Annotated in this window: 44 protein-coding genes and 1 riboswitch (2 of these 45 cut by a window edge); of the genes, 12 read left to right on the top strand and 32 right to left on the bottom strand. The window is 71.6% G+C overall.

Translation table 11 applies throughout. The features are described from left to right. A protein-coding gene (locus tag ACFYXA_RS00455; protein ID WP_389027040.1) for a GNAT family N-acetyltransferase crosses the window boundary here: on the bottom strand, positions 1-2103 show its 5' portion. 831 nt of this gene lie to the left of the window's left edge; 2103 of the gene's 2934 nt are visible here — the first part of the coding sequence; its start codon is at positions 2101-2103; its stop codon lies beyond the left edge, outside the window. Positions 2104-2279: 176 nt separating this feature from the next. On the opposite strand from ACFYXA_RS00455, the gene ACFYXA_RS00450 reads away from it, so the two are divergent. Next, positions 2280-2561: an HPr family phosphocarrier protein gene (locus tag ACFYXA_RS00450; RefSeq protein WP_053637259.1), complete on the top strand. Its 282-nt coding sequence runs from the start codon at positions 2280-2282 to the stop codon at positions 2559-2561. Between the two features lie 272 nt (positions 2562-2833). On the opposite strand, the gene ACFYXA_RS00445 is transcribed toward ACFYXA_RS00450, so the two are convergent. From ACFYXA_RS00445 to ACFYXA_RS00430, 4 genes are all read right to left on the bottom strand, one after another. Continuing rightward, positions 2834-3526, bottom strand: coding sequence for a GntR family transcriptional regulator (locus tag ACFYXA_RS00445; RefSeq protein WP_352245874.1), 693 nt, complete (start codon positions 3524-3526; stop codon positions 2834-2836). Positions 3527-3748: 222 nt separating this feature from the next. Beyond that, the gene (locus ACFYXA_RS00440; RefSeq protein ID WP_389027037.1) at positions 3749-4510 is read right to left on the bottom strand and encodes a M23 family metallopeptidase; all 762 of its coding nucleotides are present in this window, start codon (positions 4508-4510) and stop codon (positions 3749-3751) included. Positions 4511-4523: 13 nt separating this feature from the next. Further along, positions 4524-4691: riboswitch (cyclic di-AMP (ydaO/yuaA leader) on the bottom strand. A 206-nt stretch (positions 4692-4897) separates the two neighbouring features. Beyond that, entirely contained in the window at positions 4898-6286 is a 1389-nt protein-coding gene (locus tag ACFYXA_RS00435; protein WP_389027035.1) for a M16 family metallopeptidase, read from the bottom strand. Continuing rightward, on the bottom strand, positions 6283-7662 hold the full coding sequence (locus ACFYXA_RS00430) for a M16 family metallopeptidase (RefSeq protein ID WP_389028973.1): 1380 nt from the start codon (positions 7660-7662) through the stop codon (positions 6283-6285). The genes ACFYXA_RS00435 and ACFYXA_RS00430 overlap by 4 nt, the downstream gene beginning before the upstream one ends. Before the next feature lie 311 nt (positions 7663-7973). On the opposite strand from ACFYXA_RS00430, the gene ACFYXA_RS00425 reads away from it, so the two are divergent. After that, the gene (locus ACFYXA_RS00425) at positions 7974-10430 is read left to right on the top strand and encodes a DNA topoisomerase (ATP-hydrolyzing) subunit A (RefSeq protein ID WP_389027033.1); all 2457 of its coding nucleotides are present in this window, start codon (positions 7974-7976) and stop codon (positions 10428-10430) included. A gap of 68 nt (positions 10431-10498) precedes the next feature. Here the strand turns inward: ACFYXA_RS00425 and ACFYXA_RS00420 are convergent, their stop codons facing one another. Then, the gene (locus ACFYXA_RS00420) at positions 10499-11587 is read right to left on the bottom strand and encodes a CobW family GTP-binding protein (protein WP_389027031.1); all 1089 of its coding nucleotides are present in this window, start codon (positions 11585-11587) and stop codon (positions 10499-10501) included. Positions 11588-11699: 112 nt separating this feature from the next. Beyond that, positions 11700-12875: a citrate synthase/methylcitrate synthase gene (locus ACFYXA_RS00415; protein WP_389027029.1), complete on the bottom strand. Its 1176-nt coding sequence runs from the start codon at positions 12873-12875 to the stop codon at positions 11700-11702. A 97-nt stretch (positions 12876-12972) separates the two neighbouring features. Here ACFYXA_RS00415 and ACFYXA_RS00410 point away from each other — a divergent pair, with 97 nt between their 5' ends. The 4 genes from ACFYXA_RS00410 to ACFYXA_RS00395 all read left to right on the top strand — a co-directional run bounded on the left by ACFYXA_RS00410 (position 12973) and on the right by ACFYXA_RS00395 (position 17897). Further along, entirely contained in the window at positions 12973-14241 is a 1269-nt protein-coding gene (locus ACFYXA_RS00410; protein ID WP_389027027.1) for a citrate/2-methylcitrate synthase, read from the top strand. Positions 14242-14421: 180 nt separating this feature from the next. Next, positions 14422-15366: a sucrase ferredoxin gene (locus ACFYXA_RS00405; RefSeq protein ID WP_389027024.1), complete on the top strand. Its 945-nt coding sequence runs from the start codon at positions 14422-14424 to the stop codon at positions 15364-15366. A gap of 168 nt (positions 15367-15534) precedes the next feature. Continuing rightward, positions 15535-17220, top strand: a complete 1686-nt coding sequence (locus ACFYXA_RS00400) for an ATP-binding protein (RefSeq protein ID WP_389027022.1) — start codon at positions 15535-15537, stop codon at positions 17218-17220. Next, positions 17217-17897: a response regulator gene (locus tag ACFYXA_RS00395; RefSeq protein ID WP_130438205.1), complete on the top strand. Its 681-nt coding sequence runs from the start codon at positions 17217-17219 to the stop codon at positions 17895-17897. Before ACFYXA_RS00400 ends, ACFYXA_RS00395 begins: the two co-directional genes overlap by 4 nt. Before the next feature lie 26 nt (positions 17898-17923). Here ACFYXA_RS00395 and ACFYXA_RS00390 read toward each other — a convergent pair whose 3' ends face one another. The 3 genes from ACFYXA_RS00390 to ACFYXA_RS00380 form a co-directional block, all read right to left on the bottom strand. Beyond that, positions 17924-19516: a cation acetate symporter gene (locus ACFYXA_RS00390; protein WP_352245865.1), complete on the bottom strand. Its 1593-nt coding sequence runs from the start codon at positions 19514-19516 to the stop codon at positions 17924-17926. Continuing rightward, entirely contained in the window at positions 19513-20079 is a 567-nt protein-coding gene (locus ACFYXA_RS00385; RefSeq protein WP_389027020.1) for a DUF485 domain-containing protein, read from the bottom strand. Before ACFYXA_RS00385 ends, ACFYXA_RS00390 begins: the two co-directional genes overlap by 4 nt. A 119-nt stretch (positions 20080-20198) precedes the next feature. After that, the gene (locus ACFYXA_RS00380) at positions 20199-22322 is read right to left on the bottom strand and encodes a type IIA DNA topoisomerase subunit B (protein ID WP_389027018.1); all 2124 of its coding nucleotides are present in this window, start codon (positions 22320-22322) and stop codon (positions 20199-20201) included. Positions 22323-22767: 445 nt separating this feature from the next. Between ACFYXA_RS00380 and ACFYXA_RS00375 the strand changes: the two genes are divergently transcribed. Beyond that, the gene (locus tag ACFYXA_RS00375; protein WP_130438209.1) at positions 22768-22998 is read left to right on the top strand and encodes a hypothetical protein; all 231 of its coding nucleotides are present in this window, start codon (positions 22768-22770) and stop codon (positions 22996-22998) included. Positions 22999-23098: 100 nt separating this feature from the next. Here ACFYXA_RS00375 and ACFYXA_RS00370 read toward each other — a convergent pair whose 3' ends face one another. The 7 genes from ACFYXA_RS00370 to ACFYXA_RS00340 all read right to left on the bottom strand — a co-directional run bounded on the left by ACFYXA_RS00370 (position 23099) and on the right by ACFYXA_RS00340 (position 32417). Continuing rightward, a complete protein-coding gene (locus ACFYXA_RS00370) occupies positions 23099-23986 on the bottom strand; it encodes a S1 family peptidase (protein ID WP_389027015.1) in 888 nt (295 codons plus the stop codon). A 163-nt stretch (positions 23987-24149) separates the two neighbouring features. After that, complete coding sequence (locus ACFYXA_RS00365; RefSeq protein WP_352245861.1) at positions 24150-25694, bottom strand: RNA polymerase sigma factor; 1545 nt, start codon at positions 25692-25694, stop codon at positions 24150-24152. A gap of 442 nt (positions 25695-26136) precedes the next feature. Beyond that, on the bottom strand, positions 26137-27024 hold the full coding sequence (locus ACFYXA_RS00360; RefSeq protein WP_351092000.1) for a FadR/GntR family transcriptional regulator: 888 nt from the start codon (positions 27022-27024) through the stop codon (positions 26137-26139). Positions 27025-27187: 163 nt separating this feature from the next. Beyond that, the gene (locus tag ACFYXA_RS00355) at positions 27188-29482 is read right to left on the bottom strand and encodes an ATP-binding cassette domain-containing protein (RefSeq protein WP_389027012.1); all 2295 of its coding nucleotides are present in this window, start codon (positions 29480-29482) and stop codon (positions 27188-27190) included. A gap of 50 nt (positions 29483-29532) precedes the next feature. Then, the gene (locus tag ACFYXA_RS00350; RefSeq protein WP_351091997.1) at positions 29533-30291 is read right to left on the bottom strand and encodes an NUDIX hydrolase; all 759 of its coding nucleotides are present in this window, start codon (positions 30289-30291) and stop codon (positions 29533-29535) included. 128 nt (positions 30292-30419) lie between these two features. Continuing rightward, positions 30420-31874 carry a DUF4192 domain-containing protein gene (locus ACFYXA_RS00345; protein WP_389027009.1) on the bottom strand — a complete coding sequence of 485 codons (1455 nt, stop codon included), beginning with the start codon at positions 31872-31874 and terminating at the stop codon, positions 30420-30422. A 117-nt stretch (positions 31875-31991) separates the two neighbouring features. After that, positions 31992-32417, bottom strand: coding sequence for a DUF3291 domain-containing protein (locus ACFYXA_RS00340; RefSeq protein ID WP_389027007.1), 426 nt, complete (start codon positions 32415-32417; stop codon positions 31992-31994). An 87-nt stretch (positions 32418-32504) separates the two neighbouring features. Here ACFYXA_RS00340 and ACFYXA_RS00335 point away from each other — a divergent pair, with 87 nt between their 5' ends. After that, positions 32505-33167, top strand: coding sequence for a MerR family transcriptional regulator (locus ACFYXA_RS00335; RefSeq protein WP_389027005.1), 663 nt, complete (start codon positions 32505-32507; stop codon positions 33165-33167). 97 nt (positions 33168-33264) lie between these two features. On the opposite strand, the gene ACFYXA_RS00330 is transcribed toward ACFYXA_RS00335, so the two are convergent. Further along, on the bottom strand, positions 33265-35424 hold the full coding sequence (locus ACFYXA_RS00330) for a RecQ family ATP-dependent DNA helicase (RefSeq protein ID WP_389027003.1): 2160 nt from the start codon (positions 35422-35424) through the stop codon (positions 33265-33267). A gap of 380 nt (positions 35425-35804) precedes the next feature. On the opposite strand from ACFYXA_RS00330, the gene ACFYXA_RS00325 reads away from it, so the two are divergent. Further along, positions 35805-36425, top strand: a complete 621-nt coding sequence (locus ACFYXA_RS00325) for a hypothetical protein (RefSeq protein ID WP_352245856.1) — start codon at positions 35805-35807, stop codon at positions 36423-36425. Between the two features lie 448 nt (positions 36426-36873). On the opposite strand, the gene ACFYXA_RS00320 is transcribed toward ACFYXA_RS00325, so the two are convergent. The 6 genes from ACFYXA_RS00320 to ACFYXA_RS00295 form a co-directional block, all read right to left on the bottom strand. Further along, a complete protein-coding gene (locus ACFYXA_RS00320; RefSeq protein ID WP_352245855.1) occupies positions 36874-37509 on the bottom strand; it encodes a hypothetical protein in 636 nt (211 codons plus the stop codon). A 68-nt stretch (positions 37510-37577) separates the two neighbouring features. Further along, on the bottom strand, positions 37578-38279 hold the full coding sequence (locus ACFYXA_RS00315) for a ribonuclease HII (RefSeq protein ID WP_352245854.1): 702 nt from the start codon (positions 38277-38279) through the stop codon (positions 37578-37580). Between the two features lie 498 nt (positions 38280-38777). After that, the gene (locus ACFYXA_RS00310; protein ID WP_389026999.1) at positions 38778-39683 is read right to left on the bottom strand and encodes an ADP-ribosylglycohydrolase family protein; all 906 of its coding nucleotides are present in this window, start codon (positions 39681-39683) and stop codon (positions 38778-38780) included. A gap of 97 nt (positions 39684-39780) precedes the next feature. Beyond that, entirely contained in the window at positions 39781-40242 is a 462-nt protein-coding gene (locus tag ACFYXA_RS00305) for a hypothetical protein (RefSeq protein WP_389026997.1), read from the bottom strand. 62 nt (positions 40243-40304) lie between these two features. Further along, positions 40305-40964, bottom strand: coding sequence for a histidine phosphatase family protein (locus ACFYXA_RS00300; protein WP_356679478.1), 660 nt, complete (start codon positions 40962-40964; stop codon positions 40305-40307). Positions 40965-41082: 118 nt separating this feature from the next. After that, positions 41083-41688, bottom strand: coding sequence for a YdbC family protein (locus ACFYXA_RS00295; RefSeq protein ID WP_130438225.1), 606 nt, complete (start codon positions 41686-41688; stop codon positions 41083-41085). 77 nt (positions 41689-41765) lie between these two features. Here ACFYXA_RS00295 and ACFYXA_RS00290 point away from each other — a divergent pair, with 77 nt between their 5' ends. After that, positions 41766-42374: a TerD family protein gene (locus ACFYXA_RS00290; RefSeq protein WP_389026994.1), complete on the top strand. Its 609-nt coding sequence runs from the start codon at positions 41766-41768 to the stop codon at positions 42372-42374. Between the two features lie 136 nt (positions 42375-42510). Here the strand turns inward: ACFYXA_RS00290 and ACFYXA_RS00285 are convergent, their stop codons facing one another. After that, entirely contained in the window at positions 42511-45405 is a 2895-nt protein-coding gene (locus ACFYXA_RS00285; RefSeq protein WP_352245849.1) for a vitamin B12-dependent ribonucleotide reductase, read from the bottom strand. A gap of 164 nt (positions 45406-45569) precedes the next feature. After that, positions 45570-46136: a transcriptional regulator NrdR gene (nrdR, locus tag ACFYXA_RS00280; protein ID WP_389026991.1), complete on the bottom strand. Its 567-nt coding sequence runs from the start codon at positions 46134-46136 to the stop codon at positions 45570-45572. A gap of 592 nt (positions 46137-46728) precedes the next feature. On the opposite strand from nrdR, the gene lexA reads away from it, so the two are divergent. After that, positions 46729-47508 (top strand): transcriptional repressor LexA, encoded by a 780-nt coding sequence (gene lexA, locus ACFYXA_RS00275; RefSeq protein ID WP_130438229.1) that lies wholly within the window; start codon positions 46729-46731, stop codon positions 47506-47508. A 146-nt stretch (positions 47509-47654) separates the two neighbouring features. On the opposite strand, the gene ACFYXA_RS00270 is transcribed toward lexA, so the two are convergent. The 4 genes from ACFYXA_RS00270 to ACFYXA_RS00255 all read right to left on the bottom strand — a co-directional run bounded on the left by ACFYXA_RS00270 (position 47655) and on the right by ACFYXA_RS00255 (position 54071). Next, the gene (locus tag ACFYXA_RS00270) at positions 47655-49628 is read right to left on the bottom strand and encodes an ATP-dependent DNA helicase (protein ID WP_389026988.1); all 1974 of its coding nucleotides are present in this window, start codon (positions 49626-49628) and stop codon (positions 47655-47657) included. Positions 49629-49932: 304 nt separating this feature from the next. Beyond that, a complete protein-coding gene (locus ACFYXA_RS00265) occupies positions 49933-50532 on the bottom strand; it encodes a GNAT family N-acetyltransferase (RefSeq protein ID WP_389026986.1) in 600 nt (199 codons plus the stop codon). A 54-nt stretch (positions 50533-50586) separates the two neighbouring features. Continuing rightward, positions 50587-52527: an IucA/IucC family protein gene (locus ACFYXA_RS00260; RefSeq protein WP_389026983.1), complete on the bottom strand. Its 1941-nt coding sequence runs from the start codon at positions 52525-52527 to the stop codon at positions 50587-50589. Between the two features lie 71 nt (positions 52528-52598). After that, entirely contained in the window at positions 52599-54071 is a 1473-nt protein-coding gene (locus ACFYXA_RS00255; protein ID WP_389026981.1) for a diaminobutyrate--2-oxoglutarate transaminase family protein, read from the bottom strand. A gap of 281 nt (positions 54072-54352) precedes the next feature. Between ACFYXA_RS00255 and ACFYXA_RS00250 the strand changes: the two genes are divergently transcribed. Further along, positions 54353-55582, top strand: a complete 1230-nt coding sequence (locus tag ACFYXA_RS00250) for a hypothetical protein (RefSeq protein ID WP_352245844.1) — start codon at positions 54353-54355, stop codon at positions 55580-55582. 72 nt (positions 55583-55654) lie between these two features. On the opposite strand, the gene hflX is transcribed toward ACFYXA_RS00250, so the two are convergent. After that, positions 55655-57148 carry a GTPase HflX gene (gene hflX, locus ACFYXA_RS00245; protein WP_352245843.1) on the bottom strand — a complete coding sequence of 498 codons (1494 nt, stop codon included), beginning with the start codon at positions 57146-57148 and terminating at the stop codon, positions 55655-55657. A gap of 158 nt (positions 57149-57306) precedes the next feature. Further along, positions 57307-57671 carry the 3' portion of a M1 family metallopeptidase gene (locus ACFYXA_RS00240; protein WP_389026978.1) on the bottom strand. The gene runs 1141 nt beyond the window's last position, so 365 of the gene's 1506 nt are visible here — the last part of the coding sequence; its start codon lies off the right edge, out of view; the stop codon is at positions 57307-57309.

Below are 57671 nucleotides of genomic sequence, written 5' to 3'. Positions count from 1 at the left end.
TTCGGCGGCGGGATAGGCGGGGATGAGGTGAGCGTCCTCGGGGGCGCCGGCCGGGGAGGTCGCGGAGCCCGGCGGCTGGGGCGCGGGGGGCACGGGCGTGTCAGGAGTGGGCACGTCGGGCACGGGCGCGTCGACTGTGTGCGCGCCGGCTGTGTGCGCGTCGGCTGTGTGACTTTCGGCTGCGCGGGGCGGGGCGGAGTGGGCCTGTGGGTCCGTGGTCGCGGCGGCACGCGCGCGGGGGGCCGTGCTGGAGGCCGCCGAAAGGGCCTCCGCGAGGCCGCCGAGTTCCACGTGCACGACGAGCACCGGCTTGGCGGGGCCGGCGGCCGCGGCGGTGCGCAGCGCCTCGGCCAGTTCCGCGTCACCGGGCGACGCCTCGCCGATCGCGGGGATCGCCGTGACCACCACCGCGTCGCAGGCGTCGTCGGCCAGGGCGCGGGCCAGTGCCGCGTGGAAGTCCTCCGCCGTGGCCTGGGTGGTCAGGTCCCGCGGCCGCAGCGGGCGCAGGCCCTGGGAGAGGCACGCGTCGTACGTCAGCAGGCCGAGCGACTCGGAGTTGCCGAGGATGGCCACCCGGGGGCCGTTCGGCAGCGGCTGGCGGGCGAGCAGCAGGCCGGTGTCGACGAGTTCGGTGATGGTCTCCACCCGGATCACCCCGGCCTGCCGCAGCAGCGCGGACACGGTCGCGTGCGGCAGCCGGGTGGCCCGTACCGCGTGGCCCTGCGGCGCGGATCCGGCGCCCTGCACGACCACCAGGGGCTTCGCCGCCGCCGTACGGCGTGCGAGGCGGGTGAACTTGCGGGGGTTGCCGATGGACTCCAGGTACATCAGGGCCACATCGGTGTCGGGGTCGTCGTACCAGTACTGGAGGACGTCGTTGCCGGAGACGTCGGCGCGGTTGCCGGAGGAGACGAACGTGGACACGCCGGTGACGCCGGTGACGCCTCCGCCGCGCCGGTGCAGACGGGACAGGAGGGCGACGCCGATGGCGCCGGACTGGGCGAACAGGCCGATGCGGCCGGGCCGCGGCATCTCCGGCGCCAGTGAGGCGTTGAGCCGCACCGTCGGTGCGGTGTTGACGATCCCGAAGGCGTTGGGGCCGATGATCCGCATGCCGTACGCGCGCGCGTGGCGGACGAGTGCGCGCTGGCGCTCGCGCCCTTCGGGGCCGCTCTCGGCGTAGCCTGCGGCGAGCACGACGAGTCCCTGCACCCCGTGCTCACCGCACTCGGCGACGACCTCGGGCACGTGTTCGGCGGGGACGGCGACGACCGCCAGGTCGACGTGTCCGTCGATCTCCCCCACGGAGCGGTGGGCGGGTACCCCGTCGATCTCCTTGAGGTCTTCGGGGAACGCCTTGTTCACCGCGTAGAGGGGCCCGGTGAAGCCCGCGTCCCGCAGGTTGCCGAGGACGCCGCGGCCGACGCCGCCGGGCGCGCGTCCGACGCCGACGACGGCGACCGAACCGGGGGCCAGGAGCCGTCGCACGGAACGGGCCTCGGCGCGCTGCTCACGCGCGCGCTGCACCGCCAGGGAGCGCTCGGTGGGTTCGAGGTCGAACTCCAGACGGACGACGCCGTCCTCGAAGCTGCGCTTCTGGGTGTACCCGGCGTCCGTGAACACCTTGATCATCTTGCTGTTGGCGGGGAGCACCTCGGCGGCGAACCGGCGGATCCCGCGCTCGCGGGCGACGGCCCCGATGTGTTCCAGCAGCGCCGAGGCGACGCCCCTGCCCTGGTGGGCGTCCTGCACGAGGAAGGCGACCTCGGCCTCGTCGGCGGGTGCGGAGGCGGGCATGCCGTCGGCGCCGATGCGGTCATAGCGTACGGTGGCGATGAACTCGCCGCCGACCGTGGCCGCGAGTCCCACCCGGTCCACAAAGTCGTGGTGCGTGAAGCGGTGGACGTCCTTGGCGGACAGACGCGGGTAGGGCGCGAAGAAGCGGTAGTACTTCGACTCGTCCGAGACCTGCTCGTAGAAGCTGACCAGGCGCTCGGCGTCATCGACGGTGATGGGGCGGATGCGCGCGGTGCCGCCGTCGCGCAGCACCACGTCGGCTTCCCAGTGGGCGGGGTACTCGTGCCGGTCCGGCGCGCTCTGCATGGGGCCCAGAGTACGGCTCGCGTACGACAACGGCGCGAGGCAGTCTGTGAGGACGAAACCGTGGGGTCGAGGCCGCGATCCCACGTCCACCGGCAGAACGGGGCGACCCCGTTCCAAGGTGCTTCACGTGTGGAACACTGGTCTAGACAACCCTGAACAGCGAAGGGCAGCATCACATGGCTGAGCGCCGCGTCAACGTCGGCTGGGCCGAGGGCCTCCACGCCCGCCCCGCCTCCATCTTCGTCCGAGCCGCCACGGCCGCAGGCGTCCCGGTGACGATCGCCAAGGCGGGCGGCGACCCCGTCAACGCGGCGTCCATGCTGGCCGTCCTCGGTCTGGGCGCCCAGGGCGGCGAGGAGATCGTCCTCGCCTCCGACGCCGAGGGCGCGGACGCCGCCCTGGACCGGCTGGCCAAGCTGGTCTCCGAAGGTCTCGAGGAGCTTCCCGAGACCGTCTGAGCCCACGCTCGCGGCACCCTTGGAGCCGCGTCGCCCCACCCGGGCGGCGCGGCTCCGCCGTTTTCGCCCCGCACCGGCCACTCGCCGGCCAGCCGCAATTTCGGCAATTTTCGGCGGGGGAAATCCCGTTCCTCCGAGAGGTGCGAAAAAGGCCGGCGTACGGGTTCGCGGACGCGCGGAAAGCACGACCGGTCAATTCCGGGCGCGCAACATGAAAAGGCAGCGGAAATACGTCTCCGCCGAATATCCCCTCTTTGTATACGGCTCCCGTGTTAATGCCGGCGGCCTGACGTGTTGACGGCGTGTTGCGAAGTCCTCACACGCTCCGCCCCGTCCCCGCCGGTGAAGCGCAGCCGGTGCGCGGCGGCGGCGCGCTCGGTGTGCAGCGCCGTGATCGCCCGCGCGCGCTCCCCGTCGCCGCGCGCCACCGCGTCCACGATCGCGCCGTGCTCCGCCCAGGACTCCACCGGGTCGGCCGGCGCCTCCACCGCGTACATCCAGACGATCTTGTGACGCAGCCCGGTCAGCGTGGAGGACAGGGCGTGGCTGCCGCAGGCCTGGGCGAGCGTCTCGTGGAACCAGCCGCCCAGGGAGCGCAGGTCCTCGCTGCCTCCCCGCCTGGCGCGCTCCTGGCCCAGCCGGACCAGGCCGCGCAGCACCTTCAGATGCGCCTCGGTGCGCCGCTGGGCGGCCCTGGACGCGCCGAGCGGCTCCAGCAGCAGGCGCATCTCCAGCAGGTCGGCGGCCTCCTGCTCGGTCGGTTCCGCCACGCACGCGCCCGCGTGCCGTCGCGTGACGACGAAACCCTCCGCCTCCAGCGTGCGCAGCGCCTCGCGGACGGGGACCCGTGAGACTCCGTAGCGGCGGGCGAGCAGTTCCTCGGTGAGGCGGCTGCCGCGCTCGTAGACACCCGCGACGATGTCGTCCCGGATGGCCGTGCACACCGAGTGCGCCGGAATACGCATGACCGACCTCCGCCTTTGTCCCCGCGAAACGTCGACGAGTGACGTCCGTTCCGTGACTCTATTGCAATGTGCGGGAATTTCCGACGGCGGGCCGGAATCCATGGATATTTTTTGGACAGCGGAGGCGGTGAAGCGGGGAAAACGGCAAAAGCCCGGCCCCCGGGGGACGCTGTCGGTGCGTCCCCCGGGGGCCGGGCTTTTGGTTCGGTGCGCCGTGCGGCGTCAGACGTTCAAGCCGTGCTTGCGGAGGTAGGCGACGGGGTCGATGTCCGAGCCGTACTCCGGGCTGGTGCGGGCCTCGAAGTGCAGGTGCGGGCCGGTGACGTTGCCGGTGGCTCCCGACAGGCCGATCTGCCGGCCCGGGGTGACCTGCTCGCCCACCGAGACGCTGATGGACGACAGGTGGCCGTACTGGGTGTACGTGCCGTCGCTCATCCGGATCACGACCTGGTTGCCGTAGGCGCCGCCCCAGCCGGCCTCGACGACGGTGCCGAGCCCGACGGCGTGCACGGTGGTGCCGCTGGAGGCGTGGAAGTCGATGCCGGTGTGGCTGCCGGAGGACCACAGGGAGCCGCCGGACTTGTAGCTCGTGGAGACGTACGAGCCGCTGATCGGCGGGACGAAGGTGTTCAGGCGCTTGCGCTCGGCGGCGCGGGCGGCACGCGCCCTGGCCGCGCGCTCCTCCCTGACCTTCATGGCTGCCATCACGGCGGCCTTCTTCACCTCGGCGGCCTCCTCGGCCGCCTGCTGCTGGGCGGCGGCCTGGTCGTCGACTCGCTGGGCGACGGAGTCGCCGACGGTGACGACCGGGACGAGGCCGGTCTGCTCGACGGAGGGCGTGGGCTCGGCGGCGACGGCGGAGCCGGAGGCGACGGTGGCGATGACGCCCGTGGTGGTCAGTGCGGCGATGCTCGCCGCGCGCGCAGAGGTGCGCCGCATCCGACCGGGACGACGGTGCTTCCCGGTGGCGCAGGTGAACGCCATGAAGTTGAGCGGTCCTTTCCTTCCCTCTCGCCTACCGGGTTAGCTGACGGGTTCGGAGCAGGAAGGTCTCCTACGGACCCCCTCGCGACTCGCGCGGGCGTCCGATTCACCCCAGGGACTTCGCAGTTGGGTCCCCGGCTCCCCTGGCTCGCGCCGTACGGGGACTCGGCGATGACTGTCCGGTGCCGCGGGTGCGGCGCAGTGCCCGACGGACAGCCCGGACGAACCTAGACGGGGCCGCTGTCAATTCCCAAACGTAAGCCGCCTTTTGTAGCGCATCCCACAGGGCAGACAGGCTGTCACTCCCTCAATTCGGACATCATCCGGACAACAGGGAGTCCCGGTGACACATCCGTCACCGGGACTCCACGCGCGCGTGCGGGTGGTTCAGTCGGCCGTGACGACCTTCACCTCGCCGATGCCGAGAGCCTCGACCGGCTCCTTGATCTGCGCCGCGTCACCGACGAGCACGGTCACCAGACGGTCCACCGGGAAGGCGCTCACGGCGGCCGCCGTGGCCTCCACGGTGCCGGTGGCGGCGAGCTGCTGATAGAGCGTCGCCTGGAAGTCGTCCGGCAGGTGCTGCTCGACCTGGTCGGCGAGCGTGGCGGCGACGGCCGCGGCGGTCTCGTACTTCAGCGGCGCCACGCCGACGAGGTTCTGCACGGCGACGTCGCGCTCGGCGTCGGTCAGCCCGCCCTCGGCCAGCGTGCGCAGCACCTTCCACAGGTCGTCCAGCGCGGGGCCGGTGTTGGGGGTGTCGACCGAGCCGCTGATGGCGAGCATGGCGGCGCCCGAGCCGTCCGGAGCGGACCGCAGGACCTGCCCGAAGGCGCGCACGCCGTAGGTGTAGCCCTTCTCCTCCCGGAGGACGCGGTCCAGACGGGAGGTGAGGGTGCCGCCCAGGCAGTACGTGCCGAGCACCTGCGCGGGCCACACGCGTGCGTGCCGGTCGGGTCCGATACGGCCGATCAGCAGCTGCGTCTGGACGGCGCCGGGGCGGTCCACGATGACGACCCGGCCGTTGTCGTCGGCGGTGACCGGCGGCACCGGGCGCGGCTGAGCGGCGGAGCCCGTCCACGCGCCCAGGGTGTCGCCGAGGAGCGCCGCCAGGTCGACGTCGGTGAGGTCGCCGACGATCACGGCGGTGGCCGTGGCGGGGCGGACGTGCTTCTCGTAGAAGGCGCGCACGGCCGCGGAGTCGATGTTCTCGACCGTCTCCGCGCTGCCCTGACGCGGGCGCGACATGCGCGCGTCGGCCGGGAACAGCTCCCTGGAGAGCTCCTTGGCCGCACGCCGGGAGGGGTTGGCCAGCTCGTGCGGGATCTCGTCCAGGCGGTTGCGGACGAGGCGCTCGACCTCGCTGTCGGCGAACGCGGGCGCCCTGAGGGCGTCGGCGACCAGACCGAGGGCCTTGGCCAGCCGGGAGGCGGGCACCTCCAGGCTCACACGGACGCCGGGGTGGTCGGCGTGGGCGTCGAGGGTGGCGCCGCAGCGCTCCAGCTCGGCGGCGAACTCCTCGGCGGAGTGCTTGTCGGTGCCCTCGGAGAAGGCGCGCGCCATGATCGTGGCGACGCCGTCCAGGCCGGCCGGCTCGGCGTCCAGGGGCGCGTCGAGGAGGACCTCGACGGCGACGACCTGCTGGCCGGGGCGGTGGCAGTGCAGGACGGTCAGCCCGTTGTCGAGGGTTCCGCGCTCGGGCGCCGGGAACGCCCACGGCTTGGCGTCGCCCGCCTGCGGCTGGGGGTGGAAGTCCATCGTGGCGAGCTCGGTCACTTGGCCGCCTCCTCGTCGTGGTCGTCGGCGGTGGTCGCGGCGGCTTCGGCGCCGTCGGCGCTCTCCGTGCCCTCAGTGGGCTCGGTGGGCTCGTACACCAGCACCGCGCGGTTGTCGGGGCGCAGCCGGGCCTTCGCGACCTCGCGCACCTCCTCCGCCGTCACGTCCAGCACGCGCTGGACGGCGGTCAGGGCGAGCTGCGGGTCGCCGAACAGCACGGCGAACCGGCACAGTTCGTCGGCGCGGCCGGCGACCGTGCCCAGGCGGTCCAGCCACTCGCGCTCCAACTGCGCCTGGGCGCGCTCCATCTCCTCGTCCGTGGGGCCCTCCTCGGCGAACCGGGCGAGCTCCTCGTCGATGGCGGTCTCGATGACGGGCACCTCGACGTCGCCGGAGGTCTTCACGTCCAGCCAGCCGAGCGAGGGCGCTCCCGCGAGCCGCAGCAGACCGAAGCCGGCCGCCACCGCGGTGCGGTCGCGGCGCACCAGGCGGTTGTAGAGGCGGGAGGACTCGCCGCCGCCGAGGACGGTGAGCGCCAGGTCGACGGCGTCGCACTCGCGCGTGCCGTCCTGCGGCAGACGGTAGGCGGCCATCAGGGCGCGCGCCGGGACCTCCTCCTCGACGACCTCGCGCAGCTGCTCGCCGATGACGTCCGGCAGGGAGCCGTCCCGGGGCGCGGGCTTGCCGTCGTGGCCGGGGATGGACCCGAAGTACTTCTCGATCCAGGCGAGAGTCTGCTCGGGGTCGATGTCGCCGACGACCGACAGGACGGCGTTGTTCGGCGCGTAGTACGTGCGGAAGAACGCGCGCGCGTCCTCCAGGGTCGCCGCGTCCAGGTCGGCCATGGAGCCGATCGGCGTGTGGTGGTAGGGGTGGCCCTCCGGGTAGGCGAGGGCCGTGAGCTTCTCGAAGGCGGTGCCGTAGGGCACGTTGTCGTAGCGCTGACGGCGCTCGTTCTTGACGACGTCGCGCTGGTTCTCCATCGACTCGTCGTCCAGGGCGGTCAGCAGGGAGCCCATGCGGTCGGCCTCCAGCCAGAGGGCGAGCTCCAGCTGGTGCGCGGGCATGGTCTCGAAGTAGTTGGTGCGCTCGAAGCTCGTGGTGCCGTTGAGGGAGCCGCCCGCGCCCTGGACCAGCTCGAAGTGCCCGTTGCCCTTGACCTGGGCGGAGCCCTGGAACATCAGGTGCTCGAAGAGGTGGGCGAGTCCGGTGCGCCCCTTGACTTCATGGCGCGATCCGACGTCGTACCAGAGGCACACCGCCGCGACGGGGGTCAGGTGGTCCTCTGAGAGCACCACGCGCAGGCCGTTGGCCAGGCGGTGCTCGGTCGCTGTCAGGCCCCCGGAGCCTGCCTGGGCTGTGGCCGTGTGACCCATGGGCATGTACGTCCCTTCCGATCGCGGACGCGGTCGTCGAAACCGCGGTTTTCCTGCCGGTCCTGCCACTGTATGCAAGCGCGCGGAGCGTCGGCGAAGTTCCCGGGGGACGTACGCCGAGAGCGAGATCGCGTAGCCTGCGGGCAGCCGTGGAGAAGGTGCCTCCCCCACAGGGCACCGGGCGACGCCCGGGTCCCGGCCCGCACTGTCAGTGCCACGGTCCACAATGGTCCGCGTCAGATCCCGTCACACGCCTCAGCACGCGAGCGCCCCGCAGGCGAGCGACCAGAACACAGGAGGAGCCGGCAGCGATGGCCCGCCGCAGCACGAAGACCCCGCCTCCCGACGACTCGTACGAGGAGAAGATCCTCGACATCGACGTCGTCGACGAGATGCAGGGCTCCTTCCTCGAGTACGCGTACTCGGTCATCTATTCGCGCGCCCTGCCGGACGCCCGCGACGGCCTCAAGCCCGTGCACCGCCGCATCGTCTACCAGATGAACGAGATGGGCCTGCGCCCCGACCGCGGCTATGTGAAGTGCGCCCGTGTCGTCGGCGAGGTCATGGGCAAGCTGCACCCGCACGGCGACGCGTCGATCTACGACGCGCTGGTGCGCATGGCCCAGCCCTTCTCCATGCGCGTGCCGCTGGTCGACGGCCACGGCAACTTCGGTTCGCTGGGCAACGACGACCCGCCGGCCGCCATGCGGTACACCGAGTGCCGTCAGGCGGCGGCGACGAGCCTGATGACCGAGTCGATCGACGAGGACACGGTCGACTTCGCGCCCAACTACGACGGCCAGGAGCAGGAGCCGGTGGCCCTGCCCGCCGCCTTCCCCAACCTCCTGGTCAACGGCGCCTCCGGCATCGCGGTCGGCATGGCCACCAACATGCCGCCGCACAACCTGGCCGAGGTGATCGCGGCCGCCCGCCATCTGATCCGGCACCCGAACGCGGATCTGGACGCCCTGATGCGGCACGTCCCGGGTCCCGACCTGCCCACCGGCGGCCGCATCGTCGGCCTGTCCGGCATCCGCGACGCCTACGAGACGGGCCGCGGCTCCTTCAAGATCCGTGCGACGGTGTCGGTGGAGACGGTGACGGCCCGCCGCAAGGGCCTGGTGGTGACGGAACTGCCGTTCGCCGTCGGCCCCGAGAAGGTCATCGCCAAGATCAAGGACCTGGTCGGCTCGAAGAAGATCCAGGGCATCGCCGACGTCAAGGACCTCACCGACCGCGAGCACGGACTGCGCCTGGTCATCGAGATCAAGAACGGCTTCGTGCCGGAGGCGGTCCTGGAGCAGCTCTACAAGCTGACGCCGATGGAGGAGTCCTTCGGCATCAACAACGTGGCGCTGGTGGACGGTCAGCCGCTCACGCTGGGCCTGAAGGAGCTTCTGGAGGTCTACCTCGACCACCGCTTCGAGGTCGTGCGGCGGCGCAGCGAGTTCCGCCGCGGCAAGCGGCGCGACCGCCTCCACCTGGTGGAGGGCCTGCTCACGGCGCTCGTCGACATCGACGAGGTCATCCGGCTGATCCGCTCCAGCGAGAACAGCGCCGAGGCCAAGCAGCGCCTGATCGAGCGCTTCTCCCTGTCCGAGGTGCAGACGCAGTACATCCTGGACACGCCGCTGCGCCGGCTCACCAGGTACGACCGCATCGAGCTGGAGGCGGAGAAGGAGAAGCTCAACGAGGAGATCACCGAGCTGACCCGGATCCTGGAGTCGGACGCGGAGCTGCGCAAGCTGGTCTCGGCGGAACTGGCGGCGGTGACGAAGAAGTTCGGCACCGAGCGCCGTACGGTCCTGCTGGAGTCGTCGGGCACGTCGGCGGCCGTCGTGCCGCTCCAGGTGGCCGACGACCCGTGCCGGGTGCTGCTCTCCTCGACGGGCCTGCTGGCCCGTACGGCGAACGGCGAGCCCTTCGCCGAGGACGGGGACGTCCGGCGGACCAAGCACGATGTGATCGTCTCCGCCGTTCCTGCCACCGCGCGCGGGGAGATCGGCGCGGTCACCTCCGCGGGCCGGCTGCTGCGGATCAACGTCGTGGACCTGCCGCAGCTCCCGGACACCGCCTCGGCGCCGAACCTGTCGGGCGGCGCGCCGGTCGCGGAGTTCGTCTCCCTGGAGGGCGACGAGACGCTGGTCTGCCTCACCACGCTCGACGAGTCCTCCCCCGGGCTCGCGATCGGCACCGCGCAGGGCGTGGTCAAGCGGGTGGTGCCGGACTACCCGTCCAACAAGGAGGAGCTGGAGGTCATCACCCTCAAGGAGGGCGACCGGATCGTCGGCGCGGTGGAGCTGCGCACGGGCGAGGAGGACCTGGTCTTCATCACGGACGACGCCCAGTTGCTCCGTTACCAGGCCGGGCAGGTCCGTCCGCAGGGGCGTGCGGCGGGCGGCATGGCCGGCATCAAGGTCGCCGAGGGCGCCAAGGTGATCTCGTTCACCGCGGTGGACCCGGCGGCGGACGCGGTGGTCTTCACCGTCGCCGGCTCGCGCGGCACGTTGGACGACTCCGTCCAGACGACCGCCAAGCTCACCCCGTTCGACCAGTACCCGCGCAAGGGCCGCGCCACCGGCGGTGTGCGCTGCCAGCGGTTCCTGAAGGGCGAGGACTGCCTGTCCCTGGCCTGGGCGGGGCCCGCCCCGGCGCGTGCCGCGCAGAAGAACGGCCTGCCGGCCGAACTGCCGGAGATGGACCCCCGCCGCGACGGCTCTGGCGTCTCCCTGGCCAAGATCGTGTCGGTGGTGGCGGGGCCGGTGTAGGGATACCGCATCCCAGGGTTCCCTTGGGCGGGTGGCCGGCCCCTCCAGGGGGTCGGCCACCCGCCGTCTCAGGGCTGTGCGAGGCCGGTCTCGAGGCTTTCGACGTCCTCGAGCGCCTGCGGCTCGGGATCCCGTACATAGCGCAGGACGCCCCACATGGCGTGCTCGTCGGGCTCCCGGGCGTCGCTCACGCAGGCCTCCAGTTCGCCCGTGAGGGCGGTGGCGTCGATGCCGGCACCGATCAGGACGAGCTGGGTGCGGCGTGGCTCGGCGGGCGGCCAAGGCTCGGGGTGGAAGCGCAGGAAGCGGCCCACGGCGTGCACGGCGTAGCGGTTGTGGGGGTCGTGCGGGCCGAAGTCGACGTACCCCTTGATCCGGTACAGGCCCTCGGGGCGGCTGTCCAGGAACGACATCGTCCGGCGCGGGTCGAGGGGCGCTTCGCGGGCGAAGGAGAGGCTGTCGTAGGCGGCGTGCAGATGGTCGGCGTGGCCGGCGTCGTCCGTGTGGCGGTGCAGGTCGTCGAACGACAACTGCCCGATGCGCTCCTCGCTCGGCCGGCAGTCGAAGAGGAGCTCGGGGTCGATGCGGCCGTAGGTGGCGGGGACGACGGCGGCCCGGTCGGTGAGGGACCGGACCAGGCCGAGGACCCGGTCGGCGTCGGGCGCCCGGTCCAGCTTGTTCACCACGACCAGGTCGGCGAGGGCGAGGTGCCGGTCGATCTCCGGGTGCTTGGTGCGGGTCTCGTCGAACTCGGCGGCGTCGACGACCTCCACGAGTCCGCCGTACACGATCGCCGGGTGCTCGCTGGCCAGCACCATCCGGACGAGTTCCTGGGGCTCGGCGAGGCCGCTGGCCTCGATGACGATGACGTCGACGCCGGTGGCGGGCCGGGCGAGCCGCTCCAGGTAGACGTCGAGTTCGCTCGCGTCGACGGCGCAGCACAGGCAGCCGTTGCCGAGGGAGACGGTGGAGTCGCCGAGCGCGCCGGCGACGGCCATGGCGTCGATCTCGATGGCGCCGAAGTCGTTGACGAGGGCGCCGATCCGGCTGCCTCCGCTGCGGTGCAGCAGGTGGTTCAACAGAGTCGTCTTGCCGGAGCCCAGGAAGCCGGCGAGAACGACGACCGGGATCTGCTGCGGGGTTCGGCTCTGCGTCAACGTGCGACCTCTCTGACACCTGGGGGCATGCCGGGCCAGGATACGAGCCGGTGAAGACACCACGAGAAGATCGCCCGTCAGCAGCGTCCGGCCGCTCTCGGAACGGTCCGGCTCACGCTGCGCCGGGAGTCGCCGCCGGCACCTCCACCGGCGCCGCCGGGCCCACGTACCGCGCGGCCGGGCGGATGATCTTCGAGTCCTGGGCCTGTTCCAGGATGTTCGCGCTCCAGCCCACCGTCCGGCCCGCCGCGAAGGTCGGGGTGAACATCTCGCGGGGCAGACCGCACAGCTCCATGACGACGCCGGCGTAGTACTCCACGTTGGTGTGCAGTTCCCGGCCCGGCTTCAGCTCGGCGAGGATCGCCTCGACGCGTCGCTCGACCTCGACGGCGAAGTCGACGCGCGGGCCCCCGAAGCTCTGGGCGATCTCCCGGAGCATCCGTGAGCGCGGGTCCTCGGTGCGGTAGACGGCGTGCCCGAAGCCCATGATCCGCTCGCCTGCGAGGACGCGGTCCCGGATCCAGGAGTCGACGCGGTCCGGCGTGCCGATCGCGTCCAGGGTGTCCAGGGCGCGGCTGGGCGCGCCGCCGTGCAGCGGCCCCGAGAGGGCGCCCACCGCTCCGACGAGACAGGCGGCGACGTCCGCGCCGGTCGAGGCGATGACCCTGGCGGTGAACGTCGACGCGTTGAAGCCGTGGTCGATGGTCGATATCAGGTACTGCTCGACGGCCCTCGCCTGCTCCGGCTCCGGCTCTGCCCCCGTCAGCATGTGGAGGTAGCCGGCCGCGTACGGCAGGTCCTCGCGCGGCTCGACGGGTTCGAGCCCCTTCCCCAGCCGGTACAGCGCGGTGAGCAGCGTCGGAACGGCCGCGGCCGCCACGACGGTGTCCTCGCGGCGCTGGTCCGCGTCGATGTCGTACACCGGGCGGAAGCCGCGTGCCGCGCCGAGGAGGGAGAGCGCCGTGCGCATCCCGGCGAGGGGGTTGCCGTTCGCGGCGGCGGCGATGGCCGGCAGCGCCCGCGTCACCTGGTCGGGCAGGCGGCGAAGGGCCGCGGTCTCGGTGGCGAAGGCATCGCCGCGAGGCCCGTCGGGCAGCTCGCCGTGGACGAGGAGGTGCCAGACGTCCTCGAAACGGCGGGTGCGCGCGAGTTCCACGGCCGAGTACTGCCGGTAGTGGTAGAAGCCCTCGCGGCCCCGGACGTCGCCGACCTCCGTGTCGGCGACCACGACTCCGGCGAGTCCTCGCGGTGCTTCGACGGGTGCGGCTGCGGACCTGTTGACGGACATGTTTTCCTCCCTGAACTTGATTCGACTGTCCATGATTGATTTGATGGTGTCAATATTGATTGAATCAATATATCGAGCTCCTGGATACGGTGATCCCATGCGCGATCAAGAACACGGCCGGACCGGCGGTCCCGGCCGCCCCGAGCGGCGGCTGAGCACCAAGGAGGCCGCCGAACTGCTCGGCGTGAAACCCGAGACCGTGTACGCCTACGTCAGCCGCGGCCAGCTCAGCAGCCGGCGCGCGGCAGGCGGCCGGGGCAGCACTTTCGACGCCGACGAGGTCGAGGCGCTCGCCCGGCGCAACCGGCGGGACAGCGGGACGGGCCAGACGCCCGGCGCCGAACTGTCCGTGCGCACCCGCCTCACCCTCATCGAGGACGACCGCTACTACTTCCGCGGCGTCGACGCCGCCGAGCTCGCCGTCCGGCACTCCTACGAGGAGGTCGCCGAGTGGCTGTGGACCGGGCGAATGCAGCGCGGGGCCACCTTCACCGCGCCGCCCGCCTCCATCGACGCCGCCCACCGCGCGGCCAACGCGCTGCCCGCGCACACCGGCCCCACCGACCGGCTGCGCGTCGCCGCGGTCGCCGCCGCCGTCGCCGACCCCCTGCGCTTCGACCTGTCCAAGGACGCCGTCCTGGGCACCGCGCGCACCCTCATCCCCACCCTGGTCGCCGCCCTGCAGCCCAGGAACCCCGCCCATCAGGACGGCCGGTCCATCGCGTACCGCCTGTGGGGCCGGCTGAGCCGCCTGCCCGCCACCGAGGCCTCGCTGCACGCCCTGGACACGGCCCTCGGCCTCCTCGTCGACCACGACCTGGCCGCCTCGACGCTCGCCGTGCGCGTCGCCGCGAGCGCCCGCGCGCACGCCTACGCGGCCGTCTCAGCGGGGCTGGGCGTGATCGAGGGGCCGCTGCACGGCGCGGCCAGCGGGCTCGCCCACCGGTTGCTGCTGGAGGTGCTCGACCACGGCTCGGCGGCGCCCGTGATCGCCGAGGAGCTGCGGGCCGGCCGCCGCATCCCGGGGCTCGGACACCGGCTCTACCCGGGCGAGGACCCACGCGCGCGCGTCCTGTTCGCCCTCCTGGAGGAGATCCCAGAGGCGGCGCCCGCACTGGCCGCGGCCCGCGACGTCGTGATCACGACCGCGCGGCACACCTCGTTGCACGCCAACGTCGACCTTGCGCTCGCCGTGCTCACCGTCTCCTGCGGCATGCAGGCCTCGGCCGGCGAGGCCGTCTTCGCCGTCGCCAGGACGGCGGGCTGGATCGCCCACGCCCTGGAGGAGTACGGCGAGCAGCCCCTGCGGATGCGCCCGAGCGGCCACTACGTCGGGCCGAAGCCGACCCGGGCGCTGCCGGAATGACACTCGGGGCGTCACCGGTTGGTGCGGCGAGAAGCACCGGGCAGGCGACTGCGACACGCGCTGACCTGGGGTCATGTGCAGGCCGCCGGACAGCGCGGCGCACGCGTACGTGCCCGCCGCGCGAGGACACTCGGCGGACCGGGAAGTCGCTCCGGGCGAAGTCAGGTTAGGCTCACCTCTGTGAGTACGTGCACGTCTGTCGCGCGGGACCTCGACGAGCCCATGTCCGGGACCGCGCCCACGGCGAGGACCTGGCTCCTGGTGGAACAGCCCGGCCCCTGGGGCGCCAAGGCGCTCGTGTCGAGCCACCTCGACCCCGTGCTGGGCCGCGCCCTTGAGGCCGCAGCGAAGGACACGGGCGTACGCGTCGTGCTCATCCGGCGTCCCGGACCGCACGCCGACTTCGGCACGCCGCGGCTGCGCCGCGTGTACGCCGCCCACACGGTCCCCGGGCGGGTGTGGATCCGCAGCGCCACGACCAGCGACCCGAGCCGGCTGCTGGACCTCGACTACGCCGCCCTGGGCCGCGGGGAACCCCGCTCCTTCGAAACGGCGCTGGACGGCCGTCCGCACACCGGCGGTCCGCTCGCCCTCGTCTGCACCAACGGCAAGCGCGACCGCTGCTGTGCGCTGCTGGGCCGCCCGCTCGCCGCCGAACTCGCCGCCTCGAATGCGGACGGCGTCTGGGAGGTGACCCACCTGGGCGGGCACCGCTTCTCCCCCACGGCGCTCGTGCTCCCGTACGGCTACGCGTACGGCCGCGCCGAGGCGCACGCCCTCAAGGAGGTCCTGCACGGAGCGCAGGAGGGGCGGATCGTCGTGGAGGGGAGCCGCGGCTGCTCGGCCTGGGAGCGGCCCGGCCAGGCGGCGGAACTCGCCGTGCGCGCGGCGGTCGGCGAGTACGGAGCGCAGGCGCTCACCGTCGTCGCCACCCAGGGCGGGGCGCCGCGCTGGGAGGTGACGGTCGCGCACGCCGACGGGCGGCACTGGCGTGTCGTCGTGGCGCAGGGCGCGTCGCTGCCGCCGCGTCCGGAGAGCTGCGGGGCGTCCGTGCTGGGCTCCCCGTCGCGGATGGACGTGGAGTCGGTGCGCGAGCTGTCGCCCGCCGGGGCGCTGGCGGGCTGACGCCGCCCCGCGCGTTCCCGGGCCCACGAGACGCCTCCACAGGGCCGCTCGGAAGTCGCCGCGGCGGCCGCTCGACAGCCGCCCGGGAACCGGCCGGCGGAGACCCTCGCGAGATCCCCGCCACACACCCCTACGGCTGGACCGGCACGTCCACGTACCGTCATGGGTATGAGCCCCGCTCCCCCCGTTCGACGCCTGCGCCTCGGCATGCCCCGCCGCATGGTCTCGCAGGTGTTGCTCATGCAGCTCGCGATCGCCGCGGGCGTCGTGGTGCTCGCCACCGGGCTGTTCCTCGCCCCGCTCAGCGACCAGCTGGACGACCAGGCGATGCGCCGCGCGCTCGCCATCGCCCAGACCACCGCGGCGGTGCCCCAGCTCGCCGACGACCTCCGCGACACCCCGCCCTCGGTCCACGGGCCGGTGCAGCGGGAGGCCGAGCGCATCCGCGAGGCCAGCGGGGCCGAGTACGTCGTGATCATGGACCTTCACGGCACGCGCTGGTCGCACCCCGACCCCGCGCAGGTCGGCGGCCATGTCTCGACGGACCCCAGCGAGGCCCTCGCCGGCCGGGAGGTCATGGGGATCGACAGCGGCACCCTGGGCCGCTCGGCGCGCGGCAAGGTGCCTCTGAGGGACAGCGACGGCAGGATCGTCGGGGCGGTCTCGGTCGGCATCGAGTACGACAGCGTGCGCGCGCGGCTGATCCACGCGATACCCGGACTCTTCGCCTACGCCGGGGGCGCCCTGGCGGTGGGCGCCCTGGCCGCCTGGCTGATCTCCCGGCGGGTCCACCGGCAAACCCGTGACCTGGCCTTCTCCGACATCTCGGCGCTGCTCTCCGAACGCGAGGCAATGCTGCACGGCATCCGGGAGGGCGTCGTCGCCCTCGACCGCGCGGGCCGCGTCCGCCTCCTGAACGACGAGGCGCAGCGGCTCCTCGGCATCGGCGAGGAACGGGCCGTCGGCCGCACTCCCGACGAGGCGCTCGGCGAGGGCCGCACCGCCGACGTCCTGGCCGGCCGGGTGACGGGCACCGACCTGATCACCGTGCGCGGGCAGCGCGTCCTGATCGCCAACCGCATGCCCACCGACGACGGCGGCGCGGTGGCCACCCTGCGCGACCGCACCGAGCTGGAGCAGCTCGGCCGTGAGCTGGACTCGACGCGCGGCCTGATCGACGCGCTGCGCGCCCAGGACCACGAGCACGCCAACCGGATGCACACCCTTCTCGGACTGCTCGAACTGGAACGGTACGACGACGCGGTGGAGTTCGTCGGCGAGGTGGTCGGCGACCACCGGGCGACCGCGGAGCAGGTCACCGAGAAGATCGAGGACCCGCTGCTCGCCGCCCTCCTCGTCGGCAAGGCGACCGTCGCCGCCGAACGCGGGGTGGCGCTGCGGGTGTCGGAGCGCACACAGCTCCCGGACCGGCTGGTGGATCCGCGCGGGCTGGTCACCGTCGTCGGCAACCTGGTGGACAACGCGCTCGACGCCGTCGCCGGGACCGCGCACGCACGCGTGGAGGTCGAACTCCGCGCCGAGGGACGCACCGCCGTCCTCAGGGTGCGCGACACAGGGCCCGGAATCCCGGTGGAGCACCGCGAGTCGGTGTTCACCGAGGGCTGGTCCACCAAGAAGCCGCCCGCGCACGGCAAGCGCGGCATCGGCCTCTCCCTGGTGCGCAGGCTCGCCGAACGGCAGGGCGGCAGCGCCTGCGTCGACGAGGCGCTCGGCGGAGGCGCCGAGTTCACCGTCGTCCTGCCCGAGGCACTGGCCGAGCCCGCACCCGAACCGGCCCTCGAACCCGCCCTGGCCGCATCCGCGCAGGGCACAGCCGAAGAGGAGTCGCGATGATCGAGGTCCTGGTCGTGGACGACGACACCAGGGTCGCCCAGGTCAACGCCGCGTATGTCGAGAAGGTGCCGGGCTTCCACGTCGCGGGCGAGGCGCACAGCGCCGCCGAGGCGCTGCGTCAACTGGAGTCGCTGCCACGGCTGGACCTGGTCCTGCTGGACCACTACCTGCCCGACGAGACGGGCCTGGACGTCGTCCAGGAGATGCGCCGGCGCGGCCACCAGGCGGACGTGATCATGGTGACGGCGGCGCGGGACGTCACGACGGTGCAGTCGGCGATGCGGCACGGCGCCCTCCAGTACCTGGTCAAGCCGTTCAACTTCGCCGGTCTGCGCGCCAAGCTGGAGGCGTACGCAGAGCTGCGCCGGACGCTCGACGGCGGCGGTGAGGCCGAACAGGCGGACGTGGACCGGATCTTCGGCGCTCTGTCCGCCCCTTCGGAGCCGGGACTGCCCAAAGGGCACTCCCCCACCACGGCGGAACTCGTGCGCCAGTCCCTGATGAGCGCCCAAGGGCCTCTGTCGGCCCAGGAGATCGCCGACCGCACCGGGGTGAGCCGCCAGACCGCCCAGCGCTATCTGAAGCTCCTGGAGCGCACCGGCAGAGCCCGGCTGACCCTCAAGTACGGAGACGCGGGCCGCCCGGAACACCGTTACGTGTGGGTGACCCGCGCCTGAGGACAACAGAAGCGGGGGCGATGGGGCTAGGCCGCGCCCGCTCCCGTCAGTGAGCGGACCTCGGTCTCCGCGTGCTTGGCCTCGTCCGGCCGCTCGCCCGAGGTGAGGGTGCCGAGCCAGCCGGCGAGGAAGCCGAGCGGGATGGAGACCAGGCCCGGGTTCTGCAGCGGGAAGACCTGGAAGTCGGCGGCCGGGAACAGCGATTCGGGGCTGCCCGACACGACGGGCGACAGCACCACGAGCGCCACGGCGGGGATGAGTCCGCCGTAGACGGCCCACACCGCGCCGCGGGTGGTGAAGTTCCGCCAGAACAGCGAGTACAGCAGGACCGGCAGGTTCGCGGACGCGGCGACGGCGAAGGCGAGGCCCACCAGGAAGGCGACGTTGAGGTCGCGGGCCAGCAGTCCGAGGCCGATCGCGACCGCGCCGACCCCGACGGCGGCGAACCGCGCGACCGCGACCTCGCCGCGGGGGTCGGTGTGCCGGCGCCGCAGCGAGGCGTACAGGTCGTGGGCCACGGACGCCGAGGAGGCGAGAGTGATCCCCGCGACCACCGCGAGGATGGTGGCGAACGCGACGGCCGCCACGACCGCGAACAGCACCGTGCCGCCCGTGGAACCGGCTCCGCCGCCCAGGTCCAGGGCGAGCAGCGGCACGGCGGTGTTGCCGGCCGCGTTGGACGCCCGGACGGCGTCGGGGCCGACGATCGCCGCCGCGCCGAAGCCGAGGACGATCGTCATCAGGTAGAAGCCGCCGATGAGCCCGATCGACCAGACCACGGAACGCCGGGCGGCCCGCGCGGTCGGCACGGTGTAGAAGCGGGACAGGATGTGCGGCAGACCGGCGGTGCCCAGAACCAGCGCGAGTCCGAGGCTCATGAAGTCGCACCGCGCCGTCCAGTCCCCGCCGTACTTCAGCCCGGGGGCGAGGAACGCGGCGCCGTGCCCGCTGCGTTCGGCCGCCGTCAGCAGCAGCCGGTCGAAGTCGCCGTGGAAGCGCAGCAGGACGAGCACGGTGAGCGCGACGGTGCCGCCGAGCAGCAGGACCGCCTTCACGATCTGGATCCAGGTGGTGGCCCGCATCCCTCCCAACGACACGTAGATCACCATGAGCGCGCCGACGCCGATGACGGTCCAGGCCCGCGCCGCCTCGCCGTTCTGGCCGAGGAGCAGCGCCACCAGGCTGCCCGCGCCCACCATCTGCGCCACCAGATACAGAACGGACACCGTGACCGAGGAAGTTCCCGCCGCGATCCGCACCGGCCGCTCGCGCATGCGTGCCGCCACGACGTCGGCGAGCGTGAACCGCCCGCAGTTGCGCACCAGTTCGGCGACGAGGAGGAGCACCACGAGCCAGGCCACGAGGAAGCCCACCGAGTACAGCAGGCCGTCGTAGCCGAAGAGGGCGATGAGTCCGGAGATGCCGAGGAAGGAGGCGGCCGACATGTAGTCGCCGGCGATGGCGAATCCGTTCTCCATCGGCGAGAACAGCCGCCCGCCGACGTAGAACTCCTCCGCCGAGCCGTGCCGGTCGCGGCTCACCCAGGTCGTGATGCCGAGGGTGACCGCGATGAAGGCGCTGAACAGAGCCAGCGCCAGCGTCTGGTGGTCGCCGGTCACGAGGCACCGCCCTGCGCCCCGCGCGTCAGTTCCTGGGTGTCCCAGCGCAGTTCGAGGGCCGCGCGGTCCCTGCGCAGCCGTGCGTGCCGGGAGTAGGCCCAGGTGAGCAGGAAGGTGGTGAGGAACTGGCCGAGGCCGGCGAGCAGCGCGACGTTCACCGCGCCGGCGACGGGCCGCGCCATGAGGCCGGGCGCGGTGGTCGCGGCGGCCACGTAGGCCACGTACCAGAGGAGGAATCCGGCGGTCGCGGGGACGACGAACCGCCGGTAGCGGCCCCGCACGTCCCGGAAGGCCTCGCTGCGCTGCACTTCGAGGTAGACCTGTGCGGCCGCCTCGGCGGCGTCCTCACGCGCCCGGCGCGCGGCCGGGACGCCGGGCGCGGGCGGGGGCGCGGTGGGGGCGCCCGCCTCGGCCCAGGCGGAAGCGAGCGCGTCGTACCAGGGGTCGTCGTAGCGCACGTCCGCCGGCGCTTCGTCGAACGCCAGACCGTGGCCCTGCCGATGGTCGCCCGGACTTTCGGAACCGTCCCCGCTGCCGAGGGCACGTCTGTTGCTTGACTGCATGCCCAAGGATGGACAGAACGGGAAGATCCCTGACTTCTCTTCCCCGTGCTCTTCACTCCATCAGGTGACCAGGAGCCTGAGCGCCGCCCCGGAACGACGACGAACCGGGGCGCCGCGGGCTAGGCGTCGATGCGGGAGCGGTCCAGGGTCGCCGCGGAGCTGGAGATGAACTCCTTGCGCGGTGCCACGTCGTTGCCCATCAGCAGGTCGAACACCTGCTCGGACGCTTCCAGGTCGGAGAGGTTGATCCGGCGCAGGGTGCGGTGACGGGGGTCCATCGTGGTCTCGGCCAGCTGGTCGGCGTCCATCTCGCCGAGGCCCTTGTAGCGCTGGATGGAGTCCTTGTAGCGGATGCCCTTGCTCTGGAACTCCATGAGCTTGTCGCGCAGTTCGCGGTCCGAGTACGTGTAGACGTACTTGTCCTGGCCGCGCTTGGGCTGGATCAGCTCGATGCGGTGCAGCGGCGGGACCGCGGCGAACACCCGGCCTGCCTCGACCATGGGCCGCATGTAGCGCTGGAACAGGGTCAGCAGCAGGCACCGGATGTGGGAGCCGTCCACGTCGGCGTCGGTCATCATGATGATCTTGCCGTAGCGGGCCGCGTCGATGTCGAACGTGCGCCCGGAGCCGGCCCCTATGACCTGGATGATCGCGCCGCACTCGGCGTTCTTCAGCATGTCGGTGACGGACGACTTCTGGACGTTGAGGATCTTGCCGCGGATCGGCAGCAGCGCCTGGAACTCGGAGTTGCGGGCGAGCTTGGCCGTGCCGAGCGCGGAGTCGCCCTCGACGATGAACAGCTCGCTGCGGTCGACGTCGTCGCTGCGGCAGTCGGCGAGCTTGGCCGGCAGCGAGGACGACTCCAGGGCCGTCTTGCGGCGCTGCGCGTCCTTGTGCTGCCGGGCCGCGATACGCGTGCGTGCGGCGGCGACGGCCTTCTCCATGACGACCCGCGCCTGAGCGGCGGCATCGCGCTTGGTGGAGGTCAGGAACGCCTTGAGCTCCCGGGCGATCACCGTGTTGACGATCCTGCGGGCGGCCGAGGTGCCGAGCACCTCCTTGGTCTGGCCCTCGAACTGCGGCTCGGCGAGCCGCACGGTGACGACGGCGGTCAGGCCCTCGAGTGCGTCGTCCTTGACGATGTCGTCCTCGGCGACGCGCAGCATCTTCTTGGTGCGCAGCACCTCGTTCATCGTCCTGGCGACGGCCTGCTCGAAGCCGGCGACGTGGGTGCCGCCCTTGGGCGTGGCGATGATGTTGACGAACGACCGCAGCGTCGTGTCGTAGCCGGTGCCCCAGCGCATCGCGACGTCGACGCCGAGCTCGCGGGTGACCTCGGTCGGCGTCATCTGACCGTGGTCGTCCAGGACGGGCACGGTCTCCTTGAAGGTGCCCTGCCCGGTGAAGCGCAGCACGTCGCAGACGGGCTTGTCGGTGGCGAGGTACTCGCAGAACTCGCTGATGCCGCCGTCGAAGCGGAAGGACTCCTCACCCTTGCTGCCGCCCTCACCGAGGCCGTACTCGTCGCGGACGACGATGGTCAGGCCGGGCACGAGGAACGCGGTCTGGCGGGCCCGCTGGTGGAGCGTGTCCAGGGAGAGCTTGGCGTCCTTGAGGAAGATCTGCCGGTCGGCCCAGTAACGCACGCGTGTGCCGGTGCGGGTCTTGGGGATCCGCTTGGTCTTGCGCAGGCCACCCGCGGCCTCGAACTTCGCCTCCGGTCCGCCCGCGGCGAACGCGCCGGGAACGCCGCGGCGGAAGCTGATCGCGTGCGTGCTGCCGCCGCGGTCGACCTCGATGTCCAGGCGGGCGGAGAGGGCGTTCACCACGGAGGCGCCGACGCCGTGCAGACCGCCGGAGGCGGCGTAGGAGCCGCCGCCGAACTTGCCGCCGGCGTGCAGCTTGGTCATGACGACCTCGACGCCGGAGAGGCCGGTCTTGGGTTCGACGTCGACCGGGATGCCGCGGCCGTTGTCGCGCACCTCCACCGAGCCGTCATCATGGAGGACGACCTCGATGTGGTCGCAGTAGCCGCCCAGGGCCTCGTCGACGGAGTTGTCGATGATCTCCCACAGGCAGTGCATCAGGCCACGGCTGTCGGTCGATCCGATGTACATGCCCGGGCGCTTGCGTACGGCCTCGAGCCCCTCGAGGACGAGCAGGTGCCGCGCGGTGTAGTTGGAACCGTCCCGGTCTGCTCCTGCCAGCAGCGCAGTGGACGGCACGGACGTATCGGCGGTCACGCGGTTCGCTCCTCGCTGAATTTCACGGTGGGCCCTTGTGGGTAAGGGCGCGGCTTCGGTCGCCGCCAAGAGGGTACCGAGGCCTGGTAGAGCCGTTGTAACGCCACCCTCGTCCGAAACTCACAGTAGTCCAGACTCGCATGGATGTTCGATCCCTCGATGGGGTGAAGTACATATCACGTTCCCTTCGAGGCATGAACCATTTAGGCTCCGGGCACGTCCTCATGAGCAAACCGGCAATCCAGCCGGGAGGACCGGACCATGACCGACAGCGCGAAACCGTAAGACACATCAGACACGCAATACGGCACATTCGCCGCCAAACCGGCAGCAGACGGCCGCTTCGGAAAAATTTTTCCGAGGAGAAGCCACGAGCGGGAACGTTTTGGGGCTGGTTGGATGTTGACCCTGGTACGACAGCTCGTCGAGCTAGAGAAGAGGCGACGTGACTACTGTTCTGACCCCCGCGAGCCCGCTGACGGCCGCTGACCGCTGCGACCGCTGCGGCGCACAGGCGTACGTGCGCGTCGTCCTGCTCAGCGGCGGAGAACTGCTCTTCTGCGCCCACCACGGCCGCAAGTTCGAGCCGGAACTCAAGAAGATCGCCGCTGAGATACAGGACGAGACGGAGCGGCTGACGACCGTTCCCGCATCCGCCTCCGAAGATGAGCGCTGACAACCGACGCGTTCGACGACGAGCCAGATCCGGCTAGGCCGGCACGCGGGCGGCCGCCCCTGATCGCCAGGGGCGGCCGCCCGCACTCGTGTTCCCCGCTTCAGTGGGCCGCGCCTGACCGGCCCACGGCTGCGCCCTCGGCGGGCGTGGAGCCGGAGCCGGCGGCCAGGGCCTCCTTCCAGGCCCGTACGACGTCGGACACACGGGTGTAGACGCCCGGGTTCCCCGCCTCTCCGCAGCCGCTGCCCCAGGAGACGAGCCCGATCAGCCGGCCCTGCGCGATCAGCGGGCCGCCGCTGTCGCCCTGGCAGGAGTCGTGCCCGCCCTTCGCCTCCCCCGCGCACACCATCGTCTTCGCCATGTACTTGCCGTCGCGGCCGCCGGGGTAGGCGGACTCGCAGGAGCTGTCGGGCAGGACGTGCACACGGGCCGCTCTCAGGCTGTGCGGGTAGGAGCCGCCGCCCGTGGTGTCGCCCCAGCCGTAGACCAGGGCCTCCGTGCCGGGCTGGTAGGCCGGGTCGCCCGCGGCGGCCATGGCGACGACCGAGGTCTGCGGGAGGGGTTCGGCGAGCGTGAGGACGGCGAAGTCCCCGGAGTTGCTCTCGCCGTCGTAGGCCGGGTTCACCCAGACGCTCTTGACGGCGATCTCCCGGCCCGCACCGGTGGAGAGGTCGGTGCGGCCCTCGACGACCTTCAGATCGCGCGCTCTGGGCGCTCCGAGCACCTCCTGGCCCATACAGTGGGCGGCTGTCAGCACGGCGGACGTGCCGACCACCACGCCTCCGCAGAACTGCCCGGACCTCGTACCTCCGAACCGGTCACGGCTGGACAGCGCGACCGTCCACGGCGAGGTGGACACATCGACCGGGAACCCACCCACGACCACCCCGTCGGCGGCCGCCGGTACGGCTGTCACCAGGGGTATGGCCATCGCCGCGGTCGCCAGGACCAGCGGCCGGGTCAGCGCCCGGACCAAGGGACGACGCATGCGCGCTCCTCACTCTGAAGTGATCGATGAACACCCAGGGTGATCCAGTGCGCGCCGACGCGCACCCGCGCGCCCACGGCAGGCCGAAGGCCCGGCTCCCAGGGGAACCGGGCCTTCGGCGTCGCTGTGACGTCGACGCCGGCCGGGCGGCGTCGGTCGCCGTTTAGTCGAGGTAGTCGCGCAGCACCTGCGAGCGCGACGGGTGGCGCAGCTTCGACATGGTCTTGGACTCGATCTGGCGGATGCGCTCGCGCGTGACGCCGTACACCTTGCCGATCTCGTCGAGGGTCTTCGGCTGACCGTCGGTGAGACCGAAGCGCATGGAGACGACGCCGGCCTCGCGCTCGGAGAGGGTGTCGAGGACGGAGTGCAGCTGCTCCTGGAGGAGCGTGAAGCTGACCGCGTCGGCCGGGACGACGGCCTCGGAGTCCTCGATGAGGTCGCCGAACTCGCTGTCGCCGTCCTCACCCAGCGGGGTGTGGAGCGAGATGGGCTCACGGCCGTACTTCTGGACCTCGATGACCTTCTCCGGGGTCATGTCGAGTTCCTTGGCCAGCTCCTCCGGGGTGGGCTCGCGGCCCAGGTCCTGGAGCATCTGGCGCTGCACGCGCGCGAGCTTGTTGATGACCTCGACCATGTGCACCGGGATGCGGATGGTGCGGGCCTGGTCGGCCATGGCTCGGGTGATCGCCTGACGGATCCACCACGTGGCGTACGTGGAGAACTTGTAGCCCTTGGTGTAGTCGAACTTCTCGACCGCGCGGATCAGACCGAGGTTGCCCTCCTGGATGAGGTCCAGGAAGAGCATGCCGCGACCGGTGTAGCGCTTGGCCAGGGAGACCACCAGACGGAGGTTGGCCTCCAGGAGGTGGTTCTTGGCGCGGCGGCCGTCCTCGGCGATGATCTCCAGCTCGCGCTTGAGCTTGGGAGCGAGCTTGTCGGCGTTGGCGAGCTTGTCCTCGGCGAACAGGCCGGCCTCGATGCGCTTGGCGAGCTCGACCTCCTGCTCGGCGTTGAGCAGCGGGACCTTGCCGATCTGCTTGAGGTAGTCCTTGACCGGGTCGGCGGTGGCGCCGGCCGCGGCGACCTGCTGCGCGGGCGCGTCGTCCTCGTCCTCGTCGGAGAGGACGAAGCCGGCGTTCTCGGTGCCCTCGGGCTCGTCGCCGGCCTTGGGGGCGGCTTCCTCGAGGACCTCTTCCTCGATGAGCTCGACGTCGTCCTTCTTGGCGGCGGTCTTCTTGGCCGCCGTCTTCTTGGCGGGGGCGGCCTTCTTCGCGACCGTCTTCTTGGCGGTGGTCTTCTTGGCGGCCGCCTTCCTCGCGGGGGCGGCTTCCTCGGCGGGGTCGTCCACAGCGGGCGCGGCCGGGGCGGCCGGGGCTCCGGCGGTGGCCTTCCTGGTGGTCACCGTCTTCGCCGCGACCGTCTTGGTGGCGGTGCGCTTGGCCGGACTCTTCGCTGCGACGCTCTTTCGGGTGCGCTTGGGCTCCGCGGCACTGACCATCAGCGTCACACCCTCTTCCTCGAGGATCTGGTTGAGGCTGCGCAGTACGTTCTTCCACTGAGTGGCCGGAATCTGGTCAGCTTCGAAGGCCCGACGCACATCGTCGCCGGCGATCTGCCCCTCAGCCTTTCCCCGCTCAATGAGCGCCATGACAGAGACGGACTCGGCGATCTCCGGCGGGAGCGTACGGGATGTGCTGGCCGACACGAACAACCTCTCGGAACGTTGGAAAACGGCTTCCGGCCCCGTCCACTGCGGACAGGAGCCGACCACCGGCCTCGGGGACGGGCCGACGGTGCGGGCGGGGGGCCGGGAAGATGCACAGCGCCTTGTACGGCGTCCGTATTCCCTCCGCGGCTGTCACCTCTTAGGTCATCGCGTTGTTTCCATGAGCGTTACGCCTAATCTTCGTGGCCCGAGTCACACCGCGTAAGCGCTCAAAAACGGTCAGACACGGGCACATAAGGTCACCCGCGACGTCTACCCACGCGACCGCCGCCCAACCGGCCTCCTCGCGCCGTCGGACCCCGCGGTCCCGGAGGCGGGCACTGCGGGGTCCGACGGACGGGGCGGGGCGCCGGCCGGGGAGAGGGGCCGGGAGACGACGGGACACCAGACCCCGACCACACCGCCCGCGGGGCGGGTGCGGTCAGTGCTCGCGCGGCGCCGGCACGACTCGCTCGACCTCGGGGTGGACGGTGAGGAGCTGGCGCATGGCCACCTCGGCGCCGGTCCCGTCGCCCGCGGCGAGGGCGTCGACGATTCTGCCGTGGTGCGACAGGGACGCCTCGTTCGGCCGGTCACAGCCGGTGACCGGTCCGCCGGAGACCTGGAGGGCGGCCGACACGATCCCGGAAAGGTGCTCCAGCATGCGGTTGCCCGCGATCTGGATGAGCAGGGAGTGGAACTCGGCGTCGGCACGGGAGTAGGTGAGCGCGTCGCCCTGACCCATGGCGTGCCCCATGATCTCGACCATGTCGGACAGCCGCCGCTGGACGTCCTCGCGCCCGTGCCCCGCGGCGAGGCGGGCGGCGAGCGGCTCGATCGTCCAGCGCAGCTCGGTCAGCTCGCGCCGCTGGTCGTCGCGCTGCGGACCGAAGGCCCGCCATTCGATGATGTCGGGGTCGAGGAGGTTCCAGTCGCTCACGGGACGCACGCGCGTGCCGACGTTCGGCCGGGCGCTGACCAGGCCCTTGGCCTCCAGGACGCGGAGCGACTCACGGACGACGGTGCGGGACACCTCGAAACGCTGGCCGATCTCCTCCGGCACGAGCGGGCGGTCGGCGCCCAGGTCACCGGAGACGATCATCTGGCCGAGCTGCTGGACGAGTTGGCCGTGCAGCCCGCGGCCGCGGCTGCCCGCGGCACGCCGGCCCACACGGCCCAGCTCGGGGTCCGCGCCCTCCCAGACGGGAGCTCCGACGCGCTCGGTGACGGGCGGCTCGGCATAGGGGTAGCGGTCGAGTTCGCCCGGGCCGGCCAGACCGGAGTCGGCGGAGCGGGCGGCGGTCATCATGGTGTGCGCAAGGGTACTCACGGATCCTTTGTCGGCGCTGCCTCCAACTGCCTTGAGGGCTTTGGTGAAAAGCACACGAAAGGGTGATCGCTCACCCCGTCGGAATTGACGCCTTATCGGAAAGAAATGGGCTTTCTGTGGGGAAGTTGCGCACATGTCGGGATCGGGTGCGCACGGTCCGCGGTCATCGCGCGCGGCTCCGCACGGTCGTGAGCAGGTAGGCGCCGAGCAGGCAGGTCAGCGACAACGCCAGTGCGCCGCCGAAGGGTTGACCGATCACGCGGACCACCGCGGCGAGGTAGCGCTCGCCTCCGAAGGGCCACTGGAGCAGGAACACCTCGCGCATCCGCACCGAGAGCCCGGCCGCCGTCCGCACGGACACGCCGTGGACGACCTTGTGTACGACGGGTACGACGACCACCGGCACGGCCGCCACCGCGGCGAGCCCGGCCGTGGTGGAGCGGAAGACGCCGGCCGCCAGGACGCCGGCCCAGGCGCAGCCGACCACGAGTCCGATCCAGCTCACGCTCAACTGGGCCCAGTCCGCGGGAACCTGCGCGTGCTCCCGCCCGTAGAGGAGGTAGAGCACCTCGGCGTCGCAGCCCACGGTGAGGAAGGCCAGCGCCAGCGCGGTGAACGCGGCGACGGCCAGCTTCGCGGTGAGCATGCCCAGCCTGCGCGGGACGGTGCCGCGGTCGGCGGCCAGCGCGGGGTAGCGGAACTCGTCGCCGAAGGCGAGCGCCCCGAGCAGTCCCGCGCCGAGCGCGGCGGGGGGCAGCGGCAGTTCGACGGGCCAGGCGGCCAGCAGACGCGCCTGAGAGGTGTGACCGGCGCGCGCCAGGAACACGGCGGTGACGGCGGAGAGGACGAGCACGACGGCGCCGGTGACGAACCCCGTGCCGACGCCGGCGGCCCGGCGGAGTTCGTAGCGGAGGGGGCGAAGGGGGCTGGGGGCGGGGCGCACGGAGATGGGGGGCGGCAAGGTGACACCGCGGCCGCCGGGGTGGCGGCGGGCGGCCCTTCTCGGGGGGTGCTGCGCCGGGGGGTGGGTGGGGCGGTGAGCGGAGTTGGGTGAGCGGCCGGTGGTGCTGGTGACGGTGTCGGGCGCGATGGGGGTGCCGGGAGCGTTGGGGGGCGTTGCGGCAGGCGGTTCGTCGGGCGACGCGCCGGACGGTCGGGTTGCCGCCGGGACGTCGGCGGCCGGCACGGCGACCAGGGAACGGCCTGGGGCACTCGTGGCGGCCTCAGGACGGGCGTCAGCGCGGGCGTCGGGGCTCTCGTCGGCCGGGGCGGTGGTCTCGGCGGGGGCCGAGGCACGTGCGGAAGGGGCATCGGACGACGGGCGAGCGAGGGCTTCGGCGGTTGCTGTGACGGCGGTGTCGGCGATCGGGGCGTCGGCCGGGACGCCTTCGACTGAGACGTCGGCCGGGTCGGCGGCCGAAACGCCTGAGGCTGAGGCGTCGGGTCGGGCCGCGGACTGGGCGGCTGTGGTCGCGGCGCCGGCCGAATCGTCTGCGGGGCGGGTGTGGGCGGTCGACGGAGTCGCCGGCCGGGGCGGGGCCGGCAGAAGTTCGGCGAGCTCCGGGTCGGTCACTCCGGCTCCTGGGCCCATGTCGCCCACTTCGTCCGCGAGTTGATGGACGAGAACGCCGTGCCGGAAGGCAGTGTCGCCGACGGCGGCGCAGGTACTGCCGTACACCGACAGCCGGTTGCCGTCCTCCTGGACCACCTCGACGGAACGGTGTCCGGTGCGGGCCTCCTTGGTCAGGAGGGCGGCGAGACGGGCCGCGTGGGGGCTGCGTACGGCGACGCGTGGACGCAGCCGGGTACGGGCGAAGTCGCCCACCTCCTGGTCGGCGACGAGCCGGCCCTCGTCCAGCGTGACGACCCGGTCGGCGATGCGGATGGCCTCCTTGGGGTCGGTCGTGGTCGACAGGACCGTGCCGCCGTGGTCGGCGTGGGCGCGCAGCATGCCGTGCAGCCAACGGCTTTCGCGCTCGGAGAGCCCCTCGGCGGGCTCGTCGAGCACGAGGCTGTGCGGGTCGGCGAGGAGCGCGCAGGCGAGTCCGAGGCGACGGTCCATGCCCCGGGAGAGGGTGCCGAGTCGTTCCTCCCGGAGGCTGACCAGCCCGACCGCTTCCAGGACTTCGTCGGCCCGCCGGGCAGGGACGCCGGCGGCCGCGCACAGCATGCGCAGATGACCGCGGACGGTGCGGCCGGGATGCCCGGGCACGTCGCCCAGCAGGACGCCGACCTCGCGTGCGGGGTGAGCGACGCGGTGCAGAGGCCGGCCTCTGAAGTAGGTGATGCCACAGCCCTGTTGGAGTTCGAGCATGAGTCTCAGCGCCGTGGTCTTCCCCGCGCCCGGCGTGCCGAGCAGAACGGTGACGCGCCCCGAGCGCGCCTCGAAGGACACGTCGTCGAGGGCGGGCGGGAGCTCCTTGCGCGGTTCGCTGGTCAGTCCGAAAGCCTGGATCACCCGTAGCAAGATAGCGCGTTATGTCCGTTTTCTTCGGTGCGACTCCCGTTTCACACCTCGGGCCGCAGCATCGGCGGATTGAGCAGGGTCGCACCGCCGGCGCGGAAGAGTTGGGCGGGACGGCCACCCTGCCGTGTGGTGGTGCCGCCCGTCGGCACCAGGAAGCCCGGGGTGCCGGTCACCTTGCGGTGGAAGTTGCGCGGGTCCAGGGACACCCCCCACACCGCCTCGTAGACGCGGCGCAGTTCCCCGACGGTGAACTCGGGGGGACAGAACGCCGTGGCGAGCGAGGAGTACTCGATCTTGGAGCGGGCGCGTTCCACTCCGTCCGCGAGGATCCGGGCGTGGTCGAAGGCGAGCGGCGCGACCGGTTCGCCGTCCCGGCCGTGACCGCCCTGCTGGAGCAGTTCCTCGACCGGCGCCCAGCGGGCGTTGCTGGCGTCGCCGCCGGCTCTGGGAGCCGGCAGGTCGGGGGCGAGCGCGAGGTGGGCGACGCTGACGACGCGCATTCTGGGATCGCGGTCGGGGTCGCCGTAGGTGGCGAGCTGTTCCAGGTGGGCGCCGTGATCCTGGGCGGGGGCGGAGGGATCGTGCGCGTGCAGCCCGGTCTCCTCGACCAGCTCGCGTGCCGCGGCCTGGGAGAGGTTCTCGTCGGCCCGTACGAAGCCGCCGGGGAGAGCCCACCGGCCCTGGAACGGCGGCTCGCCCCTGCGGACCGCCAGAGCGCACAGGGCATGGCGGCGCACGGTCAGTACGACCAGGTCCACGGTGACGGCGAAGGGCGGGAACGCTGACGGGTCGTAGGGCATGCGGCGATCATAGTCGTCTTCCTGACGATAAACAGGCCACGCTCCCCATTTGCAGTCCGTCGGGCGCTTCCTCGACGCGGGCGGTTCCGGCCGTCAGGGCGGGTGTGTCCCCTGGTCTGCTCGCGCGCTCACCCCGTGCCCTCCGGGCAGTTGTCGCGCCGCCGGGCGGCCTTGCCCAGGGGGCGTGGGCGCGGACGTGCAGCGGGGCGCCCTGGGGCGGGGCGATCCGAACCCGGGCGATCCGTGCTCGGGCGTTGCGAAGCCGGGCGTTGCGAGGCCGGGCGTTGCGCGGCCGCACGCTCCGAGGAGGCGGGGCGGGGTCGGCGGCGTCGGCGGTCGGGCCGGGGGCCGCTCTGCGGGTCCTCCCCGCCCTCGGGGCCGTCGTCTTCCGGTGCGGTCCGCTCGGCGCGCTCCTGCCGTTCGGTGCGCAGGAAGCTTCGTACGGACTCGGGGTCGAGACCCTCGTTGCAGGCCTGGTGCAGAAGCCGGGCGAAGAGGTAGCCGGGGTCGGCGCCGAGAGCCATGGCGAGGGCCTCCCGGGCTTCGAGTTCGTCGCCGGCGGACCAGGCGACCCAGCCCGCGAGGGTGAGGGGCGCCGCCGCGTGCTCGCCGTAGGGTCCGACGCAGCGGCGGGCGAGGGCGCGCCAGAGACGCAGTGCGGGGGCCGCTTCGTCGCCCTCCATCCACTGCGCGGCACGGTCCCGGGTGGTGCGGTCCTGGAGGCCCAGAATCAGCGCGGCCGCCTCGTCGGCGGAGAGCAGCCGGTCGTCCCGCCGGTCCGCTTCCAGGGCGTCCGCCACCGGAGGAGCCGCCGCCAGACGGCTCATGATCAGCTCGGCCAGCTCGATCGTCTCGTCGGCCACGATCGCGCGGTTGTCGTCCTCGACGATCCTGGGCACCAGCGCCATGCTCGCGGTGTCGAGCGCGACCTCCTGTTCCAGCGCCGCGCCCGTCTCCAGCGGGAGCAGCCGGGCCCGCAGCTCGCGCAGGGTGCCCCGGACCTGGATGCCGGCGTAGGTGGCCGCGGCGGCCACCACGGACGTGCCCGGGAGGCCCATCGTGGCACCCTCGGGCGGGCAGCAGCCCTTGCCGCTGCAGCAGTACGACCAGAAGCGGCCGTCGGAGATGCACAGTGCCTCGATCACGGGGACGTCCAGGTCCCCGCACTCTTCGCGCAGCCGCTGGGCCAGCGGACGCAGCCGCTCCATGATCTCGCGCCCCGTCTCGCCGTCGCCCGGCTCCTGACAGAGGTAGGCGACCATCTGCGCGGGCCGGGTTCCGCGGCGTTCGCTGCCCCGTACGAGGCCCTGCGCCAACTGGCGTGCCGCGGCCCGCCAGTCGTCCGGGTTGGGTGGGATGCCCAGGCGGGCCCGGCCACCGAACCTGCCCCGCCCGCCCCGGTCGTGCAGGGCGACCAGGACGATGCTGTCCTCGGGCCGGTAGCCGAGCAGGTACGGGATGGCGTCGGCGAGTTCGGCCGGGGTGCGCAGGGTCACGTGGTGGGGTGCGACGGTGCCCCCGTCGCCCATCGGGCCTCCGTGGAACGGGACATGGCTTCCGGTCGTTTCGCTGTGATTCGTCATGCCCAGACGATCTCGCGGATCGCGATCCTCCGCTTCGACCTGTGGATAACTCCGGTCAGGGCCACGTCACAACGGTCCCGCACCTGCCCCTGTGCGCGACGGCCTTCGGCCGGACGTTCAGCGGGCGGTGCTCCCGCTGTCGGCGGCGTCGGCGCGGGCCTGGTCGTCGATGCGTCGCTTGGCGTCCTTCCAGTCGATCGGCAGCCGCTCGACCGGCGTCTCCCAGAAGGTGAACGTCGACTCGCGCATCGTGGAGCGCAGCCCGGCCATGATGCTCTTGTGGGGTTCCGCCCGCGCGTACGCATACAGGGCGTCGCGGTCCTCCCATGCCGACAGCGTGAAGAACACACCCTTGGCTAGCTGGGCCTCCAGCGAGGCCCCGAGGGCGCCGGGCGCCTTGCGGACCTGGCCCCACGCCGACAGGGACTTGAGGAAGAAGCGCGGCACGTCCTTCAGGGATCGCACCTCGAACCGAGAGGCCATCACGAAGGCGGTGGTGTGGGGCCGGGCCGGGTTCGGCTTCACCCAGGGAAGAGTGGGCACGGTAGTCTCGCCTCCACAGTTGGTGAGTGACACTATCCATATTAGAGAGTGACGCTTCCCAATGGCAGGGGAAGGAACGGAAAACCTGTGCGCATCTCAGAGCTGAGTCGTCGCAGCGGTGTGCCCACCGCGACGATCAAGTACTACCTGCGAGAGGGCCTGCTGCCGCCCGGTCGTGCGACCGCCGCCACGCAGGCGGAGTACGACGAGCACCATGTGCGCAGACTGCGGCTGATCCGCGCCCTGATCGGGGTGCGGGGACTGTCCGTCAGCGCGGCCCGCCATGTGCTGGACGCCGTCGCCGGGAGCCCGACCGACATGCACTCGCTGCTCGGCCTCGTCTTCGGACTGTCGCCCACCGGGAAACCCGGCGAGGAGAGCGCCGAAAAGAGCGCCGACGAGGACTCCACCGACCCGGGCGGCTCCGAAGCCGGCTCGCTGCTGGCCGAATTGGGCTGGGACGTCACCGAGCACAACCCGGCCCGGCACGTCATCGACCAGACACTTGAGACGCTGCGCTCCCTGGGCGTGGACTACCACTGGCAGTCGCTCCTGCCCTACGCACGGCTCGCGGAACAGACCGCCGTCCTCGACCTGGACCAGTTGCAGGAGCCGTCGGACCCGCTCGAGAAGGCCGAGCGCGCGGTGCTCCTGACGTTCCTCCTGGAACCCGCGCTGCTCGCACTGCGCCGGCTCGCCCAGGAAGCCGAGTCCCACACCAGGTACGGCAAGCCCGAACCGCGCGAGTGAAAGGCACTCAACCACACCCGTTGGCTTCCCATGTCACTCGCGCGGACGTCGACGCTCAGGCCCCTCACGACACCGCCAGGGTCACTCCAGCGGCCGCTCAGCCCGCGGTGGCCAGGACCAGCGGCAGTACCGGTCCGCTGCCCGCCCGGCGCAGCAGGCGCGCGGCGACGGCGAGGGTCCAGCCCGAGTCCGTGCAGTCGTCGACGAGCAACACTGGTCCGGGGGCGAGGGTCAGCGCACGCGACAGTTCCTCGGAGACGGCGAAGGCATCGGTCAGCGCCCGCAGCCGCTGGGCGGAGTTGCTGCGCCGCGCCGCGTGCGCGCCGTCCGGTCCGACGTGGCTCAGGGTGCCCAGGAAGGGCAGGCGGCCGACCCTCGCGATGCCCTCGGCGAGGGAGCCGACGAGTTGCGGGCGGGACAGCGACGGCACGGCGACGACGCCGACCGGCCGGGCGGAGGCGTCCGGGCCCCCCGACGCCCATCCTCCCGGGGAGCGCGCCCAGTCGGCGAGGACCGCCACCGCGGCCCGCAGGACGTCGTCGGGGACCGGTCCGTCCGGCGCGTTCTCCGCCAGCAGCGGGCGCAGCCGGTTGCCCCAGCCGATGTCGGAGAGCCGGCCCAGGGCCCGCCCGGTGGAACACTGCTCGCCCGCCGGGATGCGCCCCTTGAGGTCGACACCCAGGGCGGGCATGCCCGTGGGCCACATCCGGCGCGGCTCGACCTCCACTCCCGGACGGTCCAGCTCCTTCACCGCCCCCGTGAGCGCGTCGGCGGACACGGCGGCGTCGGCCCAGGCACCCGCGCAGGTGTCGCACCGCCCGCACGGGGCCGCGCCCTCGTCGTCCAACTGCCGGCGCAGGAACTCCATGCGGCACCCGGTCGTGCTCACGTAGTCCCGCATGGCCTGCCGCTCGGCCGCCCGCTGTTCGGCGACCCAGGCGTAGCGCTCCGTGTCGTAGACCCACGGCTCGCCGGTGGAGACCCATCCGCCCTTGACCCTCGTGACCGCGCCGTCCACGTCGAGGACCTTGAGCATGGTTTCCAGGCGGGTGCGCCGCAGGTCGACCAGGGCCTCCAGGGCCGGCACGGACAGCGGCCGGCCCGCGTCGGCGAGGGCCGAGAGGGTCTGGCGGACCTGTGCCTCGGGCGGGAAGGCGGTGTCGGCGAAGTAGCGCCAGATGGCCTCGTCCTCCTTGCCGGGCAGCAGCAGCACGTCCGCGTGGGCCACACCGCGCCCCGCACGCCCCACCTGCTGGTAGTAGGCGATCGGCGAGGAGGGTGAGCCGAGGTGCACCACGAAGCCCAGGTCCGGCTTGTCGAAGCCCATCCCGAGCGCCGACGTCGCCACCAGCGCCTTCACGCGGTTCCCCAGCAGGTCCGCCTCCGCCTGCAGCCGGTCCGCGTTCTCCGTGCGTCCCGTGTACGACGCCACCCGGAAGCCGCGCTGCCGCAGGAACGCGGTGGCCTCCTCCGCCGCCGCCACCGTCAGCGCGTAGACGATTCCCGAGCCCGGCAGCTCGTCCAGGTGCTCGGCGAGCCAGGCCAGCCGGTGCGCCGCGTCCGGCAGGCGCACCACCCCGAGCCGCAGGCTCTCGCGCTCCAGCGGGCCGCGCAGCACCAGGGCCTCGCCCGCGCCGGTGCCCAACTGCTCGGCCACGTCTGCCGTGACCCGCGCATTGGCCGTCGCCGTCGTCGCCAGCACCGGCACCCCGGGGGCCAGCTCGGCGAGCATCGCGCGCAGCCGGCGGTAGTCCGGGCGGAAGTCGTGCCCCCAGTCGGAGATGCAGTGCGCCTCGTCGACGACCAGCAGCCCGGTCGTCGCCGCGAGCTTGGGCAGCATGTGATCGCGGAAGTCCACGGAGTTCAGCCGCTCGGGACTCACCAGGAGCACGTCGGTCTCGCCCCGCTCGACCTCCTCGTGGATGGCGTCCCACTCCTCCGGATTGGCCGAGTTGATCGTCCGCGCCCGGATGCCGGCCCGCGCCGCCGACTCGACCTGGTTGCGCATCAGCGCCAGCAGCGGCGAGACGATCACGGTCGGTCCGCCACCGCGTCGGCGCAGCAGCGCTGTGGCGACGAAGTACACCGCGGACTTGCCCCAGCCGGTGCGCTGCACCACCAGGGCGCGCCGCCGCTCCCGCACCAGTGCGTCCACCGCCTGCCACTGGTCCTCCCGCAACCGCGCCTCCCCGGGGGAGGCGCCGACGAGGTCGGCGAGGATGGCATCGGCTTCGGCGCGCAGCTCCGTAACGTCCATGCCCCCATGCAACCCGACGCCACGGACAATCGGCCACTTCTCCCGACTACCGTGCGCAACCGGCCGGGTGCTCTCACGGCTCCCCCGCACCACCTTCCAGCGGCCGGACCGGGGGAAACTCACCTCCCACTGGGGGTTAACAGAGCGTGTACGGCGGGCACACGCGTCACGGCGCATCTCATTGGGTAGGGATATATGACTCGCACCGCCGCATAACGGTCGGTGGCCCCAATTGCTCGTTGCCGCATCCAAGTTCGACAGGAAGAATTGAGTTCCGCTCCCCGCACGGTTCGTCCGTGGTCCGGCAGGGCCCTGCTGCGGTGTGCGCTCCCCCCGAATCCGACCCGCCCCCTGTGTGGGCCGTAGCCGAAGGGAGGCTCGTGACCTTCGGATTCGCTCCGTCCTCGGCGGCATCATCGTCATCCTCCACGTCCGCCGCTTCCGCCAATCGCTTGCTCGAGCCTGCCGAGTGGGCCGCGGCGGGGATTCCGCTGCTGCGCAACCCGCGCGAGGTCGTCAGCGGGCTGCACGCGCGGCACCGGCCCCGGCCGGCCACCGCGGTCGTGGCCGTGCTCGATCCGGACGAACGGTTGCTGGCCAGCGCCTCGTTCACCCGCCGCCAGGCTCCCGCCGACGGCTGGATGTTCCGCAACGCGCTGCTTTCGCAGCTGCGCCGGGTCATCCCGCACGACCTGCGCCGCCGCACCCCGGTCCGCACCGCCGTGCTGCTTTACTGCCGTGACGGCGACGCCCGCTGGACGGAGGAGGACGGCGCGTGGATGTGGGGCCTGCGTGACGCCTGCACACTGCACGGTCTGCGCTGCGGCTCGTACATCACGCTGACCCGGGACGGCTGGCAGGTCCTCGGCGAGGGCCGCGGCGGCCGCCGCCCCAACGCGGACTCCTCTCCGGAGCCCTTCGCCCTGTCCGAGGCACCGCCTCCGCTGCCCCGCACAGGCGGGGCCGCCTCGGAGGTTCTGCGCCGCGCCGCCGCCCGCTGAGCGCAGACGCCGGCGCGATCCGGACGCAACACGGGCGCCGCGCCCCCGTACGAAGCAGCCACCCCGTCCCCGGAAGGCCGACCGTTGTCACGGCCACCTTCCGGGCAGAGGGGACAGCTTGCTCAGCACGATCGCCTCGCGGCGGAACGCAAACCCGTTGCCCGCGCCCGGTGCCCACCGCCGCACAGCACTGTGCACGGCGCTGCTCACGGCAACCCCACACGACCTACCGCCGACCCGGCGGACCGGACGGAACCACTTGGTCACCTACGCGGCTGCCCGAGTCGCCCGCGACCGGACGCCGCGCCCCGTCCACCGGCTGAAACATGATCCCCCGTCAACCGGTCGCGCTTGGTTGCGCCTTGGAGGCAGCCGCGACCGCGACGCCTCCTCCGCCCCGCTTGCGCACCCCGGTGTTCACACCCGGGGTGGCCGCAACCGGCTCGCCTCAGACGCCCGCGCCCAGCACGGCGTTGATCTGCTGCGGGTCACCGCAGACGATCAGCAGCGTGCCGGCCCGCTTGTGGGCGAGGGGCAGAGCGGTGGCGGCCACGGTGTCGGGACCGCCGTTGACGGCGACCACGACGACGGGCCGCACGGCGGCGCGGTCCACAGCGGCGGCAGCGGCGTAGAAGACGTCGTCTCCCGCGTCCTGCTGCGCCCAGTAGGACGCCTCGCCGAAGCTCAGCTCGTGGGCCGCCCAGGGGTGCTGCTCGCCGGTGGTGAGCACGAGCACCTCACCCGGGGCCCGCCCCGAGTCCAGGAGCAGGTCCACGGCCTCCTCGGCGGCGTCCAGTGCACCTTCGGCCGAGGCCGGGATGAGCTGGATCTGAGGAGTCGCCGGGGCGGCCGGCGGAGCGGCGTGGGCGGCCGGGGCCGAGGGCCCGGGCTTGGCGGCGTCACGCTGCGCGCGCTGCGCGGGCGGCGTGGGCCGGACGGGACCAGGACGTCCCGGACGCGACGGAGCCGCGGGACGGGGACCAGGTACGGGTCGAGGGGTCGGCGCGGTGCGGCCGCTGGCCGGAGTGGCGCGGGGACCCTGGGCACTCTCGTGAATCTGAGGCTCCTCGGGAATGAGAGGCATGGGCTGTTGTCTATCAAACGTTGGTGCGGCTCGCGCCAGCAGGTGGCACATCAGTGCGAGCGGAATCGTCAGAAGTCGAAGCCGAGCTGACCCTCGATCTCCGGAACGCTTCCGTCCGCCCAGCTGCGGGTCTTCTTGAGGTGCCGCCACTGGGGCAGCGCATCAAGATACGCCCACGACAAACGGTGGTGCGGGGTGGGTCCCCGTTCCGCCAGTGCGGCCTTGTGCACGGGTGACGGATACCCGGCATTGTCCGCAAAGCCGAAGTCTGCATGGTCGATGCCCAGTTCGGCCATCATTTTGTCGCGCCGAACCTTGGCGATCACCGATGCCGCCGCGACCGCGACGCACGACCGGTCCCCCTTGATGACGGTGCGGACCTTCCACGGGGTGCCGAGGTAGTCGTGCTTCCCGTCGAGGATCACCGCGTCGGGGCGTATCGGCAGAGCGTCCAGTGCGCGCACCGCGGCGAGCCGCAGCGCGGCCGTCATCCCGAGGTCGTCTATCTCCTCCGGAGAGGCGTGACCCAGGGCGTAGGACGTGACCCACTCCTCCAAGGCCACGACGAGTTCGTTGCGGCGCTTGACGGAGAGGAGCTTGGAGTCGGTGAGGCCGACGGGCGGCCGGCGCAGTCCGGTGACCGCCGCGCAGACGGTGACGGGTCCGGCCCAGGCACCGCGACCCACCTCGTCGACACCGGCAATGACCTTCGCCCCGGTCGTGGCGCGAAGGGAGCGCTCGACGGTGTGAGTGGGTGGTTCGTACGGCATGGCGACCTTAGGGTACGCCGCCTGGATCCCCTCGCGACACCCCGGTTTCCCCACACGCGGGTGGAAGGCGGCGGGAGCCCTCCCCAAATCACCCCAACTCCCCTACAGGTCATCACAGTTGCCCAGCCGATCACACCCCGGCCACCACCCTCGGTCCGCCCACCGAAGGGACGCCGGGGAGGCAGTCGCCCGGCCTCCCCCGCGGCGATCGCCCCGACGGCGGAGCGAGTTGGCGGACCCGCCGCCGACCGCCCGCGTTCCGCGACGGTCTGACCCCTTACCGGCCGCCACCGGGAGTCCCCGAACAGAACGAACACCACCGCACCCCACAGCGCCCGCAACAACAGCACCGACCGCATGACCATCCCCCGACACTCCGCATCACTTCACACCGCCTCGGACACCACCGCCGGTGCGGCACTCGCCGCGCACACAGCGGATACTCGAAGAACGGGCGCCGGTCACTCAGAGTTCCCATTGAACACGGAGAGTTTTCGCCTATCCGGTCCGAGGCGTCCATCCGGGCAGTTGCTCCACCTGCTCCACCCAAGCGCCGGGAGGGGCCCCGGCCTTGTCCGACGCCAGCACACCGCCCACGATGGCGCAGGTCGTGTCCACGTCCCCGCCCACCTGGGCCGTCGTCCAGAACCCGTTCTCGTAGTCGCCGAGAGCGCGGGCGGCGGACCACAGCGCGAAGGGCACGGTGTCGTGCGCCGTCGTGCGCCGGCCGCAGCCCAGAACGGCCGCCACGGTGCTCGCGTCGCCGTAGTCGAGCATGTCGCGGGCCCGCCGCAGACCGGCGCCGACGGCGCTCTTGGGGACGAGGGCGATGACGCCGTCGAGGAGGGCCTCGGGAGCAGGCGGGCCGCCCGGAGCGCCGACCAGCGCGGCCGCCGCGGCGACCGCCATGGCCCCGACCACGGCCTCCCGGTGCTGGTGCGTGGGGTAGGCGGAGATCTCCGCCTGATGGGTGGCCTGTTCGGGATCGTCGGCGTACCAGGCGCCCAGCGGGGCGATCCGCATGGCGGCGCCGTTGCCCCAGGAGCCCTGTCCGTTGAAGAGGGCGGCGGACAGCTCACGCCAGTCGCCGCCCTCCCGGACCAGCCGGAGGAGTCGGTTGACGGCGGGGCCGTAGCCGCGGTCGAAGTCGTGGTGCTCGGCGAACGAGCGGGCCAGCGCGTCCTGGTCGATACGGTGGTGGCCGGCCAGCACGGCGACCACGGAACAGGCCATCTCCGTGTCGTCCGTCCACTGCCAGGGACCGGGCGGCAGTTCCCGGCGCTTGAGCAGCGGATAGTTCACCGGCACGAAGAACTGCGAGCCCAGTGCGTCCCCCACCGCGAGCCCGCGCAGGGAGGCCAGAGCGCGCTCCAGGCGCCCCTCATAAAAGAAGTCAACGGTCATCGCTCTGCCACTCTAATTCGTCACCGCAAAATCGTCACCGAAGAATCCGCCACCACCAGCGCAACTCCACCGGTCCGGCCCTCCCACTCAGCCCAGGTCAGCGCAAGCCGAAACAAGATCCGAAGCGCCGCTTCGCGGGGGTCCGCGACTGCGGCGACATGTCGAGCCCGAGAGCCGCCCCGTACCCGACGACGCTGTCCTCGGGACCGTTCGCGAATCGCTTCATCAAGCGTTGCACCGGCCATATGACGGCCCCTTCAGGCAGCCGGATCTTGACGTTGATCTCGCCTTCCGGATCGCCGTCGTCCGCCTCCCAGCTGCCGCCGAGAGCGCGCCGCACCGTCTCACCCACATAGCAGCCCAGGGCGAACAGTCGAGATCCCAGGCCGGTGGCGAGGAGCCCGCCCTCGACCGCCGTTCCCGCGTCGCTGTGGTCGATCATGAACTGTTCGACGTCGCGCAGACTGGCGGGCGACAAGTCGGCGCGGTAGCCCGAACTCTTGAGCGCTCGCGCGACCCATCGCGCGCTCGCGTCCACATCCTCAAGCAGAGTGGCCACCGGTACCGTCCTCGCGCCAAGTAAAGCCGTCAGCAGGGGCCGGGGGCGGCCCCTGGGAGCGTCTATCCGGAGATCCCGTACGGCTCCGGGTCTCGCCAGCGGTCGAACGGGCGGTTCAGGGTGTATTTGCCGTCGTCTCCGAGAACGAGCATCCGCATCTCGGCGTTCCCGGGGTTCGACAGTGACTCGAACTCGGCGACGGTCCAGTGGAACCAGCGCATGCAGAACAGACGCATGGCGAGGCCGTGGGTCACGATCAGGACGTTCGGCGGGTGGTCGGGGTCCTCGAAGCTGCGGAACAGGCTCTCCAGGAAGCCGCCGACCCGGTCGTACACGTCGGCCCCGCTCTCCCCCTGCGCGAACCGGTAGAAGAAGTGCCCGTAGGCGTCGCGATAGGCCTTCTGCAGACGGACGTCGTCGCGGTCCTGCCAGTTGCCCCAGTCCTGCTCCCGCAGCCGTGGCTCCTCACGCACCCTTATGTGGTCGGGGTCGAGGTGGAAAGCCTTGAGGGTCTCGTGCGTGCGTCTGTAGGGCGACACGTACACGCTGACGCGCTCGCGGCCGAACAGTTCCCGCAGGGTCTCGCCCGTCTTCTCCGCCTGCCGCACACCCCGTTCGGTCAGGGCCAGAGCGTGGTCGGGTTCACGCTCGTACACGCTGTCATCAACATTGCCCGTTGACTCCCCGTGCCGGACAAGGACGATGCGCCGTGGTCGTGCCATGCCAAAACCCTAGATCGGATGGCGGCCGATCGAGCACTTGTAAGCCCTTCATACAGCGTAGGTCACACGAAGTCTGCACCGTGTGACATCGCGGAACGCTCGGGTAGGCGGCCGCGGATCAGACCGTCCAGGCCGGTTCGAGCCGCACGATGTCGCCGGTGAGTGAGGAGATGTCCGCCTCTGTCTGGGCCCGCAGCGCGAGTCGCTCGATGCGTTCGGTCCGGTACTTGCCGTGCTCGGCCTCCGAGCGCCACATCGACAGCACCAGGAACTCGTGTCCCGGCGCTTCCGCGAACAACCCGCGGATCATGCCCGGCGAACCGGCCATCGCCGGGTTCCACACCTTCTCCTGCATCAGCGTGAAGTGCTCGGCACGCTCCTCGCGCACCCTGCACAGAGCGACCCGGAGCAGGTCGGAGTCGGTGAAGCGGGGCTCGAAGCCCGTCTTCACGTCGAAGCGGTAGTCGAAAAGCCGCACCTGGGCGTCCTTGAAGGTGCCCGCCTGGGCCGTCGCGAGCCGGTCGTGGGAACGCGCCATGAAGGAGTCGTAGAAGGCGCGGCTCTCCCAGAAGGCGAAGACGTGCGCGACCGAGGGCCGCGCCCTGCTCCAGCCGCCGCCCTGCCCGCGGAACCCCGGCTCGCCCAGAAGCCCCGCCCACTTCCGCTGCCCTCGTTCGAAACCGCGGCGGTCCACCACGGTGCAGCGAATCCACTTGACCAGCACCGCGCCATGGTAAGGCCCCAGGACGTGGCGTCGGTCACGTTCGGATGTGAAGCGGCCGTGCGGGCGCTCGCACGCGCGTGGCAGGATGGACAACCGGCCCTGGTGATCAGGGAGTTCAGGGCGGCACACCCGCGACGGGGAGGGAAGTGACGGTGAACGGCCTCAACAAGGCGATCGGCAAGGTCGAGACGGCGGTGAAGTGGGACCCGAGTCCGGCGGGGGAGCCACCCACCGACCTGGACCTCGTCGCCGCGACCTACCTGAGCGAGGACCCTGAGGCGGAGCCCGCCTACGTGGTGCACTTCGACAGCCGCTCCCCCGACGGCACCATCTTCCTCAACCGGGACAGCAGGGACGGCAAGGGCTTCGGCTGGGACGAGGTCATGACGCTGGAGCTGGACCGGCTCGACGCACGGTACGTGCGCGTGGTGGTCGGCGTCGTCATCCAGCAGCGCCCCGCGCACCGCACCTTCGTCAGCGTGATCAACCCCGCCGTGCGCATCCGTGAGGGTTACACGGACCTGGCGACGGACGACTTCGGCGGCGTCCTCGGTTCGACGGCCGCGACGATCGCGGAGTTCGTACGCGTGCCCCCCGTCGGCTGGACGTTCCGCCCCGGAGTCCAGGGCTACGAGGACGACCCGGCGGACTTCAGCCGCATCATGGGCCGTACGCGACGCGCCTGAGCCCGCGCCGGGGCTGCCCGCGCCACCCCCGCGCCGGGGCTGCCCGCGCCACCTGAACCACGCGAGGGCGGTGGAGCCGCACATCGGCTCCACCGCCCTCCGCCAGGTCACTCACCCCTGGCCGGCGTGCCCGGGATCAGCTGCAGCCGCTGGTCGAGCCGCAGCCCTCGCAGATGTAGCAGGAACCGGCGCGCTGCATCTTCGTGCCGCAGGAGAAGCACAGCGGGGCGTCGGCCTGGATGCCCAGCTGCATCTCCACCAGCTCGGCGCTGGTGTGGGCCTGCGTCGGGGCGGGCTTGGCCGCCTCGGACTCGGCCTTGGGCGTGGCCACGGCCTTCAGGTCCGTCTGGCGCGGAGCCGACTGGGCCAGACCCTCGACGTCGACGTCCTCCTCGGTCGGCTCGTACGAACCGGTCTCCAGGTGACGCTGACGCTCCTCGGCGGAGTGGATGCCGAGCGCGGAGCGCGTCTCGAAGGGCAGGAAGTCGAGCGCCAGGCGGCGGAAGATGTAGTCGACGATCGACTGGGCCATCCGCACGTCCGGGTCGTCCGTCATACCGGCCGGCTCGAAGCGCATGTTGGTGAACTTCGAGACGTACGTCTCCAGCGGCACGCCGTACTGGAGGCCGACGGAGACCGCGATGGAGAAGGCGTCCATCATGCCCGCGAGAGTCGAGCCCTGCTTGGACATCTTCAGGAAGACCTCGCCGAGACCGTCGTCCGGGTAGGAGTTGGCGGTCATGTAGCCCTCGGCGCCACCGACCGTGAAGGAGGTGGTGATGCCGGGACGGCCCTTGGGGAGGCGCTTGCGGACCGGGCGGTACTCGACCACCTTCTCGACCGCGGTGCGGATCGCGTCCTCGGCCTTCTCCGTGATCTCGGCCTTCTCCTTCTCCTTGGTCTTCGCGGAGAGGGGCTGGCCGACCTTGCAGTTGTCGCGGTAGATCGCGAGCGCCTTGACGCCGAGCTTCCAGGCCTCGAAGTAGATCTCCTCGACCTCCTCGACGGTCGCCGACTCCGGCATGTTGACCGTCTTGGAGATGGCGCCGGAGATCCAGGGCTGGATCGCGGCCATCATGCGCACGTGGCCCATCGGGGAGATGGCACGCTCGCCCATGGCGCAGTCGAACACCTCGTAGTGCTCCGGCTTGAGGCCCGGGGCGTCGATCACATTGCCGTGGTCGGCGATGTGGGCGACGATCGCCTCGATCTGCTCCTCCTGGTAGCCCAGGCGGCGCAGGGCCTGCGGGACGGTGCCGTTGACGATCTGCATCGAGCCGCCGCCGACCAGCTTCTTGAACTTGACCAGGGCGAGGTCGGGCTCGACGCCGGTGGTGTCGCAGGACATCGCCAGACCGATGGTGCCGGTCGGGGCGAGCACGGACGCCTGGGAGTTGCGGAAGCCGTTCTTCTCGCCGAGGCGCAGCACGTCCTGCCAGGCCTCGGTGGCGGCCGCCCACACCGGGCTGTCGAGGTCGTCCATGCGGGTGGCGGTGCCGTTGGCGTCGGCGTGCTGCTTCATGACGCGCTTGTGGGCGTCGGCGTTGCGGGCGTAGCCGTCGTAGGGGCCGACGACCGAGGCGAGTTCGGCGGAGCGCCGGTACGACGTGCCGGTCATCAGGGAGGTGATGGCGCCGGCGAGGGCGCGGCCGCCGTCGGAGTCGTAGGCGTGGCCGGTCGCCATCAGCAGGGCGCCGAGGTTGGCGTAGCCGATGCCCAGCTGGCGGTACGCGCGGGTGTTCTCGCCGATCTTCTGGGTGGGGAAGTCCGCGAAGCAGATGGAGATGTCCATCGCGGTGATGACGAGCTCGACGACCTTCTGGAACCGCTCGGCCTCGAAGGACTGGTTGCCCTTGCCGTCGTCCTTGAGGAACTTCATCAGGTTCAGCGAGGCGAGGTTGCAGGACGTGTTGTCCAGGTGCATGTACTCGCTGCAGGGGTTCGAGCCGTTGATGCGGCCGGACTCCGGGCAGGTGTGCCAGTGATTGATCGTGTCGTCGTACTGGATGCCGGGGTCGGCGCATGCCCAGGCGGCGTCGGCCATCTTGCGGAAGAGCGACTTGGCGTCGACCTCCTCGATGACCTCGCCGGTCATGCGGGACGTCAGGCCGAACTTGCCGCCCTGCTCGACGGCCTTCATGAACGTGTCGTTCACGCGGACCGAGTTGTTGGCGTTCTGGTACTGGACGGACGTGATGTCGTCCCCGCCCAGGTCCATGTCGAAGCCCGCGTCGCGCAGGGCGCGGATCTTCTCCTCTTCCTTCACCTTGGTCTGGATGAAGTCCTCGATGTCGGGGTGGTCGACGTCGAGGATGACCATCTTGGCGGCGCGGCGGGTGGCACCGCCCGACTTGATGGTGCCGGCGGAGGCGTCGGCGCCGCGCATGAAGGAGACCGGGCCGGAGGCGTTGCCGCCGGAGGAGAGCAGTTCCTTGGAGGAACGGATCCGGGACAGGTTCAGGCCGGCACCGGACCCGCCCTTGAAGATCATGCCCTCTTCCTTGTACCAGTCGAGGATCGACTCCATGGAGTCGTCGACGGCCAGGATGAAGCAGGCGGAGACCTGCTGGGGCTGCGGGGTGCCGACGTTGAACCAGACGGGGCTGTTGAAGCTGAAGATCTGGTGCAGGAGGGCGTAGGCCAGCTCGTGTTCGAAGATCTCGGCGTCGGCAGGCGAGGCGAAGTAGCTGTAGTCCTCGCCGGCCTTCCGGTACGTCTTCACGATCCGGTCGATCAGCTGCTTGAGGCTGACCTCGCGCTGCGGGGTGCCGACGGCGCCCCGGAAGTACTTGCTGGTGACGATGTTGACCGCGTTCACCGACCAGAAGTCGGGGAACTCGACGCCACGCTGCTCGAAGTTGACCGAGCCGTCGCGCCAGTTGGTCATGACGACGTCCCGACGCTCCCACGCGACCTCGTCGTACGGGTGTACGCCGGGCGTGGTGTGGATGCGCTCGATACGCAGCCCCTTGGTGGCCTTGGCGCCCTTCGCTCGGGAACCTCGTGCCGGACCGCTCGCCGTCTCTGTCATGCCGCCTCCCTGTACAGGCAAAAACGCCCTGAAATGCCACGATGTTCCCGTGGCGCGGTGTTGTGTCTGTGATGTCGCGGGCGCCCTCGCCTGTCGCCCGTGACACGTCTTCGTCCGCCGCCGCCCGGCCGGCCCGGGGTGTCCGCCCGGTTCCGGCCCGTCGGTCAGTCGGCGGCGTGCGCGGGCTCGGGGACCTGGACGGTCCCTCCGGGTCCCGCGTCGTCTTCCCGGCTCCCCGTGACAGCGCCCTTGTCGTCCGCGCGGTCGTCGTCGTCCGCGGCGGGACGCCCCGTCTGCCTGAGTTCCGTGATCGCGGTCTCGAAGTCCTCGAGCGAGTCGAAGGCCCGGTAGACCGAGGCGAACCGCAGATAGGCGACGAGATCGAGTTCCTGCAGCGGACCGAGTATGGCCAGGCCCACGTCGTGGGTGGTCAGCTCGGCGCTTCCGGTGGCCCGCACCGCCTCCTCGACCCGCTGCCCGAGCTGGGCGAGCGCGTCCTCGGTGACCGGCCTTCCCTGGCATGCCTTGCGGACGCCGTTGATGACCTTGGTACGACTGAACGGCTCGGTGACTCCGGACCGCTTGACCACCATGAGCGAACACGTCTCCACGGTCGTGAAACGACGGGAGCAGTCAGGGCACTGGCGGCGCCTGCGGATCGACGTGCCGTCGTCGGTCGTACGACTGTCGACGACGCGGCTGTCGGGGTGCCTGCAGAAGGGGCAGTGCATGGAACTCCAACCCTCCTCACAGCAGACTCAATAGCCTCGCCGGGCCTCAGGAGCCCCGCGAAGCAGCTCCAGCATAGGCGATCCGCGACCATCCGAAGACCCGGGGGACCACAACACTTGGGCTGCTGCCGCAATCCAACCACTACATATGGGGCTTGGCCCATACGACCAGGCAGTAGCGCGTGTCGCAGCCACACGGTTTCACCGCACGCGTCCTCGCCGTCACGCGCAGCACCCGGCGACGCACAGGCACGCGCACGCGTGCACGCCCGTTTCGCGGGCGCGCTTGCGGGGATAGCGTGAGCGCCACAAGGGGGAGAGGTGGGACTCTCGGGCAGAGCCAGGCCTGATCCCCGGCCCGCGAAAGGACCGATGGCAGACTGAAGCGACACCCCCGAGGAGATGCCGTCGGCCCGGCGGTGAAGAGTACAACGGCGAGCTCGCTCAGACCTGCCGGGAAGCACGTCAGCTATACACCCAGACACATGATCAAGTCAGACAGTCCACGCTTTTTCACTCGAACGTGTGTTTGGCGCAACCTTTCGAAAGCAACTACCGTTGTCCAGCAGGGAGACAACCGAGAGGGGCCGACGTGACCACCACCGCAGACAGTGCCACCATCACTGCCCAGGACCGCTCCCAGGGCCGAATCGATCCGGTGCACGCGATGAACGAAGCCACGAATCCCGAGGGGCACAAGCGCTCCCTGCCGGGCCGACCTCCAGGCATCCGGGCGGACAGCTCGGGGCTCACCGACCGGCAGCGCCGGGTGATCGAGGTCATCAGGGATTCCGTGCAGCGGCGCGGATACCCGCCGTCCATGCGGGAGATCGGCCAGGCGGTCGGACTGTCCAGCACGTCCTCGGTCGCACACCAGCTGATGGCTCTGGAGCGCAAGGGCTTCCTGCGCCGCGACCCGCACCGCCCGCGCGCGTACGAGGTGCGCGGCTCGGACCAGGCGGCCTCCGTCCAGCCCACCGACACCGCCGGCAAGCCCGCCGCTTCCTACGTCCCGCTGGTCGGCCGGATCGCGGCCGGCGGCCCGATCCTCGCCGAGGAGTCCGTCGAGGACGTCTTCCCGCTGCCCCGGCAGCTCGTCGGCGACGGTGAGCTCTTCGTCCTGAAGGTCGTGGGCGACTCCATGATCGAGGCCGCAATCTGCGACGGCGACTGGGTCACCGTCCGCCGCCAGCCGGTCGCGGAGAACGGTGACATCGTGGCCGCCATGCTCGACGGCGAGGCGACCGTCAAGCGTTTCAAGCGCGAGGACGGCCATGTGTGGCTGCTCCCGCACAACGCGTCCTACGAGCCCATCCCCGGCGACGACGCGACCATCCTCGGCAAGGTGGTGGCCGTACTGCGCCGCGTCTGAGACGGCGGCGGACGGACGTCTCGATCCGCCTCCCTGACTGGGCCCCGGAATCCCTGCGCCGATTCCGGGGCCCTGTGCCGTTCGGGGCCCATCCCGTCAGCTCACGCCGTCGGCAGCCCCATCCCGTTCAGGCAGGTCGAACGCCGTCAGGCCCCCGCCTCCTTCGCCACCGCGTCGATCGCGGCGAGCGACTTGCGAACCTGGTTGCGGTCGGTCGTGTACCAGAAGTCGGGCATGGACGCCTTCAGATAGCTGCCGTAGCGGGCCGTCGCCAGCCGCTGGTCCAGCACGGCCACCACACCACGGTCCCCCGACGCGCGCACCAGCCGCCCCGCGCCCTGAGCCATGAGCAGCGCGGCATGCGTCGCCGCGACGGCCATGAAGCCGTTACCCCCCGCGTCCTCGACCGCCTTCTGGCGAGCGCTCATCAACGGGTCGTCCGGACGCGGGAACGGGATCTTGTCCATCACCACCAGCTGACAGCTGGGACCCGGCACGTCGACTCCCTGCCAGAGCGACAGCGTCCCGAACAGACACGTCCTCGGGTCCGCCGCGAAGTTCTTGATCAGCTCACCGAGGGTCTCCTCACCCTGGAGCAGGATCGGGAACTCGGGGATGCGCGTGCGCAGTTCCTCGGCCGCCAGTTGAGCGGCCCGCATGGAGGAGAACAGCCCGAGGGTGCGCCCGCCGGCCGCCTGGATCAGCTCCGTCAGCTCGTCCAGCATGTCCCCGCGGTCACCGTCCCGCGCGGGGCGCGCCAGGTGCTTGGCCACGTACAGGATGCCCTGCTTGCGGTAGTCGAAGGGCGAGCCCACGTCGATGCCCTTCCACGGCGGCACGTCCTCGCCTTCCGCGCCCTCCGGCGCCAGGCCCAGGGAGGCGCCCACACCGTTGAAGTCGCCGCCGAGCTTCAGTGTCGCGGAGGCCAGGACGACAGAGCGGTCCGCGAACAGCTTCTCCCTCAAAAGGCCCGACACGGACATCGGGGCGACGCGCAGAGAGGCCCCGAAGCGGTCGTGCCGCTCGTACCAGACGACGTCGTACTCGGAGCCGTTCACGATGCGCTCCGCCACGTCGTGCACGCTCTCCACGGAGGCGAGCGCCTGCTTGCGGACCGCGTCCTCGTCCTGGACGGACTTGTCACGGGTCGCGCCGATCGCGGAGATGACGGTGCGCGCGGCGTCGCGCAGAGCCATGAGCGCGTAGCCGAGATCCTCCGGAATCTCCTCCAGGCGGCCTGGCAGCGCCAGCTCCATCAGCCGCTCGAAGCCCTCGGCGGCCGTCTGCAGCTGGTCGGCGGCCTTCTCGTCGGCCAGCTTCGCCGCCCGGCGCACCGCACGGTTGACCTGGCCCGGGGTCAGCTCGCCGGTGGCCACTCCGGTGACCCGCGAGACCAGCTCGTGCGCCTCGTCGACGATCAGCACCTCGTGCTGCGGGAGGACCGGGGCGCCCTCGATGGCGTCGATCGCCAGCAGGGCGTGGTTGGTGACGACGACCTCGGACAGCTTGGCCCGCTCACGGGCCATCTCCGCGAAGCACTCGGCGCCGTAGGCGCACTTCGAGGCGCCCAGGCACTCCCGGGAGGACACCGACACCTGGCTCCAGGCGCGGTCGGAGACGCCCGGCGTCAGGTCGTCGCGGTCTCCGTCCTCCGTCTCGTCCGCCCAGTCGCGCAGCCGCAGCAGGTCCTGGCCCAGCTTGCTGGTGGGGGCGGCCGCCTCGAACTGGTCGAAGAGCCCCTCGTCCTCGTCCTGGGGCATGCCTTCGTGCAGGCGGTGCAGACACAGATAGTTCGAGCGGCCCTTGAGCATCGCGAACTCCGGCCGGCGGCGCAGCAGCGGATGCAGCGCGTCGACCGTGCGCGGCAGGTCCCGCTCCACGAGCTGGCGCTGCAGGGCCAGAGTCGCGGTCGCCACGACGACACGCTCCCCGTGCGCGAGCGCGGGCACGAGGTACCCCAGGGACTTGCCGGTGCCGGTGCCGGCTTGCACCAGCAGGTGGGTGCCGTCGTCGATCGCCTCCGCGACGGCTTCGGCCATGGTCACCTGGCCGGGGCGCTCCGTGCCGCCGACGGCGGCGACGGCGGCATGCAGGAGTTCGGGGAGTGAGGGCTTCGTCATAGCGCGACCACCCTACGGCGCGGCACTGACAAACGTGTGGTCGTGCAGGTGGACGGAGGTGCGGACGGGGACGGAATCAAGGTCGGGCGCTTCCCGGATCGAGGGGGCGGAGAGGACGGAGGAGGAAGGAGACAGAGAAGAGCGGGGAGGGGAGGGGAGGGGAGGGAACGGGTCGAGAGGGAGGGCCGAGGGGAGATGGAAGGCCCGAAACGCTCGCTCGGGCCTCCCGAAAAAAAATACGGCGGGACATCGGGCCACCGGGAACCCGGCAGCGCACCGGACCGTTCCACCTGTGACGGCGCAATCACTCAGCGTCACAGATGTAGGAGGGCGGCCGGTCTCTGATCATGAGGGCCGCCCGTTTGTCGGGGAGGTCGATCTCGGTGGAGAAGCGGAAGCCTGCGTCGAGGAAGGCGGCGATGGAGGGGGTGTTGCGGAGGTCCGGTTCGGCGATGACACGTGCGCAGGCGGGCCGCCTGTCCAGCACGAGGCCGACGACGGCCCTGAGCAGACGGCCACCGAGGCCCCGGCCGCGGTCGGCGGCGCCCCCGATGAGGAGGTGGACGCCGGTGTCGTGCGGCCGGGCGCGGTAGTGCCGGGACAAAGGGTCGAGGTCTGCCCGGTAGATCTCCCAATAACTCATCGGTGTGCCGTCCAGCACGCCGAGACAGGGAACGCTGTGCCCGTGGCCGGCCGACTGGCGGCGCAGGTGGGCCGCGGTCACGGACTCGGGTCCGGCCAGTTCCCAGAACGCGGCAACCGCGGGGTCGTTCATCCACGCGGAGATGAGGGTTAGGTCGCGCTCGGGTTGTACGGGGACGAGGCGGAAGTCACCGGCGGGGGTGACGGCAGGCCCCCAGTCGGCGATGCGGTCGAGCGGGTCCGACACGTCGAGGCGGGACATCGCGCGGCTCCTCTCGTCAGCGGGTGTCGGCAGGTGCGTCCGACAGGGGTGTGTTCATACGTGCAGGGGGTTGGCGATGGTGACGTACACGGACTGGGTGTCGACCGGGCCGACGAGCTCGTCGAGACCGTGCAGCCGGGTCAGCAAATTGGCCTTGCAGCGCAGGACGGGTGAGTCGAGCAGAAGGCCGGGCAGCGAGCTGCGCAGTCGGCCGGGGCCGCACGCCGCGCCGGTGAGGAAGCGGCGGAAGGCGGCGAGCAGCAGGCGTTCGTCGGCGAGCCGCGGGGAGCCGAACGCGCCGATGAGACCGAACACGTTGTTGATCGCGAGGTAGTAGGCGAAGCGCTCGTCGGTGACCTCGTCGGAGACGAAGGTGTCGCTCGCCGCGCCGATGCCCGGCAGCCGGGACTCCAGTTCCGCGCGGTGGGACGCGCGGAAGTAGTAGCCCTGGTTGTCGCGGTACCGGCCGCCTCTCGGCCAGCCGTCCGGGTCGAGCAGAACCAGCGTGTTCTGCTGGTGCGCCTCCAGGGCGATGCCCGCCTCCCCGTCCAGCCAGAGCACGGGGCGGACGACGTGTTCCAGGTACCTCAGGAACCATTCGACGGCGACGGCTGAGCGCGGACGAGCGGTCCTGCCCGTGAGACGTGCGATGAGTTCGGCGAGTCGGGAAGGAGGGAGGTCGCGCTCCCGGTCGGTGCCCTGTCCGACATGCGACCGATGGGCGACGAGACCGGCGACGCAGGAGACGTCGTCGCCGGGGCTGAACGGGTTGTGCCGGATCACCGCGTCGAGTCCGGTCACCGGGAGACCGTCCGGCCCGTCCACGGCGATCCAGGCCGGGTCGCGGACGATGTCGAAGCCCGGATGGGCCGCCTGCCACTGCGGGCCGAGGCCGGCACGCAGGAGCCGGTGCACCTCGACACCGCGGTGGAGTTCCTTGCGGAGGTTGTGACGAAGGGAGTTGGTGATGCGCAGCCCCAGCGACAGTTTGAGCATGGCCGGGGCGTCGGAGCGGTGGACGGTGCGTACGGAGGAGGTGGGGTGCCAGGACGAGCCGTGGGCGCCGAGGTCACGGAGGAGCCCGGCGTCGAGCAGGGCGGCGACCTCAGGCCGGTGACGGACCTCGCGCGCCTGCCAGGGGTGCAGCGGCAGGGCGGTATGGCCGGCGGGCAGCGCGAGCCCGGCGCCGGCGAGCCGGAGGGTCAGCCGGTCAGCGCTGACGGGACGGCCGCGCTCGGTCCAGGCGGAGTCGGTGGCGAGGACGGAAGGGGCGACGGCGAACCAGTGCAGGGCGAAGGAGCCGTGCGATTCGGGTGAGTACAGGAGCGCTTCGGCGTCGGAGAGGCCTTCTCGGCTCTTGGGTGTCGGGTGCAGGGGGTGTCCGAGCAGCAGCGCCTGCTCGGCGGACAGGAACAAGTGGGGCGTGTTGGCGGGGCGTTCCCGGCGCACGGTGACGAACGCCTCGGTGCGGCGTAGGGAGTCAGCGACACGGGCGACGAGGTCGACGGCGTCGCGGGGCGCGCCCGCCGTCGGGGCCTCGCGAGTCAGCAGGGCGGCGAGGGTGACCGCGTCGACGGGCGGGGCCGATTCCGGAGCGGCGGCCAGGTGAGGGAGGCCGAAGCGGTGCCAACCGGTGGGTGACCAGTAGCGGACGGGGACGAGCAGCGCGGTGCCGGAGGCGGGCAGTGGAACACGCAGCACGCCGTCGACGGGGGCGGACAGGCCCTTCTCTCGGACCCAGCAGCGCAGCAGGTTCTCGACGGCAGCCGCCTGGGCCGCGGTGTGCGGGTCGGGATGGTCGAGGAGGTCGGCGGCGGCCTGGGGCGACGGTTCGTGCAGGGCGGCGAATCCCTGCTGGCGCGGGACGAGTCCCTGCTGGTGAGGGATGCGGACGGATTCGGACGAGGGTGACGGAGCGAAGGAGGTGGACGTCTGTGTGGCGGGACTGGTGGATGTCAGCGCCGGCGAAATGGCGTGCTGTGGGGGCGTGTGCAAGGTCGCTCCTCGTCGGGTGGGGGGTGAGGCCGATGGTTCAGGCGAGTCGGTGGGGGCCGCCCGGGGCGTGCCTAGGGAAGCGCGCGGGCGACTGCCTCCAGAGCGTCCGCGAGCCGGTCGAGCAGGGCGTCCGCCTGCTCGTCGGTGATCGTCAGGGGCGGGAGCAGACGGACGACGCCGGAGTGGCCTGGGCAGCGGTCGAGGATCAGTCCGCGTTCGAGGCACTCGTGCTGGACGGCGGCGGCCAGTTCGGAGGCGGTGGCGTGAGGACGGCCGGCGGATTCGGCCAGGGGCCTCGGTGGTGGAGCCGCCATCTCGACGCCGATCATGAGCCCTCGGCCGCGCACCTCGCCCACGCAAGGGAAGCGCCGGGCGAGCGCGTGCAGTTGGTCCAGCATGCGGGCGCCCAGGACGGCCGCGCGGTCCGCGAGGCCGTGGGTGCGGACGTAGGCGAGGGTGGCCGTGCCGGCGGCCATGGCGAGTTGGTTGCCACGGAAGGTGCTCGCGTGGGCGCCGGGTTCCCAGACGTCGAGGCCCTCACGGTGGACGATGACCGACAGGGGCAGGCTGCCGCCGATGGCCTGGGAGAGGACCATCACGTCGGGGACGATCCCGCTGTGTTCCACCGCCCAGAAGGCACCGGTCCGCCCGACGCCCGTCTGGACCTCGTCGGCGATGAGGGGGACGGCGCGGTCGGCCGTGATCTGCCGTATGCGCCGCAGCCAGGCGTCCGGCGCGGGAACGACCCCGGCGTCACCCTGGACGGCTTCGAGGATCACCCCGGCCGGGGGTTGCCGACCCGGCCCGGAGTCGTCGAGGGCGGACTCGGCCCAGCGGGCGGCGAGTTCCAGGCCGCGTTCGTCGCCGATGCGGAAGGGACAGCGATCGTCCTGCGGACGGGGCGGCCGGGACACCCCTACGCCGGCGCCGACTTCGGCGTGAGCATCGGCACCTGCACCGGGGCCGACGTCGGCATCGAGGGAGCCCGCGCTCAGCTCGGGGCAGGTGTCCGTGAACCTCAGGATGCGGCTTCGGCCGGTGGCGGTGCGGACGAGTCCGAGGGCGGCGTCGACGGCGTCCGCGCCGGTCGGCCCGCAGAACCGCACCCGGGCGTGGTCGGCGAGGCCGGGCGGCAGGGTGTGGAGCAGTTCGGTGACGAAGGCGTCCCTGACGGGGGTGGCGAGGTCGGGCGCGTGCAGGGGTGCGCCGGAGTCGAGGACGTTGCGGATGGCCTGCAGCACGACGGGGTGGTTGTGTCCGAGTGCGAGAGTGCCGCCGGAGAGGCAGTCGAGGTAGCGGCGGCCGTCCGCGCCCTCGATGGTCAGTCCGCGGGCCCGCACCGGCACGATCGGCAGGGCGCGTGCGTAGGTGCGCGCCGCCGACTCGCGTGGGGGCTGCCGTCGAAGCACGCCCTCGCTGGCGGGACGCCCGCGCAAGCCGGCGAGAGCCTCGCCGCCCAGGCCGGCGTCCTCGGGAGCACCGCCCGCGCCGGTGGAACGACCTCCGGGTGCCTGCCCCTCAGGCGCAGGCTCGGTCACGGCCACGGCTCTCCGTCCTCCCGCTCCCCGCATCCCGTCACACCGAGGGCAGTTGACCCCCCGTGGCTACCAACCCCGGACGGTGCGACGGGTTACGGGTTGCTTCAAGATCCGTGCCGTGACGGAACCGTTGCCGTCCCGTCGGAAGTCCCCCACGGCGAGCGCATATCGTGTGAGGCCGTTCCACAAGGCCGGAAGGCCGCGTGAACCCTGGGTGAGATGCCGGGAGTTCTCGAGGCGGGGACGGCCACCGCTCCAAGTTCGTTGACAACAGGGGGAGTCAGACCATGCGATCCATACGACCGTCGTCCGGGATTCGACGGGGGAGGAACGCCCGCCGCAGAACCTCCCCCATGCTGGGCGCCGTGGCCCTCGTCTCGGCGCTCGCGCTCACCGCGACCGCCTGCGACTCGGGTGAGGCCGACGCGGGAGGCCGCGCGAGCGCGTCGGCGTCCGCCTCGGCCGCAGACGACGGGAAGATCACGATCCCGGACGACATCAAGGACCGGCTCAAGGAGCACGGGATCGATCTCGACAAGTGGCGCAACGGCGCCTGGAAGGACTGGAACCGGGACGACTGGCTGCGCGAGGCCAAGGACTACGTCAACCCGATCATCAAGGGTCTGTGGGACCCGGACCGGATGCGCAGGGCCGAGGAGCCGGACCGGGCCGTCGACGACAGCGACCTCTCGGGCGACCAGGGCGTGACCGACCCGACGCCGGCGGCGGTGGAGGCGGCGGCCGTGCCGACCACGTACCACGCGAACGCGCCCGAGGCGGGCAAGCTCCTCTTCGACTCCCCCGAAGGCACGAGCGTCTGCTCGGCGACGGTCGTGGAGGACCCGGCCCACCCGGGGAAGTCCAACCTGGTGTGGACGGCGGGGCACTGTGTGCACGCCGGCAAGAAGGGCGGCTGGTACCGCAACCTCGCGTTCGTGCCCTCGTACAACGACGCGGGCATGTCGGCGAAGCAGTTGGAGACGGCCTCCAAGAAGCAGATCGCGCCCTACGGGGTCTGGTGGGCGGACTGGGCGCAGACCTCGGACCAGTGGATCGCGCAGGGCGGGCCGACGGGCGGTGACGGCGCCTCGTACGACTTCGCGGTGATCCATGTGACGCCCGAGGAGGGCGACTCGGGCAAGTCGCTGGAGGAGACGGTCGGTTCGGCGCTGCCGGTGGACTTCGCGGCGCCGGCGGTGCCGAAGGTGCGGAGCATCACCGCCACCGGCTACCCGGCGGCCGCGCCCTACGACGGGCAGCGGCTGTACCGGTGCGAGGACAAGCCGGGGCGGCTGTCGCTCAACACCACGGATCCCACGATGTACCGCATCGGCTGCACGATGACCGGGGGCGCCTCCGGCGGCGGATGGGTGGCGACCGGCTCGGAGGGCGAGCCGGCGCTGGTGTCCAACACGTCGATCGGCCCGGTGAAGGCGGGCTGGCTCGCGGGGCCGCGGCTCGGCGGGGTGGCCAAGGGCGTGTACGACTCGGTGAGCAAGAAGTTCGCCGGTCAGTGATCGCAGCACGGTAGCCACGACGAGGGCCCGCCCCTGCGGGGAGCAGGAGGCGGGCCCTTGTGCGGGGAGACGTCAGGCGAGCTGGGCGGGGGCGTACGGCGTGAGGTCCGCCGCGAGTTCCTCGTGCACCCGTGCCTTCAGCAGGGTGCCCTCCGCCGTGTGCTCCGCGGAGATCACCTCGCCTTCGGTGTGGGCACGGGCGACCAGCTTGCCGTGGGTGTACGGCACGAGCGCCTCGATCTCGACCGACGGCCGGGGCAGCAGGCCGTCGATGAGGGCGAGCAGTTCGTCGATGCCCTTGCCGGTACGGGCCGAGACGGCGATGGAACGCTTCTCGATCCGCATCAGCCGCTGGAGCGTCAGCGGGTCGGCCGCGTCCGCCTTGTTGATCACGACGACCTCGGGCACGTCGATGGCGCCGACGTCCCGGATCACCTCACGCACGGCGGCGAGCTGCTCCTCCGGGTTGGGGTGCGAGCCGTCCACCACGTGCAGGATCAGGTCGGACTCGCCGACCTCCTCCATGGTGGAGCGGAACGCCTCGACCAGGTGGTGCGGCAGGTGCCGGACGAAGCCGACGGTGTCGGCCAGCGTGTAGAGGCGGCCGCTCGGGGTCTCGGCCCGGCGCACGGTCGGGTCGAGGGTGGCGAACAGGGCGTTCTCCACCAGGACGCCCGCGCCGGTGAGGCGGTTGAGCAGCGACGACTTGCCGGCGTTGGTGTAGCCGGCGATGGCGACCGACGGCACCCTGTGCCGCTTGCGCTCCTGGCGCTTGATCTCGCGGCCGGTCTTCATCTCCGCGATCTCCCGGCGCATCTTCGCCATCTTCTCGCGGATCCGGCGCCGGTCCGTCTCGATCTTGGTCTCACCGGGGCCACGGGTGGCGAGGCCGCCGCCCTTGCCGCCGCCCATCTGACGGGACAGCGACTGACCCCAGCCTCGCAGCCTCGGCAGCATGTACTGCATCTGCGCGAGCGCCACCTGCGCCTTGCCCTCTCGGGACTTGGCGTGCTGGGCGAAGATGTCGAGGATCAGGGCCGTACGGTCGATGACCTTGACCTTGACGACGTCTTCGAGGTGGATCAGCTGGCCCGGGCTGAGCTCACCGTCGCAGATGACGGTGTCGGCGCCGGTCTCGAGCACGATGTCGCGCAGCTCGTCGGCCTTGCCGGAGCCGATGTAGGTGGCCGCGTCGGGCTTGTCGCGGCGCTGGATCACGCCGTCGAGCACGAGCGCGCCCGCGGTCTCCGCGAGGGCGGCGAGCTCCGCGAGGGAGTTGTCCGCGTCCTCCGCGGTCCCCGAGGTCCAGACGCCGACGAGCACGACCCGCTCCAGGCGGAGCTGACGGTACTCGACCTCGGTGACGTCCTCGAGTTCGGTGGAGAGGCCCGCGACGCGGCGCAGCGCCGCCCGCTCGGAGCGGTCGAACTGGTCGCCGTCCCGCTCTCCGTCGATCTCGTGGCTCCAGGCGACGTCCTCTTCCATCAGGGCATCGGCCCGAAGACCCTCGGGGTGGCTGTGCGCGAAGCGCTTGGTGTCCTGGGAAGGGGATGAAGAGGAGGTCATTGGGTCCTTACGTCGTTGGGGATGCCGTTGTGGCCGTCTGTACGGCGGGCACTGTGGACAACGCACGAGTACCCCGGGAGATTCCCGTGTCCCGTGCCGCGCCGACCTGACGATGTTCGCACGGTACGGCCCGTCTCGTCATCGCCTTATTCCGGGGTTCAGGCGGCGGGCGGCGCGGGCTTCCAGTCGGGGTGGCCGGGCATGGGCGGGGTCTTCTCGGCGTACAGCCAGTCCTTGAAGAAGGCGCCGAGGTCGCGTCCGGAGATCCGTTCGGCGAGACTCCGGAAGTCGGCCGTGCTCGCGGTGGCGTCGCGGTGCTCCTGCACCCAGGTCCGTTCCACCTGCTCGAACGCCTTCTCGCCGATCTCCTGGCGGAGGGCGTAGAGCACGAGGGCCGCGCCGTCGTAGACGTTCGGGCGGAAGATGCCGATCTTCTTGCCGGGCTCGGGCGGCTTGGGGGCTCCGGGCGGGCCGCCGGCGGCGCGCCAGCCGTCGGAGGCGCCGTAGGCCGCCTTCATACGCG

Origin of the sequence: Streptomyces sp. NPDC002566, from assembly GCF_042889585.1 — a bacterium.
Lineage (GTDB): Bacteria > Actinomycetota > Actinomycetes > Streptomycetales > Streptomycetaceae > Streptomyces.
This window is presented reverse-complemented; position numbering and strand designations above follow the sequence as displayed.

What these genes read in the sequence shown, in the direction of transcription:
- ACFYXA_RS00370 (WP_389027015.1), bottom strand. Translation starts at nt 23,986, where the DNA reads ATGCGTCGTCCCTTGGTCCGGGCGCTGACCCGGCCGCTGGTCCTGGCG.
- ACFYXA_RS00285 (WP_352245849.1), bottom strand. Translation starts at nt 45,405, where the DNA reads ATGACAGAGACGGCGAGCGGTCCGGCACGAGGTTCCCGAGCGAAGGGC.
- ACFYXA_RS00445 (WP_352245874.1), bottom strand. Translation starts at nt 3,526, where the DNA reads ATGCGTATTCCGGCGCACTCGGTGTGCACGGCCATCCGGGACGACATC.
- ACFYXA_RS00300 (WP_356679478.1), bottom strand. Translation starts at nt 40,964, where the DNA reads ATGGCACGACCACGGCGCATCGTCCTTGTCCGGCACGGGGAGTCAACG.
- ACFYXA_RS00430 (WP_389028973.1), bottom strand. Translation starts at nt 7,662, where the DNA reads ATGGGTCACACGGCCACAGCCCAGGCAGGCTCCGGGGGCCTGACAGCG.
- hflX (WP_352245843.1), bottom strand. Translation starts at nt 57,148, where the DNA reads ATGACCTCCTCTTCATCCCCTTCCCAGGACACCAAGCGCTTCGCGCAC.
- ACFYXA_RS00330 (WP_389027003.1), bottom strand. Translation starts at nt 35,424, where the DNA reads ATGGACGTTACGGAGCTGCGCGCCGAAGCCGATGCCATCCTCGCCGAC.
- ACFYXA_RS00395 (WP_130438205.1), top strand. Translation starts at nt 17,217, where the DNA reads ATGATCGAGGTCCTGGTCGTGGACGACGACACCAGGGTCGCCCAGGTC.
- ACFYXA_RS00265 (WP_389026986.1), bottom strand. Translation starts at nt 50,532, where the DNA reads ATGTCCCGCCTCGACGTGTCGGACCCGCTCGACCGCATCGCCGACTGG.
- ACFYXA_RS00425 (WP_389027033.1), top strand. Translation starts at nt 7,974, where the DNA reads ATGGCCCGCCGCAGCACGAAGACCCCGCCTCCCGACGACTCGTACGAG.
- ACFYXA_RS00270 (WP_389026988.1), bottom strand. Translation starts at nt 49,628, where the DNA reads ATGACGAAGCCCTCACTCCCCGAACTCCTGCATGCCGCCGTCGCCGCC.
- ACFYXA_RS00440 (WP_389027037.1), bottom strand. Translation starts at nt 4,510, where the DNA reads ATGGCGTTCACCTGCGCCACCGGGAAGCACCGTCGTCCCGGTCGGATG.
- ACFYXA_RS00315 (WP_352245854.1), bottom strand. Translation starts at nt 38,279, where the DNA reads ATGCCGTACGAACCACCCACTCACACCGTCGAGCGCTCCCTTCGCGCC.
- ACFYXA_RS00385 (WP_389027020.1), bottom strand. Translation starts at nt 20,079, where the DNA reads ATGCAGTCAAGCAACAGACGTGCCCTCGGCAGCGGGGACGGTTCCGAA.
- ACFYXA_RS00250 (WP_352245844.1), top strand. Translation starts at nt 54,353, where the DNA reads ATGCGATCCATACGACCGTCGTCCGGGATTCGACGGGGGAGGAACGCC.
- nrdR (WP_389026991.1), bottom strand. Translation starts at nt 46,136, where the DNA reads ATGCACTGCCCCTTCTGCAGGCACCCCGACAGCCGCGTCGTCGACAGT.
- ACFYXA_RS00320 (WP_352245855.1), bottom strand. Translation starts at nt 37,509, where the DNA reads ATGCCTCTCATTCCCGAGGAGCCTCAGATTCACGAGAGTGCCCAGGGT.
- ACFYXA_RS00350 (WP_351091997.1), bottom strand. Translation starts at nt 30,291, where the DNA reads ATGCCCTACGACCCGTCAGCGTTCCCGCCCTTCGCCGTCACCGTGGAC.
- ACFYXA_RS00345 (WP_389027009.1), bottom strand. Translation starts at nt 31,874, where the DNA reads ATGACGAATCACAGCGAAACGACCGGAAGCCATGTCCCGTTCCACGGA.
- ACFYXA_RS00310 (WP_389026999.1), bottom strand. Translation starts at nt 39,683, where the DNA reads ATGACCGTTGACTTCTTTTATGAGGGGCGCCTGGAGCGCGCTCTGGCC.
- ACFYXA_RS00410 (WP_389027027.1), top strand. Translation starts at nt 12,973, where the DNA reads ATGCGCGATCAAGAACACGGCCGGACCGGCGGTCCCGGCCGCCCCGAG.
- ACFYXA_RS00450 (WP_053637259.1), top strand. Translation starts at nt 2,280, where the DNA reads ATGGCTGAGCGCCGCGTCAACGTCGGCTGGGCCGAGGGCCTCCACGCC.
- ACFYXA_RS00415 (WP_389027029.1), bottom strand. Translation starts at nt 12,875, where the DNA reads ATGTCCGTCAACAGGTCCGCAGCCGCACCCGTCGAAGCACCGCGAGGA.
- ACFYXA_RS00400 (WP_389027022.1), top strand. Translation starts at nt 15,535, where the DNA reads ATGAGCCCCGCTCCCCCCGTTCGACGCCTGCGCCTCGGCATGCCCCGC.